This is a genomic window from Mucilaginibacter sp., from assembly GCF_028288105.1.
Lineage (GTDB): Bacteria > Bacteroidota > Bacteroidia > Sphingobacteriales > Sphingobacteriaceae > Mucilaginibacter.
Genome location: NZ_JAQBOI010000057.1, coordinates 1 through 42998 on the forward strand (window position 1 = coordinate 1; position 42998 = coordinate 42998).

The following is a 42998-nucleotide window of genomic DNA, read 5'->3' on the forward strand; positions in this document are numbered from 1 at the left end:
GGCTGAAAGTGCCGGCCCATTAACATAGCCCGGTGTTGCACCACCCGCAATGGTTGTTACTTGATGGGTAGTTAAATCAATAGCGCGTACGGCATAACCGTCTGCTACAAGTAAAGTGTTACTATTAGCAACTATTACATCTCCCAGTGATGTAAATTGAGCACTGCTGCCAATGCCATCTGTAAAGCCTTTAGTTGAACCTGCTATAGTAGTAACAGTACCATCAGGGGTGATCTTTCTGATACGGAAGTTTAAAATGTCGGTAACATATAAATTGCCATCAGCATCTACGGCTATGTTTGTAGGAGTATTAAATTGTGCATTAGTGCCGTTATCATCTTTATATCCTGCAGTTCCACCCGCAAATACAGTTCCTACGCCATCAGTTGTACGTTTAATAATAGTATGAGTTCCTGCGTCAACTAAATACATTGTTCTATCCGATGCAACAGCAAAATCAAAAAGATTGGCAAACACAAGAGGTGTTTTATTGCCTTTTACTATATGGCAAACTTCTGCTGGCCAAAAAAAATAGTCATTACCGCCATAAGGACGAAATCCTCTGATAGGCCTTTCTTTGCCGATTTCAAGAAAAAAAAAATCTATGCTATCCCTTGATATGGTCAGGGAATGTGGGTTAACAAACCGTTTTTTATATGGAACGGTGCTTACTATACCTTCGGGTGTAATCTTTCTAATACTGCCATTCCCTGTATCAGTAATGTAAAGAGTTCCTGTTGGCGTTGATATGATACCATTAGGTGATGCGAATTTAGCCAGCAGTCGCGGGCCATCTAAATTGCCATATTCATGATTTTCAACCCCTGCATACAAAGAGACTACCAACGGGCCAGTAAAGCTACTTAAGGTGGTAGTACCCAACTGCAGTTTTGAGTTTTTATTGATGTTTACCGCGTCTTTTTTGCAAGAGAATAAAGACATTAATAATGCAGCAAATGGGATTACAATAAGGGAACTTTTTAATGTTTTCATGATAAGAGGGTTAAGTAATATTTAAAATATATAACCAAGGCTATCAGTATTTAACAAAGCTACCGGTGTTTAAACTATTAAGTAAGAGAATTTTAAGATTGTAAATAATATGAGAAAAAGCTATAATAATTGTAAAGCGATATGTGATAACACTGGTTAGCCTTCACGCATTTGTTAGCGTCAAAAACTTTAGATCCCCTCATTGAAGTCAATGAAAACTTTACATCTTTATTTTTGATAACTGCCAAACAGCGTTACTAACTTATCCGGATAATCTGAGATGATCCCATCAACTTTCAGTTCGGCCATTTTTTTCATTGATGCTTCATCGTTAACCGTCCATGGTAATACCTGTACTTTGGCCATGTGCGCCTGCTCAACAAAATCGCTATCGATAGAGGTATAATTGGGGCTGATGATATTGGGGTTAAAGCCCAGCTTTTTAATAGCATTTTCAAAGGTTTCTTTGGTGCCGGTAAGGTAAGACAATACCTGTTTTGGGTGGGTTTGGTGAAGAAGTTGTAACGGCCTTACATCAAACGATTGTATGGTAACCCGTTTTGCAACATCCTTGTTGTTCAGTACATCCATTACCAGTTTAGTAAACTCGTTTATGGCCGGGTGGGCAACGCCATCACCGGCCCGCGAGCTTTTTATTTCCAGGTTGTAATAAACCGGTTTTAAATGATGGACTTTCACATAGCGCTCAACACTATCTATCAGTTCGGATAATAAAGGTTTGTAGGTTTTTAGTTTTTTTTGATCAGGAAATTGCGGGTGTAGTTTGGTGCCGGCATCATAACGCCTAATACTATCGTATGGCATGGTGTATATCAACAGGCCTTTTTCTTCGGCTTTGCTAATGGTGCTGCCATCGGGTTTAAGCATAAAATCGGCAGACATATAGGTATCATGCGATACAACCACCTGGTAATCCTTCGAAATAACACAATCCAGTTCCAGTGTTTTTACGCCCAGGTCAATAGCGTTCAGCATTGCCGGTATGGTGTTTTCGGGCATTAAAGCCCTACCGCCCCTGTGCCCCTGTACATCTAATTTTTGCTGTGCCGAGGCGGCTATCACCGAGCAGCATAAGCTTATGGTTAAAAAGTATTTCATGTTGTGTTTTTATTTAGCTTTAAATAATAAAGGTTACTGGTTGATTTAAGGCGAAAGTAGAATCGTCTTGTTAACCTAAACTTGTGTCGGTATTACCAAATCAATAATATTATTAAAGTTTTTTTTAGTTTTAAAGGTATGCTTTCCTAATAAATTATGGTGCTCACATTGCTATTTACGAATAATAATATATTTGGTTTGATATTAAAATTCAACTTGCAAAATGAAGATAGTAGTACTGGATAGTTATACACTTAACCCCGGTGATATAAGTTGGGATGCCCTGAAAAACTTAGGTGAGGTTATCTTATATGACAGGACGCCTTCCGATAAGGTATTGGAACGGTCAATGGAGGCAGACATCCTGCTGTCTAATAAAACCCCTGTAGGGGAAGCTGTCATTAACCAGCTTCCTAATCTAAAGTATATTGGCGTATTGGCCACCGGCTATAATGTTATCGACGTAGAGGCGGCTAAAAAGAAGGGTGTTATTGTTTCAAATGTGCCGGGTTATGGCACAGCCTCTGTAGTCCAGCTAACGTTTGCCTTATTGTTGGAGCTTGCCCAGCACGTACAGCGGCATAGTGATTCGGTTATGGCTGGCGACTGGGCCAAGGCTGTGGATTTTTCTTACTGGAACTCTCCCTTAGTTGAGCTTGCGGGAAAAACTATTGGTATCATCGGTTTTGGCAACATAGGCCAAAAGGTTGGAGATGTGGCCACTGTTTTTGGAATGAACATTATTGGTAATAGCAGGACCCGCACAGACCAATCACAACGTAAAAATTTTAGATGGGCAGATATTCCCGAACTGCTGGAACAATCTGATGTGGTAAGTATCCATTGCCCCTTGTTTCCTGAAACAAAAGGAATGATCAATACAGAAAATTTAAAGCGGATGAAACGTTCCGCCTTCCTGTTGAATACATCAAGAGGGCCTATTATTGTTGATCAGGACCTGGCTAATGCGCTAAATAACGGCATTATAGCCGGTGCCGGGATCGATGTATTGTCAGTTGAACCGCCACAGGCTGATAATCCACTTTTTAAGGCGAAAAACTGTATTATAACCCCGCATATTGCCTGGGCAACTAAAGAGGCAAGAACAAGATTAATGGAAACAGTGGTTAGTAACCTGGCCGCGTTTATTAACGGCAACCCGGTAAACGTAGTAAATAAGTAAAAGGCCGTCTTAATCAAAAAGACGGCCCTTTTACTTATTTATCCCACCATACGTGTGTTGTTTGAAGGTCTGGCCCTTGGCGGGCAATCACCGCATTATAATTAGCCTTATTTAAATCAATTTCTGTTTGAGGATATTGCTGCCTTCTTGGGATCTTCTTATCTGGGGTAAGCCCGGTTGGTACAGGGTCAACTAAATGCGGAAAGCCTGTACGGCGGTATTCCGCCCATGATTCCCAACCGTTGTTCATATAACCTGCCAGCCATTTTTGGGTATTTATTTGTTCAACTGCGTTTGCAGCATTAAATACTACCTGGGGTTGTGCAAGATAAGTGGTAATAGCACCCATAGCGATACCATTTCGCTGCAGAGCTGCTGTGATACCCTGTGTATAAAAGGTTGCTGCTGCGGCATCTCCTCCAGGTATCCAACCTAAATGAGCTGCCTCTGCCTGGGTAAATAATACTTGTGCATAGCTTGTCCAGATTGTAGAAGAGTTTTGGCTGGAATAAGCCGTACCTATTTGTGATATGTTACCGGGATTGTCCCTGTCGCCTATATTCACACCATTAAGGTCATCTCCTGTAGTACCGTATACAAGGCCTACGTAAGTACCTGCAGAAGTAGGGGCGGCATACAACGGCAAGCGGGGGTCATTATAACTTTCCAGAAAATCTGTGAGTGTTGCACTTATGGCATAATCATATCTTGAACGATAGTTATTAAAATAAGGGTTCTCGTTATTAAGTTCGAGGAGATATTTATAAGTGGCATTATCCTCGTTAGATGTCATTACCCCGTCTGTTATGGCTTTCTGAAATTCGGACCGGCCGGTTGTGGGGTCAACCTTTGATAGCCTGAGCGCCATAATAGCCCTTAGGGAATTGGCCCAATGTTTCCACTTGGTGTTATCTCCGCTAAACAAAATATCACTTGAAAGTGGGGCTCCGTCGTCAAATTGTGCCTGTGCCTCGGTCAACTCTTTAAATAACGAAGTGTAGACATCTTTTTGCGGATCTAATGCCGGGTTAAGGTTTTTACTGCCTTGCAAAGCCTGCGAATAAGGGATATCACCCCACCTGTCGGTAATTGTTAAAAAGATGAATGCCTTTAAAATACGAGCGGCTGCAATTTGATTATTGTTTGATCCATAACTAATGGTAGTAACCTTGTCTTTTGTATCCGGATTGGTGTTAAAATCTATTACATATTGCAGGTCCTGAAGCGGGCCGGTGTAATATGGCTGGTAATCATATTGCCTTAATTGAAATCGTGATTCGTTGGTGTAAAAAGTTTCTGACAGATACTGAGAATACAACTCGCCGGCAGCGCTGTTAATATCTGTAGTTGCACCCCCGCCCCCGCCACCTATAAACTGGATGGCACTGGTGAACGCTAACCCTGTTGATAGAGTGCTTGGCTGATTTGGGTTAACATTTAGATCGCCGCCAACCTTTTTACAGGAAACAATTAGCATGGCGGCAACAAGTATAAATGAATATTTTATTATATGCGTTTTCATAACAGTCTTACTAAAAGGTTAAATTAAGGTTAAAGCCAAGGGTGCGGGTTGCCGGTAACTGCCCGCCTTCGTAAAATGAAGTTTGCAGTTGCGATGGGTCAATTCCCTTTGCCTTGGTGTAAATAAGCCATGGATTTTGACTCACTATTGAAAACCTTGCTGTTTGAACAGGGATGCGGCCAAACCATTTTTTTGGCAGGTTATAACCAATGCTTACTTCACGTAATTTTACATAAGTAGCATCATACGTCCATTTTTCCCATATCGCGCTGTAATAACTTTCGTAAAGGTCGCGGGTATCTACAAAGGTGGTGTTGGGTGTGCCATCTTCATGTACGCCTTTAACCAGGGTACCACCGCCCGCCGCCGGATCATCACGTCTGGGCACCCCATTTTCGTTATTGCCAACTGTTGCCAGCGCAAGGCCGGAACCGGCCAGGTTTTGCTGTGTAACAGATACAAATTTACCGCCGTATTGGAAATCTATTGAAAAACCAAGTGTAACACCTTTATAGGTTATGTTATTGGTAAAACCACCGGTAAACTTAGGTAATATACTGCCCAGGTTTACATTGTCTGCCCTTTCGGGATAACCATCCGCGTCAACAACAATGTTGCCCGCGGCATCCCGTACAAAACCCGAACCGATTAACTGACCGTATGGCTTGCCAACTACGCTGTTTACCGAAAATGAAGGTGAGCCTACAAAACCAAAACCAAGCGTGCCTGCTGGCTGGAACCCGGAAAGTGTTGCACCCCCGTTACCTTCTGGTGAAGTGTTCAGCACGTTGTAATTTGGATATAACGCGGCTACCTTGTTACGGTTAAACGCCACATTTATATTGGCATCGTAAGTTAAGTTAGCCGTTTTTACGGGTGTGCCGCCTAATGAAAGCTCAATACCATGATTGATGATAGAGCCCGCGTTAATTATAAATGTTGAATAGCCGGTTGTGCCGCTAATAGGCAACGGAAGTATCTGATCTTTTGTATTACGGTGATAATAGTTAAAATCGAACCTTATACGGTCGCCTTTTAAAAAGTGCAGCTCGGTACCTAATTCATACGAAGTAGATAGTGCAGGTTTTAAATTAGGATTAGGGATTTGGTTTGGCACAAATTGTACTGGGGTTGTACCATAAGGGATTGTACCAATGGTATATGTTTGGCCTGTTTGGTAAGGATCAATATCTGACCCTACCTGCGCTATTGAAGCCCTTAATTTACCAAAAGTTAAGAAATCGTTTTGAGGGATAAGCCCCGATTCTGTAAATACAAATGATCCGGAAACACCGCCATATAAATAAGAATTATTGTTTGTAGGTAATGCAGAGGACCAATCGTTGCGTACATTAAGATCTAAGTACAGGAATTGCTTGTACCCGAATGAGGCGTATCCATAAATACTATTCACCACTTTCCGGCTGTGAAAGCTTACGGTACTTGGCCTATCCAGTGAGTTAGCTACTGTGTAAGTTTCGGGAACGGATAAACCGCCGTTTGTATTGCTTTGCAGATAATTGGCTATATCATACCTTGATTCGCCAAAGGCCCCTGCTCTAAAAGACAAGTCTTTTGAAAGGTTATGATCATACTCTAAAGAAACTACATAATCATATTCTTTATACTGATAAGTGCTTTCATTATATGCATCGGGATTGATAGTATATGAACCTACGCGGGTGTTAGCATCGCGGTTTAAGTAATCGCCACGGGCAATAACAGATAGTTTTAGATCTTTCCTGAAATTATAAGCAGCGGTTAAATTACCAAAGGTGCGGTTATTATGCGATTCAGCAGTATTTACATAAGCCTCAGTATATGGGTTATCCCAGTAATGCGGTGCAAGATTGGTTGGGCTTATAATATTCCAGGTGGTGTAAGTTCCATCTGGCCGACGGTAATTTTTTAATTTATCAATTTCTATATTACGGTGAAACCACTGGTTAAACGATCCCGAGGTTTGCGTTCCGTAACCTTCAGCAGGTACATTAAATAACCTCTCCTGAAAAATATTTACGTTAGTGCTTACCGTTAATTTAGGCGTGATTTTTATTTCACCGTTTAAAGAAACATTGTCGCGGTTTTGCTTGGTATTAGGGCTTACACCGGTACGTATCAAATTGGTGTATGAGATACGCATGTTATAATTATCGCCCGCTTTTGAAAAAGCGACGTTATTATTAGTGGTTAGCCCGGTTTGGTAAAAGCTTCTTACGTTGTTAGGCTGTGGGCTAAATGGTTTTAACTTACCAAAATCAGGATTGGCGGGATCCCAGAAATACCATGGAGCGGCCAGTGTACCATCCATTTTTGGTCCCCAGCTTTCATCCACACCATAATCATAATATTTAACGTTGTTAAAGCTCTGCAGATAAGAGGGATCGCCCGGCGCATAGTTGTATATGTTCCATTCCTGGCTTGTACCACCGCCATATTCGTTTTGATATTGCGGCAGGGTGTATACTCTTTCAAACGATGTAGTTTGATTAATAGTTATACCTATCCCCTTGGCCGAGCCTTTTTTGAGGGTAATAACTACGGCGCCCTCTGCCGCCCGCTGGCCGTATAATGCGGTTGCGGCAGGGCCTTTTAATACTGTTAATGCTTCAACATCGTCACTATTAACGGCATTTGGATCGGTAATAACCCCATTAACTACATATATTGGGTTACCGCCCTGTAAGGAATTGATGCCCCTGATACGGATGGTAGAAGCGCCAAACCTGGCACCAGAGCCACCTAGTATTTGTACGCCTGATACTTTACCTGCCAATGAAGTATTAAGATCCTGCTGGCGGGTCATTGTTAAATTTTCACCTTTTATTTGTTGCGCTGCATAACCCAGAGATTTTTCCTGCCGGGATATGCCCAATGCTGTTACTACAACTTCGCCCAACTGCCGATTGCTGGTAGCGAGTTCTATGTTAATAACATCGCGCCCGTTTATGGGTACTTCTTGAGTTGCAAAGCCAATAAAAGAAAAAATTAAAGTTTTTGAGGTTGTGGGTACGTCAATAGAGTACTTTCCATTGGCATCTGTACTGGTACCAATCTGGGTTTCGCCTACCTTCACGTTTACACCAGGTAAGGTGCCTTTATCTTCTTGTGCGGTTACAGTACCGGTTATTTTTCGAGTTTGAGCATTCGTTATAACCACACTTAATAACAAAACCACCAATAATAGTTGTTTTTTCATCACTAAATCTCCTATCACTTAAATACAAAAACACTATTTTATAGTTTTAATTAATTTAATTTAGTCATTTTTTCGTCTAATTATAACATACAAAAGTAAAAAAGCGCCTCCCCAACGCTTAGAGACGACGCTTAACTAACTATTAATGATCTTATAAAGAACTAACAGCGTTTATTTTGATGTTTTATTTATTGAATTGATCTCGGAACGGAATTATCGTAAAAGTTGCTTTAAGATCAACATTGACAGTGTCGGCAAAGCAAACAGAATTTGTAGGTTTAGGAGGAGTATCGGCTAATTGGCAGAAGGTATACAATGATTATATACAACCGTTAAAATAATTTGTGTTATATTTTTTTATTTTATTCGCTTGTTTGATAAAGCGATAGGGCTATTTACCCAGTAAACCAAGCAGATCTGTTTTTGACAGGGATTGCAAAACAGCGTTATCAGTTTTGATAAGATCCTGGAATAATTCTTTTTTGGATGCCTGCATTTCCATTATCTTTTCTTCTACAGTGCCGGGGCATATCAGCCTTACCGCTACTACATTTTTATGCTGCCCTATGCGGTGAGAGCGGTCAATAGCCTGGTTTTCTACCGCGGGGTTCCACCATGGGTCTATCAGGTAAACATAATCGGCTTCGGTTAAATTTAAACCTGTTCCGCCAGCCTTCATACTTATCAGGAAAACCCTTATGTCGGCATTGTTTTGAAACTCATTTACTATAGCTTCGCGGTTGCGGCTGCTGCCGGTAAGCCAGCTAAATTTGATATCCCGGGCTGTTAATTCTTTTTTGATAAGCTCGAGCATCGACACAAACTGCGAGAATACCAATATTTTATGCCGGGGCGATTTGCTTTCAATTTGTTCTATCAGCATATCAATTTTGGCAGACTCGTTGCCGGGTGGTTTTTCGCCACTCAGTAACAAAGGCGAATCGCATATTTGCCTCAAACGTGTAAGCCCTTTTAGCACGTTCATCGGGCTTTTTTTCAGCAGGTCATCTGTTGTGGCCGAGATATAGTCTCTAAATTCTTTTTCGTAAGCATCGTATATACCACGCTGCTGTTGCTGCATTTCACAGTATAATACCATCTCAGTTTTTTCGGGCAGTTCTTCGGCTACCTGTTGCTTGGTTCGGCGCAGTATAAATGGTTTTATCTTGTTTTGAAGCTCGGTAGCCCGTTTGTTGCTTTTAAATTTATCTATGGGTACAGCATATATATCTTTAAAATATTGTTTGGTACCTAATAAACCGGGGCAGGCAAACGAAAGCTGGCCGTACAGGTCGAAAGTGTTATTCTCTATAGGGGTGCCCGTAATAGTTATCCGGTTACGGGCTTTTAGTAAACGGACGGATTTATAACGTTGCGAATCGGGGTTCTTGATGTTTTGAGATTCATCAAGGAAAATATAATTGAAATGGTAATTCTTTAAAAAATTAACATCCGCCAGTAAAGTACCATATGATGTAAGTATGATCTCGAAATTGTTAAACTCCTCTGTGTTTTTTATCCTGTCGGCACCATAAATGGTATGTACCCAGATAGAGGGGGCAAACTTCTTTACCTCCATTTGCCAATTAAAAATAAGGGAAGTAGGCACAACCAACAGATTGGTATTATGCATTACCTTCTCCCTTTGCGAAAGGATGAAGGCGATGATCTGTAAAGTTTTACCCAGGCCCATATCATCGGCAAGGCAGCCGCCAAAATTAAGATCGTCCAAAAAGTTAAGCCAGTTTAAACCCTGCTGCTGATACGGGCGGAGCGTTCCTGTCAGATCCGGCGATACAGTAACCTCTGTGATAGATTCGAAGTCGGATAATTTTTTCTGATAAGTTAGAATTTCGTGTTTTACCTCGTCATCCAACAGCTCATCATCAAAAAGCTGATTAATCGTAGCAAAATTAGTTTTGGGGATATGCAGCTCGTCATCCAAAATCTCGCCCGAATTAAAGTACTGTTGAAATTTTTCGATCCATTCGGCAGGTAGTATGCCTAAAGTACCATCGTCCAGCTGAACGTATTTACTTTTATTGCGTACCGCTTTGTTTATCTGTTTTAGGGCAGCCCTTTTCCTTCCAAAACGCACGTTTATCTCGGTATTGAACCAATTGATGCCGCTTAGTACCCTTATAGTAATGTTTACTTTATTGGGATTTAGCTTATTGCCTTCCAATTCGTTAAACCCTAATACGGTAATATCATGAGCGGCCCAGTCCTCAAATACCTGCAGGAACCACTCTTCCTGTAAAAAATGCCGCTTGTGCAGGTAAAAATATTGCAGATCGTCGTGTTCCAACTGCTCGGCAAAGTAGGGGTGTTGTTTAATTAGTAATGCGGTAAAGGCCAGTTCAGCCTCATCATTTCGCTGTACCAAAAACTCTTTGCCTTTTGCATCCTTCCCATAAATAAGCCTTTTGGTACGGATAGGTATCTCGGCCTCGCCATAGCGCATTACCGGGATCAGCATTACATGGCTCCCAAAATCAGACAGGTAAATGATCTTCTCTGTTTCTTTAACAAAGCCCTGTTGTTGTAGTTGTACGGGTGTGGCAAGCTTTATGTGTTTATATCCAACGGTTACCTGGTCTTGAAGCAAAGCTAAAAACCCGCCTTTAAACTCAGGGAATTTTGATTCATGAATAAGCAGGTTATCTGGTCGTTTCTTAAAAAGATCAATTAACGCCAACACTTGCAGGTTATCAACAAGGTAAAGGGTATCCTTTAGCAAAATAAAATAATTGAACCGGATACTAAGGTCTTTCAGCGCATATTCGGTTTGGTCTATTTTTACCGACCCTGCCACCTCATAAAACTGCCCTTTTAAGTTAACCGTTAAGCGAATATTATGCGGCAAAACGGCCACCTTTACCGGCACAACCGAACTCGCGGTTATATTTTCTGATACGTTGCTGTCATGATAATAAAATGGATAATCGGGTGTGTTTTTAACTATAGCCCGTAGGGCTTTTATATCCGCTTCGGTTCGTTTAGAGTTGAGGTGATTTTGGAACTTGTTGATACCGGTATAAAACTTCAGCCGGTTATTATCCTCCGTTTCCCATATCAGGTCCAAAGGGTTTACCATAGCCAAAGGGTTCTTTACCTTACCCTCTTTGGTGATTTGGGCGGCATAAAGCTCAATAAAAAGGTATTGATAATATTTGTGCTGCTTAATTACCACGCATACAACCTGCTCGTCATTAGCGGGTTGGTGTACGGGGGGCGTAACCAAAATACTTAACGCGCTTAAACTTTCCTTTGTTACCGGCAGCAGGGAGGAGGAGTCTGGTATAATACTCGTTTTTTTATTATGATATTCTATCCTGAAAAAATGATCCAGATTTGGTTCCTTCTCCAGCCCGTAATCAAGGGCGAATTTTCTTAACTTCTCGTGTCGTAATTTACGATTGAAAAAAATGGCCAGTTCATCTCTTTGAACAACAGCCGCCAATACCAATGCCTGGTGATCGCAAAGTTTGCCGGGTGCAATTTCGCATGCGCAGGTCAGCAATAATCCATCTGCATGCTGCGCTATGGAAACAGCAGGGAAAGTGTTATCATTTTGATGGACAAACGTTCCCTCGTTAATTACTAAGTGCCGGGGTATAATATCCGGGTAAGATGTAGCATCGGGGTAAGAGCCTATCGAATTTTTGGCGATAACGATCTCCGTAATATTTTCAAAAGGGATACCTTCTAAAAAAAATGCACGGTCTGTAATAGAGTTATCTGGCTTGTTAAATTCGTTACTCACTAATGTTGCTGCTACGGGAGCGCTAAATATCCAAAGAATAACGGATACTTTCCATTTTATTAACAAATAGACACGATACAATAGTTGGCTGCATTATATCTTTGTGCTGTGCCTATCAATAAAAATCCAATTGCCGCCGTTAAAAAAAAGCCTGTAGCCAAAAAGCCTGTAGCCAAAAAACGGGTGAGTGTAAAAAAAGGAAAAAAGCCCGCTGGTGGTTTTCCCAAATACACCGTTATATTGATCGTTCTACTGATCTTGCTTTCCCCATTTTACTATGGGTATGTACTTAAAACGGCGTCTGCCGGCTGGCGCTGGGTAATGGATATTGGCGAAAACCCCCATTACCGCACCTATAAAAGTTTTGACATCCGTATCCCATCCAAATATAAAATTCATGGTATAGATGTGTCGTACGCGCAGGGTAAAATAGATTGGGCACGGGTTGCTGCCATGGAAGAAGATAGCGTCCATATAAGTTTCGCGTTTATTAAAGCAACAGAAGGATTACTGAAAGTGGACCCTTATTTTAAGCGTAACTGGCGCGAAGCCCCGAAAGTTGGCATCAGATGCGGTGCGTACCATTTTCTGCGGCCCAAAAAGAACGGCTTGTGGCAGGCGCGCTTTTTTCTGCAAAATGTGAGTATGGAAAAGGGAGACCTACCCGCGGTTGTGGATATAGAACGGTTGGACGGCACATCGCCGCAAGCTATGCGGAAAGAGCTGAAAGCTTTTCTGGACCATGTAGAGGCAAAGACTAAAGTACGCCCCATAATTTATACCGGTTTAAGCTTTTATACAGATTATCTGGAAGGCTATTTTAAAGACTATCCTTTATGGATAGCACATTACAACCGCGAGCAACTTAATATCAGTAATGATAGTGGCTGGAAATTTTGGCAACATTCAGAAACCGCGCGTGTTAATGGCATTGGCCATGCGGTTGATTTTGATGCTTTTAACGGGGATAGTTTAACATTTCAAAAACTGCTGATACCTTAACTTTGATCGGCTGATAATCTTTCAGAAAATGACCTGACTGTTTTCGCGGTATTTAGAAGTTCCAGTTTCTCATACAATGAGGCGGGTTGAAATGGCTTAGAGAGATAATCATTCATCCCGGCCTCTTTAATTTTGTCGTGTATGTTATGCGATACCGACGCGGTTAAGGCAATGATAGGGATAAGCGCCTTAACAGGCTCATTAAGGGAGCGTATAGCCAACGTAGCCTGGTACCCGTCCATTACCGGCATATGCAGGTCCATTAATACCACATCAAATGTGTTACTTAAAAGTTTGTCAACAGCTTCCTGTCCATTGTTGGTAACAATCGCCTTAATATTCCATTTAGATAAAAGCTTTACAAGTAACAGGGCGTTAACAGGGTTGTCTTCAGCGATAAGGATACTAAGACTTTCAAGGCTGGCGTTTACGGCAGTATATATAGATACCGGGTTGATCTTGCCTTTATATACGTTAAATTGAATGGCAAATGAAAACACAGAACCTTTACCCGGTTGGCTTTCCAATTCTATTGTACTGTTAAAAAGCTTAAGTAACCTTTTAACAATGGCAAGCCCAAGGCCGGTGCCGCCGTAGTGGCGGGTAGTATCAGCAGATGCCTGCATAAAAGGTTCGAATATAACCTGCTGGCGATCGGCAGAAATACCGATACCTGTATCAGCAACCGAAAAAGAAACCATTATTTGTTCGGCACTTTCCTGCCCGGCAATAGCCTTTACGCTTACTGTGCCGCGTTCGGTAAATTTTATGGCGTTCCCGGCCAGGTTATAAATAATTTGCGTAAGGCGGGTAGGATCGGCAATTACCCATTGATCTTTAAGTTTATCATCCATTTCCAGCAATACTTCAATGCCCTTTTCTGCGGCTTTTTGTTGAAGGCCAGAACATACCTTGTGTAATAGAATGGGTAACTGAACGGGTAAGTTCTCTAATTCAATTTTATCATTCTCGCTTTTATTATAATCCAATATATCATTAACAAGTGTAAGCAGACTAAGCGCCGAAAATTCAAGTATGTCCAGGTTCTCGGTTTGCTCTTCGGTAGCGGTATCTTTTATCAGGTTAGTCATCCCTATCACAGCGTTTAGGGGCGTGCGTAACTCGTGCGACATGGTTGATAAAAACACCGAACGCGACTCTGCCAAAGCTTTAGTTTCTGCTATAGTGGCTTGCAACTGCTTGTTAAGGGTTTCTTTTTCATCAACATTATCTCTAAAGGCCCGGTAGAAAAGATAATGAACCAGAACTATGGTTACAAAATTCAGTAAAATAATTACTTCAAAGCCAGGGGAAGGTAATTCATTTGATATAACATCAAGGTGCCATTTTGTTCTGTTGGTAAGTGCCATGTATAACATTACCGGTGAGATAGCTGCAACGCTGTATATAAAAGCGTAACTGTTATCTATGAGATAATAGCTTACAAAAGCTACCATAAAAACAAACTGTATAGTGATCAGGTTAATATGCTGCCCAAAAACGAACAAGTTTGACCAGATACCGGCAACGCCTGTTAAAAGTATAATGTGCGATATGATCTTTATATGAAACGGCCGGTACAACAAATATTTAGTTAGTGCCAGGTATAAAAGAAACACAAATAGAATACGGATCAGGTGGGGGTTTTGTATATCCCCCATTACTAATGGTATCACTATCAATATTTTAAGAAGGGAAAATAGCAGAATGGTAAATACAATTTTTATCTGTGCCTGCTTTAAAGTATCGGGCTGCTGTATCAATACCTTTTTTAAGGAAAAATTAAAAAAGGGTATTAATTCTTTCATGGTGTATCAGCTAAACTAATTGTAGACAGGGGACTGCTTTAAACAGCTAATTTATTAAAAGATTTATAACATGTTGCCTTTAATTTAAGGTTCGATCCATTCAATTAATATTGGAGTGATAAAGTGCATTAAGATTTAACATAAACTTAATCTTGCTGGTTTTTATAAAAAGGTAAAGCTGCTTAAATTTGCCCCGATTATGGAACTGGTATCTACTGCATCATTTTTCGACCTGCAACAGTTTGAAGATGTTTTCAAAGAGCATTATTCCATTTTGTTTCGTTACGTAAAGTCTATAGTTAAAGATGACGATCAGGCAAAAGATGTACTTTCTGATCTCTTCCTGAACCTATGGCTTCAAAAAGATAAACTTCAAATACAAAACATAAAGGCCTACCTTTTTCGCTCGGCACGTAATGCGGCATTAAAATCGTTAAGTGCCCGGTCTGCAGATGCATCGATTGAAGATTGCTGGAATATTACCGAAGATGCCTTTAACCCCCTTGAACGCATCGTGGCAAAAGAGTCTGTTAAAATTGTTGAGGAGCTAATGAATAAGCTTCCAACAACGCGTAAAGAGATCATACATTTACGGTTATGCGGGCTTAAGAACCATGAGATTGCAAAAGCGCTCGACATTACCGAGAAGAAGGTTGAGTATAATATGCGCGAAGCAATTGAGCAATTAAGCTATTACATGCACAACAGCAACTACGATAAAGCGACCATTGCTGGTGGCCTGATGCTAATTAACATAATCTTCACATTAATTTAACTATTTCTTTTGGTGGATGGGTGATAAGTTTTACTCTTAAGTAAAACGTCAAATCATTAACTAAAAAATATGTCTAACAGAAGAGACTTTATTAAAGCTCTGGGTTTATCAGGGGTAGCATTAACCGTGCCTGTAGCCGTTACAAATGCTGCAACTGTAGCACCGGCTGCTAATAATACCGATATTACTAATCTTACCCTTAAGGGCAGGGTACAAAGCAACGGACAGGGTATAGCGAATGTTCCTGTAACCGACGGTATTAACATCACCCTTACCGATAAAAATGGCAATTACCAGTTGCTAAGTAATAAAACGGTTAAGTTTGTTTATATCACTATCCCCGCTGGTTATGCTATACCGCATAATAAAGGTATTGCCCAATTTTATAAAGTTGTTGATAGCAAACAAAATTCTTATACCGCGAATTTTCAGTTAGACAGGTTAGAGCAAGATGATAAACATCACGTATTTGTGGTTTGGGCCGATCCACAGATCATATCTAAAAAAGATGGGCAGGCGTTGATTGAACGGTCAGCACCAGATTTGCGTGAGCTGGCAGCTAACTACCCTGCAGGCACGCTGATACACGCAATTGGCTGCGGCGACCTGGTATGGGACCATTTTGAATTGTATGAAGATTACCGCCAGGCGGTGAGCGTTACCGGTGTGCCTTTTTTTAATTTAATAGGCAACCACGATATGGATATTGACGCCCGTACAGATGACTACTCGGCAACTACATTTAAAGATAATTTTGGGCCTACATACTACTCATTCAACAGGGGTAACATACATTATGTAATGCTGGACGATGTATTTTTCATTGGCACCGCGAAAAGATACATTGGTTACCTTACCGAGCCTCAGCTGCAATGGCTGGAGCAGGACCTGAAACACGTACCGCAAGGTAGCACAGTTGTGTTATCGCTGCATATCCCAACCAATACCGGGGCAAAACGCCGTAATAAAGATAAAGAGGATGAATTGGGCGGCGTAGTATCAAACCGCGAGCAGTTATATAAAATACTGGCACCATATAAAGTGCATATTATGTCTGGGCATACCCACATGAATGAAAAATGGGAGAACGGTAATATTATGGAACATGTGCATGGCACCGTATGCGGCGCCTGGTGGACAGGCCCTATCTGCAGTGATGGAACCCCCGAGGGCTATGCAGTTTACGAAGTACAGGGCAATGATATCAGCTGGTTCCATAAATCAACCGGTAAACCAAAAGATTATCAACTTAAAATATACCCTAAAGGCTACCTTAAAAATGCACCAGACGAGATAATTGCCAATGTTTGGAACTGGGATAAGCAATGGAAAGTACAATGGTTTGAAGATGGTGCGTTAAAAGGTGATATGGAGCAGCGCATTGAGTTAGACCCATGGACGGTAGAATTATATGCCGGCGATCAGCTGCCCAAAAAGCATAAATGGGTTGACCCAACATTAACCGATCACCTGTTTTTTGCTAAACCATCCGCTGCTGCAAAAAGCATAAAGGTTATAGCTACCGATAGGTTTGGTAAACAGTATACACAGGAAATTCAATTATAAGTACCGCATTCTTTAGATTGAGAGCTGCCCGGAGAGGGCGGCTTTTTTGCTTTAATAAACCGGCCGTTGTTAACAAATTGTTCATACACGCTTAACAATTTGTTTTGGTGGAAAAAGGTTCCGCGGTGCTCTTAATATAAAGATCGCCAAATGAACTGGGAAATACTTATACGTTGCGTAAACCATGAATCTCCAGAAAAAGAAGTTGCTGAAATTGAGGCCTGGATTAACGAGCGCCCCCAAAATAAACTGATATTAAAACAGCTGCAGCTGAAGCAAAATCAGCTTAACCAACCCTTAAAAGACGAGGTTGTGCATGCAGAATGGGTAAAGGTGCTTGATAGGATATTTGAAAGCCCCCAGCAACAAAAACCCAAAGTAAAAAAGCTTTTTAGTTTAATAGGCATAGCTGCTGCTGTGCTGCTGGCCTGCTTTATTAATTTGTTTTCGTTAAAGAATAGCTACGAAGCCGCAAGCGAAACGGTTGTTGTTCAGACCACTTCAGAGCGGCGCCAGGTGCAACTGCCTGATGGCTCTATGGTTTACCTGGCACCAAATTCAAATTTGCGGGTGAGCGGGCATTTTGGCCGCCAGAAAAGGGAGCTTTCCTTAACCGGCGAGGCTTTTTTCGATGTAAAGCACGACGCGAAAAAGCCATTTATTGTTAGTACCGCAAATAATTTAAAAGTGAACGTGTTGGGCACTTCGTTCAATGTGTATTCGCGGAAAAACGTAAACGAAGAAATTAAAGTTGCAACAGGCCTTGTTGGTGTGGTTGACGCAGACTCTACTACGTTTTTAAAAGCCGGAGAGCGATTAAACTATTCACTGACAAATAATGTGGCAATAAAAAGCCGGGTAGATGTGCGGGATGCCACCAGCCTGCAAAACGGTACCCTGTACTTCTCTAAAAGTACCACCAAACAAATAGCCGAAAAACTTGAACGCTATTACAATATACGCATAGAGGTTGCACCATCTGCTACTAAACACCATGCTTTTAGCGGCGAAATAAAAGACTACGGCATTGCCCGGGTGCTTGACGGCATTGGCTTCGTAACCGGCACCAAATACAAATTCACTAACCCAAATACTATCCTATTATATTAATTAAACGCATATGCATCGTAAATTTTTACTTAAGGTATGGCTCTGTTTATTGGTTGGCGGGCTCATTACCCTATCGGCCAAAGCGCAGGATAATGGCCAGCTTACTTTTAACAGCAACAAAATAACCGTAGCAGCTATAATTGACAGGCTGCAAACGGTTTACAAATACAAGGTATCTTATGATGCCGATCTTAATACCGGCAAAACTATTACGCTGCCATCAACAAATATCAGTCTGCAAAACCTGGTAAAGCAGTTGGAAGAGCAGGCAGGGGTAGATATTAAAACAATTGGCAGTAACCTGGCCATAAAAAAGCTGGATGTACTAACCGTAAGCGGTACCGCTTATTCGGGCGATGATAACCAGGCACTGGCAGGCGTAAGCATAATGGATAGCGGAAAGCGCCTGTTGGGTATTACCAATGCCGAAGGTAAATTTAATATAAAAGTTAACAGCGGTACAAACATCACCTTTAGCATGATCGGTTTTCAGCCGCAGGTTACCGTTTATACCAAAAACGTTACCGATACAAAAATTATCTTGGCAATAGCAAATAACGCGTTAAACGAGGTTGTAGTTACCGCATTAGGTATTAAACGTGATGAAAAAGCGCTTGGCTATGCGGTTACCAAAGTTAAGGGCGAGCAGCTTACCCAGGCACTTTCAAACAACTGGACAGACGCATTATCCGGTAAAGTAGCGGGCCTGAACCTGATCCGCTCAAACGGCGGCCCCGCGGGCTCAAACAAAATTATTTTACGTGGCGAAAGTAACCTCACCGGCGAAAACGATGCATTGATAGTAATTGATGGAGTAGTTATAAACCACGGCAGCGGCCGCAGAACAGGCAGTGGCAGTAATGCCTATCTGGATAGCGAATCGCCGGTTGATTTTGGTAGTGGTTTAAACGATATTAACCCCGAGGATATTGCAGATATAACTGTGTTAAAAGGCCCGAGTGCAGCTGCCTTATATGGGCAGCGCGGCGCAAATGGTGCGGTAATTATTACTACCAAAAGTGGCCGGGTGAAAAAAGGGATCGGTATTACGCTTAATTCTAATACCGCTATAGAACAGGTGTCGCGTACGCCCGATTATCAGTACGAATATGGGCAGGGTGCCGCCGGCGAAAGTTATTATTCGTTCGGTAACACATCCGATGGTGCAAGTACACGCAGTACCAGTTCGGCATGGGGCCCAAAATTCGATGGCCAATCGTATTATCAGTATGACCCGATTACTCATACAGGTGGTACAACACGTACACCATGGGTTGCTTATCCAAACGCGCGTAAAAACTTTTTTGAAACCGCTAAAACATTCACCAACAGCATCACCCTTGATGGTGGTACTGATAAAACATCAGTTCGTTTTTCGGCAACCAATGTGCGCAACACCTGGATAATCCCTAATACAGGGTATGACCGTAACACAGTTGCTTTATCAGCCGATCAGAAAGTGACCGATAAACTGCAGATATCAGCACGGATCAATTATACCAACAAAACCAGCGACAATTTACCGTCAACAGGTTACAATAACCAATCTTTGATGTATTGGGATATGTTTTGGGTACCTAACGGCGATTTAAACTGGCTTAAGAATTATTGGTTACCCGGCAAAGAAAACATTAATCAAAGCTATCCTTTCAGTAGTTTTCCGGATAACCCGTACCTGATAACTAATGAAATGCTTAACAAATCAAATCGGAATGATTTGGTAGGGAACATTCAGGCCACATACAATTTCACCAAAGATCTAAGTTTGATGGTGCGAACGGCCCTTACCAGTTCTTTCGATCAACGTTCGCAGCAAAGGCCTTACGATACCGAGAAGTTCAGAAAAGGGATGTTTCGTACGCAGGATATTTATTCGCAAGAGATCAATAACGACTTCCTGATAAGGTATAATAAAAAAGTAACCAAAGATTTTACGGCTACCATATCTGCCGGCGGAAGCATGCTTATTAATACCTATGACCGTAATGAGATGCGCGCCGACTCACTACTATACCCCGGCGTTTATACGCTGGCAAACAAAGCGGGTATGCTGGTAGCTTTACCTAACCAGGCAAAATATAAAATAAACAGCTTTTATGGCCTGGCATCTTTCGGCTTTAAAGATTACCTGTTTATGGATGTAACAGGCCGTAACGACTGGAACGGCGTATTGGCAACGGCCCAATCAACCAAAAACGTGTCGTTCTTCTATCCATCGGTAAGTTTAAGTGCTGTTTTATCAGAGGCGCTTCATTTGCCCGATTTTATTTCTTATGCCAAAGTAAGGGGTTCATTTGCCAGTGTAGGCAGCGGCGGTCAGGATGCATATTATACTTCATTCACCTATTCAGCTAACAGTATTTTTCCCGGTGGTTTAAGTAACCCTACACTGATCGCTAATCCGGAATTGAAACCATTACGTACCCGCAGCTTTGAAGTAGGTACCGATGTGAGATTCTTTAATAGTCGTTTAGGAATTGACATCGCCTTGTATAAAAGCAACACTACATCACAGATATTACGCAATAGGCTCGACCCGGCATCAGGTTACAATGAAGCGGTTATCAATGCCGGCGAAGTAGAGAACCGTGGTATAGAGATCCAGGCCAATGGTAACCCAATAAAGAGTAAGGATGGCTTTAGCTGGAATATTACTTACACTTTCTCTGCAAATAAAAATAAGGTGATCTCCCTAACGGATGGGATACCTTTAACCCTGCAATCCGGCCCGGCTAACCGCGGCGCAATTGTAGCGCAGGTGGGCGGAAGCATGGGTGCTTTATATGGTTTAGGTTATGATCGCTCTCCCGATGGGCAAATAGTTTATGCAAACGGGTATCCCAAACTAACCGATAGCATTAAATATATTGGTGACGCCATTCCAAAATGGAAGATGAGTATTGGCAACCAGTTCAGGTACAAACAATTTAGTATGAGCTTTTTGTTTGATGCCCAATATGGTGCAGTAGGGTATTCGCTTACATCGGCCATTTTAGGGGAACAGGGTAAAACTACCAATACCATACCGGGCAGGTATAATGGTATAATAGGTGACGGCGTTATCAGGAATCCTGACGGTACTTATCGTAAAAACGATGTAATTGCCGAAAATATCTACACTTATTACAACGCCCACTTAGGGCGCGATAACGTGGAAGGAACAACTTACTCTACCGACTTTATTAAATTACGCGAAGCAAGGCTGGATTACAGTTTATCTCCTAAATTATTAAGCAGGCTTGGTCTTCAACGGGTAACTGTTGGTGTTTATGGTCGCGATTTATTTACTATTACCAAATGGCCAGCCTTCGACCCTGAGTTTGGTACCCTAACGCAAAATGCACAGGGAACGCCAACCATTGCGCGCGGTTTTGAATTGGGGCAGTTCCCATCAACCAGAACGCTTGGCTTTAACTTAACTGTAGGTTTCTAAAAACAGCACATAAATGAAAACTAAGGCATACATCATTCTAACAATTTTTATATCCACGCTTTGCATTACATCATGCACAAAGGATTTTAAAGAATTAAGCGTTAACCCTAATGCGGTAGATCACGCTTTACCGCAAGCCCTGCTTGCACCCGCAATAACCGATATAGTGGCGGCAAACATGAACCGTAGTCAACGCATACAAAACGAGCTGATGCAGGTAACCGTAAATATGGGCGATGGCGAGGGTAAAATATTCAGGTACGATATCCGTAAATCTGAAGCCGACTATTTATACAACAATTGGTATATCGATCTAACTAACATCAATGATGTTTACAAAGGCGGTGTTGAAACAGCCAACAACTCTTACCAGGGCATAGCGCTTATTTGCCGTGCCTGGGTGTTCTCGTTACTGACCGATACTTATGGCGATGTGCCTTACTTTGAAGCCAATAGAGGCAAAGAAGGTTTGTTTACGCCAAAGTTTGACAAGCAGAAAGATATTTATACCGATATTTTTAAACAGTTAGAAGCGGCTAACGATCTGCTAAAAACAGGCGCGAACATCCCTGCCGCAAGCGATCCTATTTATGGCGGTGTAGTCGCCAACTGGCGCAAATTTGGCAACTCATTATATATAAGGTTGTTATTACGATTATCAGCTAAAGCTGAAATGAACACCCCGGCCAAGATCACCGAGATGATTGATACTAACCCGGCCAACTATCCTATTATGACCAGTAATGCCGAATCGGCTATATTAAAATGGTCAGGTACTGCTCCTTATGTTTCGCCATTTGCTACCTGGCGCCCTGCCGATTGGTACACGCCAAAGCTGGGTAGTTTCTTTGTAGATAACCTTAACGAGTGGAGTGATCCGCGCATTGGCCGGTGGGCAACATTAGCCGAAGGTGAATATGCCGGTATACCAAGCGGATATTTACCGGGGCAACCTCCTGCTGCTAAGTCGACACTATTAACAGCTTTACAGATTGAGCCACTGCTGGGTAATGTTATGAATTACTCCGAATTGCAATTAGCATTGGCCGAGGCTGCTGCAAAGGGTTGGGTTACTTCCAAAACGGCACAGTATTATTATGAAACAGGTGTTACCAATGCCATTACATTATGGAATTTAACGGTGCCGGCCGGTTATTTGGGTTTTGCAAAGGTTAAGTGGGACGACACCTATAGCCTTGATCAAAAGATGGAGCTGATACATAAACAAAAGTATTATACTATGTTCTTTACCGATCTGGAGCAATGGTTCGAGTACAGGCGCACCGGCCACCCGGTTTTACCAAAAGGCCCCGGCTTGGTTAACAACGGTATAATGCCTGCAAGGCTTAACTACCCGTTTTTTGTGCAAACAACAAATACCGCTAATTATAACGCGGCTGTTGCAGCACAAGGTAAAGATGATATTAATACACTGGTTTGGTGGCAAAAACAATAAGATTCAGAATCATGAAAATATACAATTCAATGAAAACAAGATTTTTTCACATCGCGGTATGCCTTGTGGTGCTGCTAATTAGCGCATGCCAGAAACACGATTTTACTGCCGGTGAATTAAGCCCGACAATTGCCGTGGGCGACCTGCGCGTTCTATACAAAGGCGCTGATGTAACCTTAACAAAAGAAAAAATGCTGGGCGCTACTCAAATTGTAGGTACGGTAGTTTCAATGCCCGATTCCGGCAACGTACCATCAGGGGTTGTAGTGATGCAAAACTATCGCAGAGGGGTGCTTCGCGGTATCGCTTTTTCTTTAGGTAACGCGGCCTCTACTTATCACTCCGGCGATTCACTTGTAATAAATGTAGAAGGAACTATTTTGAAAAGAGTGGATGGTTCTTTACAGATAACCGGATTAAGCGAAGCGGCTATTAAAAAGGTTTCAGAAAACAACCACGTAACAGTACAGTCTGCTTCCAGCTATTCTATCAAAAACAACCCGGATCAGTATGAAAGTACTTTGGTGCAGATAAAAATGGCAACTGTATCACCCGCGCCTAACATTGATGATACATTCGCCGGCGACCGCTACCTGGTTAATGGTGCCGATAGTATTATGCTGCATACAGAGGCATCTGCCAGTTTTGCAAATGCTAAGCTACCTGCCAGTGCAACCATAGCGGGTATATTATTAATAGGTAAAAACAGCCAGGGCGAAACGGCATTGCAGTTATGGCCCCGTGGTATTTCAGATGTTAGTGATATTACTAAACCGGCAGATCCAAATGCTTCGCTTGGTAAATCGCCGGTAATTGTTACAGGATATATAAATGATACTAAAGGTGCTGATGGCAACTATGAATATTTCCAGTTTAGGGCCACCCGTGATATAGATTTCAGTAAGACACCAATGGCCGTTGTTAGCTGTACAAACGCAGGTGCTGCCGAACCTAATAAAGGCGATGCGCCTGGTGCAGGCTGGGCAACCGGCGGCGGCCGTACTTATAAATTTAACCTTACTGAAGGTACCGTTCTTAAAGGCGAGTTCTTTTATGTAGGAGGTAGCAACAAACGTATAAACGGACCAAATACTACAGATATCAGTTCTGCAAAATGGATACGATCAATTGCCTATGTTACTAATGATGGCGATGGTTTTGGAAGTGCAACTGCAGGTTTGTTGCCAAACAGCGGTAATGCGGGCGGCGTGGCTATTTTTGATGGCGTGATTGTAACGGAAACCTCGGTACCGGTTGATGCGATATTGTTTGGTGGTACAGGTATAACAACCATTTATAATGCCGCTACAAACAAAGGTTATCGCGTGGCCGATAACGATCATTATAACGCATTGGATGCGTCAACGGCGCAACCGTTCTTTTACCAGGGAACAAATATGTATGTTATTCCGCACTCAACACCTGCCGATGCCGGCTTTTTTGTGAAGCTGGGCGGTAATTTTGATGCTACCAGCAAAACCTGGCTAACACCACGGGGATTTAAATTCTATCAGCTGCAGCCAACTTCGAGCCTGTCTGATATTGAAACCGGTGCAGACGTAAACGTAATGACGAACTAATAACTAACTAAATGAATATATGCCGCCTGCAAACTTGCAGGCGGCTTTTTTATGTGGCAGATCAAAAAATATAATCTGTGCTTAAAAAATTAGATTCGTGGCCTTTAACAATCTCATTAAACAGTTGCTTATTGGTCTCGTTCATTTTGGCGGCCACTAAAGAGCGGAGCGAGAAAGAACGTAAGGCATCGTTAACCGATAATGTACCTTCAGCGCTGTCTTTTCGGCCGGTGAACGGAAATACATCAGGCCCGCGTTGCGACTGACTGTTAATGTTTACCCGGCTTACCAGGTTAACAAACGGATCTATCAGCGAGGCTAATTCTTTAGCATCATTACTGAATATACTTACCTGCATACCATGCGGAGATTCTATCTGGTATCGTATGGGTTCCTCGATCGATTCAAATGGGATCACTGGTATAACTGGTCCGAATTGTTCCTCCAGGTAAAGTTTCATTCCCTTTTTTACGGGGTAAATAATTGCCGGGTACACAAATGATTCTACAGCGGTGCCACCATTTTCGTTGATCACTTTAGCGCCGTTCATGATTGCATCATCAATACATTCTTTTAAATAGCCGGGCTTGCCGGGTTCTGCAACGGGGGTAATGTTAACGCCACTTACCCATGGCATACCCAGTTTTAAACGTGATACGGCCTGGCTAAGTAATTCTAAAAAGGTATCGGCAACATCTTTATGTACATGAATTATTTTTAAGGCTGTACAGCGTTGTCCATTGTACGATAATGCACCTAATATAATTTCGTTAACGGCCAGTTGCAGGTCGGCGTTTTTGGTAACGATGGCCGCATTTTTCGCATCCAGACTTAAAACAGCACGCAGGCGGTTAATTTTAGGATGACGTTTCTTTAAATCGTTAGCAACTTTGCTCGATCCAATAAAGGCAAGCACATTGATCCTGCCGGTAGCCATTAAGCCCGGTGTAACACTTGCGCCACGGCCATAAATGGTATTTACCACTCCTGGCGGGAATGCTTCCTTAAACGCTTTTAACAGTGGATAGTGCACCAGCGTACCATGTTTAGGTGGTTTAAACAGAATGGTATTGCCCATAATTATAGCCGGGATGAGCGTAGTATAAGTTTCGTTAAGCGGATAGTTGAACGGCCCCATACAAAGTACCACACCAAGTGGCGCCCTGCGTGTTTGGGCAACCACGCCCTCGGCCACCTCAAAACGTGATGATCGCCTGTCCAGCTCTTTTAAGGCATCAATTGTAAGGTTGATGTATTCAACGGTACGGTCAAACTCTTTGGTAGAGTCGGCGTGCGATTTGCCTATCTCCCACATAATAAGCTTGATAACCAGATCGCGCTGTTCTATCATTTTGTACACAAAGTTTTGCATACAATTTATGCGGCCTTCAATGCTCATGGTTGGCCATTCGCCACGGCCGTTACCGTAGGCTGCTTCTGCGGCAGATAAGGCTTCCATGGCTTCCTTTTCGGTTCCCAGGGGATAGCTGCCAATCAGTTTTCTTTTTAAGCCATCAGCCGTAGGCAAACAAATGGGCGAATAAACGGTGCTTACTTCACCGTCCCATTGTACCATTTCGCCATTGCTAAGATATTCGCGCTGATGGATCTCGTCTATCCGGAATGATTCTGGTATTTCGCCGGCATCAACAAATAAGGATCTTAAATGCTCTTCGAAGTTCATAGGGGTAGTTTTTACAGTTAATGATAAAACACAGTGCACTACATAAGAAGCTGTAATTTATGATTTTTTCTTATTAATTGTAAATGCATCCAAAGCCATGCGCCAGTTCATGTATTCGTTGTTATTTGTTGTTTTACGGATGACTTTCAAATAATCGGTATCAAAGTAAGCAGCTAACGCGAAAGTTTCTACGCCGTTTTTGGGCTCGAACAAAGTGCCGGGCGCATAACCCTTTTCGCCGTTCTGGGCCCGTTTTAAATCAAACGGCACTTTGCTGTTCACAAATTCGGGGTGTGTTTTTTCGCCGATCATAAAGGGCGTCATATAATCAACACATTTTTTAATAGACGAGCCATTGGCTGTTTGCCAGGCGAAATAATCTTTGCCCGTTGCCCTGTATATAGCAATACATGCCGATAGCAGGGGCTCTATATCATAGGTTTGATAATGGAAGGCGTCGCGTTCGACAAGGTCATGCGTGGTGCCGTCGGGGTTCAGGTTGATGTTGAGCTGCTTTTCTAACTCCTTTACAATGGTACTGTTGTAGCTATCATCGTGCAGGGTGTAAGCTATAAGTGTAAACATTTTTATCCGGTGCGAGTTCCAGTTGTTAATGGCTGTGCCCCGGTTGCCTTTTGCTGTGGCGCTGTTAACCTGTGCATTTGCCATGCTACGCATCCATACGTCAATTAAGGCTTTATCATCAATTTTTATATCGTTTCTGATCAGGTCATAAGCGGTAACCAGATCTTCCAGCTTAGTTTCATTGATGGGATCTTCGGTAGCTTTATTAACCTTTGCCCACGCTGTTAAAAAGTCTATGGCTTTATCCAGATATTCTTTTTTGCCAGAGTATTTGTAGGCTAATGCCAGCGCATAGGTTTTGTAGGCATCTTCTACAGCCTTTAAGCTGGCGGTTTTTTTTGGGTCGCCGGCTAAAAGGCCTTGAGACAGTATGGTTTCTATAGGATTAGGTGTTTCAGCTAAGGCCTGATCTGCAGCTTTTTGATAGGGTTCAAATGCTTTTTTGTACTTATTATCCTTATCAATGGTTTTACGCATCAGGGCAACCTCGTTTTTATCAAGGCTGACTATCTGTGCTTTACCACAAACGGCGATTGTTAATAATCCAAAAAACCATAGGAGTTTTTTCATCGGTGTATTAATGATTTAAAGATCGTTTTATTCCCAATTCCAGTCCCCGAAGTTCGGCAAGGCCTCTTAAGCGGCCAATGGCAGAGTAACCAGGGTTGGTTTTTTTATGCAGGTCATCCAGCATTTTATGCCCATGATCGGGCCTGAAGGGCATGCGGGTATCTTTGCGTCCGTTGGTTATTCTTTTTTGCTGCTCTTCCAACAGGGCTTTCACCACCGCATACATATCCACGTCGCCGGTTAAATGGTCAGCTTCATAAAAGTTGCCTTCCTCGTCGCGCTTTGTATTTCTTAGGTGAATAAAGTGAATGCGGTCGCCCAGGCGTTGCACCATGCCGGGCAGGTCGTTGCTTTCAATTACACCGAATGATCCTGTACAGAAGGTAAGGCCATTGTTGGGGCTATCTACTGCATTGTAAATATCAAGGATATCCTGCTCGTTGCTTACTACTCTTGGCAAGCCCAAAATAGGATAGGGCGGGTCATCCGGGTGGATGCACATAAGTACACCGGCTTGTTCAGCAGCGGGGATAACCTGCTGTAAAAAATAGGCGAGGTTGGCTTTTAGCGTTCGTGCATCAATATCACCGTAAGAGGCAAGCATTTCCAGGAACTTTTTGGTGGTGTAACCTTCTTCAGAACCCGGCAGGCCGGCAATTATATTTTTTACAAGTTGCTGCTGGTCAATTTCATTTAATCCTTCGTGATATATCTTTGCTTTATTTTTTACAGCCTCGGGATAATCCTGTTCTGCTTCGGGGCGGTTCAAAATATAAAGGTCAAAAGCAGCGAAGGCGATGGTGTCAAACCTTAGCGCGGTTGAGCCATCGGGCATGGGATAGTCAAGGTTGGTGCGGGTCCAATCCAGCACGGGCATGAAATTATAACATACTATATTTAGGCCGCATTGGCCCAGGTTTAGTAGTGTTTGATGGTAATTTTTAAGTAATTGCTCGTAGTTTCCGCTTCGTTTTTTGATATTTTCGTGTACCGGCACGCTTTCTATCACCGACCAGGTTAACCCCGCATCTTCAATAATTTTTTTCCTTTTCAGGATCTCATCAACCGGCCAGATCTCACCGTTTGGGATATGATGTAAAGCGGTAACAATACCGGTAGCCCCGGCTTGTTTGGCATCGGCTAAACTAACCGGATCGTTAGGGCCGTACCAGCGCCATGTTTGTTCTAAGCTCATTTGAATAGATTTTGATCGCCTAATTTACAAAGTATATTGTTCGCTGTCGGCAGGTAAAAAATCCAAGCGGGCAGGGCTAAATGCATCTACCAACATGCCATCCTCCAAACAAACGCAGCCATGTACGGTAAAAGGAGGTACGTAATAACCATCGCCCTTGCGAATTATCTTTACGGTTTCGCCCATAGTCATTTCAAAAGCGCCGCTTTCTACGTAACTCACCTGCGAATGTGCATGGCTGTGCAAAGCGCCGCAGCTGCCCCTGGCAAATTTCACTTTTACCATCATTAGCTTATCATCATAGCCAAAAACCTGCCGCTGAACCCCTTCGCCAACAGTTTGCCAATCGGTAGCATCCTCAAACTGAAATAAGTTGCTTTGTATCATATCTTAGTTTTTTAAATGGCCCGCTGCGTTTATAACAGGTTTTTTATCTGCCAATCGTTTTTGGCGCAGCAAAGCCTCCAGATAATAGTAATCCGCATAAATAATAGGCACATCAATTTCGCTGTTGGCGGGTTTGTGGCCGGTGCTGTGAAGCAGCAGGAAACCACGCGCGCTATCGGGCTGTGGCTGGTATTTAGTAGCCAGGCTGTTCAATATTTTATCCGCTGTTTTTTTATAAACCTTAGCGTTTTTGCTGTAAGTGCTTAACTCATACAATGCCGATGCTGCAATTGACGCGGCAGATGCATCACGCGGCTGATTGCCAAGTTTAGCGGCATCATAATCCCAGTAAGGAACCAGGTCGGCAGGCATTTGCGGGTTGCTGAAAATATATTTGGCAATCTTTTCTGCTTCCTGCAAGTATGTTTTATTACCGGTTTCCCGGTAGCACATGGTATAACCGTATAGTCCCCATGCCTGCCCACGTGCCCATACCGAGCTATCGGCAAAACCCTGGTGAGTTTGTTTATGCAATACCTTGCCTGTTTCCGGGTCGTAATCAATTACATGGTACGAACTGTTATCGACCCTGAAATGGTTTTTAAGCGTAGTATTTGCATGCGCTACAGCCACTTTATAAAAGCCGGAATCGCCGCTTAGTTTGGTAGCTTCAAAAAGTAGTTCCAGGTTCATCATGTTATCAATAATAACCGGGAACTTCCATTCCTTACGATGATCCCATGATTTTATGCAGCCTATGGTAGGGTTAAAGCGGGTTATTAAAGTTTTGGCGGCCTGGATAATATCATCCTTGTATTTCTGCTCATGTGTTAAGCGATAAGCATTGCCCACACTGTTATAAAGCTTAAACCCCATGTCATGTGTGCCACCGTCTGTTTTTTCAGCTTCCATTACAGCGGTAAAGGGCTCAGATTGTTCCTTCCAAAATTTGTTGCCGGTGTACTCATATAAAAACCAAAGGTTGCCCGCAAAAAAACCACTGCACCAATCTTTAGGAGATACAATAACCAAATCGCCATTGGTATTCAGCGTGCGTGGTGATAAAAGATTTGGCTTTGCAGCAGCCGTTTTAGTTTTGGCTGTTTCGGTAAGTAATAATTTGGTTTGATGCTCGGCAAATTGGAACGCTTTAGGCGCATTGTTTTGCGCCGATATACTTAGTGTAAAGCCGTTTAATAATATCAGCAGGAATATGTGTTTAATTTTCATAGTTGATCTTAGAAGCAATTTAATTGGCCACTTTAATTTTGATCACCAATTTTTTAACCGTGTCAAACCCGTTTACCTTAATATTGGGGCGGTGCACATCCTGCGGGAAGAATAGATAGAAGGTACCCGGTTCTGCAAAGTATGAGGTGCCTTCGGCAGTGTAGGCAGCACCATCTTTGGCTTCATCATAAGGTTTGGTAACAGTTGCTTTGTCTATATTAACAACCTCTATCCGCTCTTTGCCTTTTATAACATATTGCAGGTCGATGTATTTTCTGTGCGATTCCCAACCTGCCTTCTCCAGTTCTTTTGACGGCCCTTCGGTTACAATAGCATAAGCATTGTCGCCATCAATAGCGAGTTTGCCCACGCTTAATGTATCCAGGTTAGTATCCTTTAAAAACAGGATTATCTTATCCCAAACCGCTTTACTATTATGATATTGCTTATAAAATTCAACCGCGTTAACAGATTGATGTACATTTAATTTTAAACCACCTTTCCATTTGTTGCTGTGCAGCCATTTTTCGGCGGTTTTTTGGTTAATGCTGCCATCGTTTTTGGTTTGTGCAATCGCTGTGTTTTCCATTGTAATAAAACTAATAGCGGCTATACTAAGCTGAAATAAAGATTTGATTTTCATAATTTTATTGAATTGGTTTATAAAATAATGTATCTGTTCGGGGGTAGAACGGGTATCATTACACGTCAATATTACGATGAAATCATTTAAATTGATGCCTTAACTCACATTAATTCTACGCAAACGTTATAGTTTCTGGGGTGTGTACTGCCCTATTTAGGTGTTCAAAAGTCTTCGATAACGTTTGCGTAGAAATAACAAGCAGATTGCTTCTGATTAATACATCATAATTGTAGACTTGCTGAACAATTATAAGTTAAACACTAATATTTCTTGTTTTGAAAGTACTACATAGCGTTCACCCAGATGACTTTAAAATCTACGGGACAGAACAAATACGCGATCGGTTTTTAATTGACAACTTAATAAAGGCCGACCAAATAAATTGTGCATACACCCATTATGACCGTATTATACTTGGTGTTGCCCATCCCATTACGAACACATTGACACTTGAAAATTATTCAAATTTAAAAGCAGACTACTTTTTAGAACGTCGCGAAATTGGCATTATAAACGTTGCCGGCGACGGCGAGGTTAACGCCGATGGCGAGGTTTTTAAATTAAAGAAACTGGATTGCCTGTATATAGGAAAAGGCGTTAAAGAAGTGAGCTTTACCGCTGCCGATGCTACAAACCCGCCGGTATTTTACCTGTTATCGTCGCCGGCGCACAAAAGCTACCCAACAAGTTTAATGACCATTGATGAAGCCGAGAAGGTTAATGCCGGGGCCGATTCGACCGCTAATAAACGTACTATAAATAAATACATCCATACCGCGGGCATTCAAAGCTGCCAGCTGGTAATGGGTTTAACTATTTTGCATGAAGGTAGTGTATGGAACACCATGCCGCCGCACGTGCATGATCGCCGGATGGAAGCCTATTTTTACTTTGACATCCCCGCAGGGCAAAAGGTGTTTCACTTTATGGGCGAGGCTATCGAAACAAGGCATATTTTAATTGGTAATTATGGTGCTGTTGTATCGCCACCATGGAGCATGCATTCGGGCGCGGGTACAAGTAATTATAGTTTTATATGGGGCATGGGCGGTGAAAACCTGGATTATACCGATATGGACGCTATCAGCATTGATAACATTAGATAAATACAAGCAGCAATGGAAAATATTTATTCGTTAAAAGGCAAAGTAATAGTAGTAACCGGCGGTACCGGCATACTGGGCAATTCGTTTATTAACGGCATTGTTGAGGCCGGTGGCGCAGTAGGGATCTTAGGCCGAAATAAAGAAGTAGCAGAAGAAAAGGCGGAAGCCATCAATAAAAATGGTGGGCAAGCTATTGCATTAGTTGCCGATGTGCTGGATGAAGCATCGTTAACAGCGGGCCGCAAAAGCCTGCTCGATCGTTTTGGCCGCCTTGATGGCCTGGTGAATGGGGCCGGCGGCAACATGCCCGAAGGCGTTTTGCAGCCAGATGAGGATATATTTAGTATGAACCTTGATGGGATGAAAAGAGTAATGGAGGTAAACCTTTGGGGTACCTTGCTGCCTACCCAGATTTTTGGCGATGCAATTGCTAAAACAGGCAGGGGCAGTATTGTAAATATATCGTCCATGAACTCTAAACGGGCAATTACCAAGGTATTAGGATACAATATGGGCAAGGCTGCTGTTGATTGTTACAATCAGTGGTTTGCTGTTGAACTGGCTAACCGTTACGGCGATGCCATTAGGATGAATGCCCTTGCCCCCGGTTTTTTCCTTACCGAGCAAAACCGAAATTTGCTTACGTTACCCGAGGGAGGATACACGCAAAGAGGTGGGTTAGTGATAAAGCAAACTCCTTTTAAGCGCTTTGGTAACCCCGATGAGCTGATAGGCGCTTTGGTTTGGTTACTGAGCGATGCATCGGCATTTGTAACCGGTTCTATGATATGTGTTGATGGTGGATTTTCGATATTTGGCGGCGTATAAATGAGTTTGAACGCCTCACATACCGGTGCCGTTTTAACCTTTGGTGAGTTATTGCTAAGGATTTGCCCGGATGCGGATGGCAGTTGGCTTGAAGCTAATCAACTACCTGTTCACGTCGGCGGCGCCGAGTTGAATGTTGCTACCGCGCTGGCCTTATGGGGAATAGATACAAGCTATTTTACGGCTTTGCCGAATAACGGGCTATCGGCACAAATTATAAATTATGTTAATGAACGGGGTATAGGTACTTCGGCTATTTATAAGGGTGGTACAAGATTGGGCCTGTTTTATTTAACCACAGGTGCAGATATGAAACACGACGCGGTGATATATGACCGTGTAGGTTCGGCATTTGCCGAATTAAAACCCGGTGTTATTGATTGGGACAAAATTTTATCAGGCGTGAGCTGGTTTCATTTTAGCGCTATTTGCCCGGCTTTAAGTGAGCAAATGGCAGATTTGTGTGAGGAGGTTTTGGTAGCAGCATCGCAACGGGATATCACTATATCTATTGATCTGAATTATCGTGCAAAGCTGTGGCAATACGGTAAGCATTCGCAAGAAATAATGCCAAACCTGGTTAAATACTGTCATTTGGTAATGGGCAACATTTGGGCGGCAGAAAGTTTATTAGGTATACCGGTTAACCCAGATGTGCACTATATTGGCACTAAAGAAAATTACTTAAAAGAAGCTGCAAATACATCAGAAAAGATAATGGAATTATTCCCAAAATGCAGGGCCGTTGCCAATACGTTTAGGTTTGATCATGAAGGTGGCATAAAGTATTATACCGCTTTGTATCAGGATGGCGAATTGCATAGCTCCGGCGAATATATTACAGAAAACGTTATTGATAAAGTAGGGAGTGGCGATTGCTTTATGGCCGGGCTGATATATGGCTATCGTAAACAAATGAACCCATTGGCAACAGTGAGTTTTGCTACAGCCGCCGCTTTTGAAAAATTATCTATTGCCGGCGATGCTACAAAAAGTACCGTGGAACAAATAACCCAAGTCATTAAATATGCCAACTAAAAGCCAGATCCAGGATAGTATAATTAAACAAGGTATCCTTCCGCTGTTTTATAATGACAGTAGTGAAGTAAGCATAGCTATCACCCGCAAACTTTACGAATCCGGGATCAGGGTTATTGAATATACCAATCGTGGTGAGGCGGCACTTGATAATTTTAAAGCATTAAAAAGATTACAGAAAGAGGAGCTACCAGACTTGCTTTTAGGGATAGGCACCATAAAATCGGCCGAGCAGGCTGTACAATTTGTGGATGCAGGTGCCGATTTTTTAATATCGCCGCTGGTGAACCCCGGGGTAGCTGCTATTGCAGCAAAGAATGATCTACTTTGGATCCCCGGTTGCATGACACCTACCGAAATTTACAACGCGCAGCAACTGGGCGCCACATTAATAAAACTTTTCCCGGCTAACATATTAGGGCCGGCATTCGTATCAGCAGTAAAAGAGCTTTTTCCGGGTGTGCTGCTGATGCCAACAGGCGGGGTAGAGATGAACCAGGAAAATATTACTGCCTGGTTTGATGCCGGGGTATCGGCAGTTGGGATGGGTAGCAAACTTATTACAAAAACCATTATTCAGAACCAGGCATACAACCAATTATATATAGCAACTTTACAGGCATTACAGTTTGTGCAGTCGGCAAGATAACCTAAATACAATTATGAGCGATACTAAAAAAACCAATTACAGGTGGGTAGTTGTAACCTTATTGTTTTTTGCAACCACCATTAATTACCTCGACAGGCAAGTGATCGGTTTTCTGAAACCAACTCTCGAAAAAGAGTTTCACTGGACTGAAGAGGATTATGGCTACATTGTAATGGCTTTTCAAGCGGCTTATGCAATTGGTTTACTTGCATTTGGCGGTTTTATTGACAGGCTGGGGACAAAACTCGGTTATACCATATCGCTCATTGTATGGAGTTTGGCAGCCATGTTACATGCAATTGTAAAAACAACCTTAGGCTTTGGTATAGTTAGGGCGGCTTTGGGTCTGGGCGAATCTGGTAATTTTCCGGCGGCTATTAAGGTAGTAGCAGAGTGGTTCCCCAAAAAGGAACGCGCATTGGCTACGGGGATATTCAATTCGGGCGCTAATATTGGGGCGGTAGTTGCCCCGGTAATGGTACCATGGATATTGGGGGTTTACGGTTGGCAAATGGCTTTCCTTATTACAGGGGCAATAGGTTTTGTATGGCTTATATTCTGGTGGATATTCTACGAGATACCTTCGCGTCACAAAAAGATAAGCGCGGCAGAGTTTGAACATATTCATAGTGATATAGACGAAACCATTGTTGACGGTGAGCCCCAGGCCAAAGTGAAATGGTTACGGCTTTTCGGCATCAGGCAAACATGGACCTTTGTTGTTGGTAAATTTCTTACTGATCCTATCTGGTATTTCTTCCTGTTTTGGTTGCCTTCCTACTTTTCAACCACGTTTAACCTCGACTTAAAGAAACCAAGTTTGCCTTTAGTGCTGGTTTACACCGCCACAACCATTGGTAGCGTTGGCGGTGGTTTCCTTTCCTCGTGGTTCATCAAACGGGGCATGCCAATATTTAAGGCGCGTAAAACAGCTATGTTTTTATTTGCCCTGTGTGTGTTACCCATATTTGGCGCACGCTATGCCACTAATATTTGGCAGGCGGTTGGTTTAATAAGTTTGGCAGCGGCCGCTCACCAGGCATGGAGCGCTAATATCTTCACTACAGCATCTGATATGTTCCCTAAACGAGCAGTAAGTTCGATAGTTGGTATTGGCGGGATGGCCGGCTCTGTAGGTGGTATCGCGTTCCCGTTTTTTATTGGTTGGGTGTTAGAAACGTATAAAAAAGCCGGTAATATTACCGCGGGTTATAATATCATTTTTTCGATATGTGCCTGCGCGTATTTAGTTGCATGGCTTATAATGCATTTGTTAACGCCACGCATGAAGGTTGTGAAATTATAGTTACTATTTTTGTATACAAGTAAGATTTATTACATTGGTAAAATGTTAAGCACAGTGCAGTGGAGTTTGCTTAGCAGATAACCTATATGAATTTTAGCTCAATTACAATAAAGGATATCGCTACAGCGCTTAATCTATCGGTATCTACGGTTTCAAAGGCGTTGCGAGATAGTTACGAAATTAGCGAGAACACAAAAAAACTTGTAAACGAATACGCGCTGGAACACAACTACCGGCCAAACCCAATTGCGCAAAGCTTAAAGCAAGGTCATAGCAAATCAATAGGTATTGTTGTTTCTACAATAGAAAATCAATTTTTTTCGCAGGTAATTAATGGGATCGAATCTGTGGCTTATGAGGCTGGGTTTAACGTTATTATCACACAAACACACGAATCATATGATTTGGAGGTGAAGAACGTTGGCCACCTTACGCATCATTCTATCGATGGTTTATTAATATCCCTTTCTACCGAAACCAAGGATGTTGAGTACTTGCAAAAATTGCATCGCCAGGGTTTACCTATTGTGTTTTTTGACCGCATAAGCGATGAGATAGATACGCACAAAGTAATTTCCGATAATTTTAAAGGCAGTTACGATGCCACCCGCCACCTGCTTGATGCGGGATATAAACGCATTGCACATATTACCAATCCACCAAATATATCTATCACTAAAGAGCGTTTTGCAGGTTATCGCGAAGCATTGGAAGAGGCGGGTATGCCAATAGATGAAGAAATTATTGTTTACTGCCCGCATGGCGGCCGTGATATTGGCGAGGTAGAGAACGCTCTTACCCAACTGCTTTCGTTGAAGGATAAACCGGATGCTATCTTCACCACATCCGACAGGATAACCACCACTACGCTGTTCCTGCTTAACAAATTAAAGATCAGGATCCCCCAGGAAATAGCGCTGATCGGCTACACCAATACTACCCTTGCAGATGTATTAAACCCATCGCTCAGCTCTGTTTATCAGCCCGGGTTTGAGATGGGGCAAAAAGCTACCCAAAAGCTTTTAGAGCTTATTTTAACCAAAAGGCCGGTTCACGAATTTGAAACAATAGTATTGCCCACACAACTTGTTACGCGCGATTCTACCGCCCCAAAAACTCGATAGAAGCGAAGCCTGCAAATCTCCCCTTAGTGTTTTTAAGTGTTTCTGCCATAATGTGGGTTTAAACAGCGTTTATAAGGCATTAATATTGCGTAACTATCACGTAGCGAAAACGATGTCGTAAATAAATATTCCCAAATTATACGAACAGTAAGCTAACAAAGGTACTTTTGGTTAGTACAGTTATATACATACACCAATTATAAACGCTGTATCCTATTAATCACTTTTTTTAAAAATGAAACGTAAGCTGTTCGTTATTGTACTCTTCGTGTATTCAATTATTGCCGGGAAGGTAATGGCGCAAACTGTTGCCCTCGATTATTACTTTAACCACGAAATACATACAACCAAAGATGGCCAAAACAAAAGGTTTCATTATATGTGGGAGGATACCGCTAATTCGGGCTTTTCTATATGGGGCGATATTTTTAAATCGCAGGGTGCTAAGTTAACAAGTATAGAGGTTGCGCCTACAACACAAAGTCTTAAAGGGGTAGCCGTTTATATCATTGTAGACCCTGATAGCAAAAAGGAAAATCCATCGCCCAATTACATTCAAAAAGCCGACGCTGATAATATCGCGCAATGGGTTAAAGCAGGTGGCGTATTGGTACTAATGGCCAATGATAGCGCTAATGTAGAGCTGCAGCATTTTAATATACTTGCCGGCTGTTTCGGGATGCATTTTAATAACGATATGCAAAACCATGTTATTGATGATGCCCATTTTGAAGACGGCGCGGTATTAATAAATAACAACCCGGTATTTAAAATATCAAAAAAAGCTTTCCTGAAGGATGTTTGCAGCATTACGCTAACAGGTAAGGCAACAGCTATTTTAAAATCTCCGGCTGGCGCGACTATCGCCGCCATTACAAAATACGGCAAAGGGACTGTTTTTGCTGTAGGCGACCCCTGGTTGTACAACGAATATGTTAACGGACGGCTGCCTGCAGGTTTTGATAATGATAAAGCCGCCGCCGACCTTACAAAGTATCTTTTACTCCAAGTAAACCAATAAACCCAACCAATATAAACTAAACCCCAAAATCAATTTATGAAGCAAGAAAGAAAAAAGCCGTGATATAAGATACCGCTGATGCCAAACCCCGGCAGTATTTAAAAAAATCTGATTCTCTTATCGAAACAAAAAAACGCGATGAATAATCGCGGGGGAATCCTTTTGTCAAAAAATTGAAAAAACTTAATTCTTAACATATAAATATGAAGAATAGACTTCTACAAAAATCACTTAAAAAGTGTGTTGTTTTCACTGCCATATCCCTATTTGTGATGCTTGGCAGCGCATATGCACACATTAACAAACTGCGCCCGGCATGGAGTATCCCGGCTGATAAAACCGCGCCAAACAAACTTAAGGCAACCAAACAGGCAAAGATAACAGGTACTGTTACCGATGAGAAAAACCGGCCGCTGCCCGGTGTAAACGTTAGGGTTAAAGGCACAACCATAGGCGCCTCAACAGATGCAAATGGTAAATATACCATTGATGCAGAGCAGGGTGCCACACTGGTATTCTCGTTTGTTGGTTATGATAGCAAAGAGATAACCGTAGGCGCGAATACCGAATACAACATTCAGCTTTTGCCTAACTCAAAGGACCTTACCGAGGTTGTAGTAATAGGTTACGGCACACGTGCTGTTAAAGATGTAACTGGTGCTATCACCAGCGTTAAAGCAGATAAATTTGAAAATGATAACCCGACAAGTGTTGCCGATGTATTGCGCGGTTCGGTGCCGGGTATATCTGTAGCCCTCAATACATCTGCTAAAGGTGCCAAAATGGATGATTTCCAGGTTCGTGGAAAAGCGAGCCTCTCGGGTAATGTAAACCCGCTGATTGTTTTAGACGGGGTTATTTATTTTGGTGACATTGCAGATATCAACCCAAATGATATTGACAGGGTTGACGTTTTACGTGATCCAAGCGCACTTGCGGTTTACGGTGCGCAGGCTGCAGGTGGTGTTGTAGCAATTACCACCAAAAAAGGTAAAAAGGGCGGATCGGTGATTACTTTAAATGCTAATATGGGCATTGCGCAATTGCTGCAAAATCAAAAATATTACCAGGGAGAGGGATTCCTGAACTGGAGATCTGATGTTCAGCGGAGCGCTAACTCATCAAACCCAAGTTATTACTACAGCGACCCAAGGGCATTACCTGCCGGCGTAACTTTAGAACAGTTCCTGAATGGCGCAACCGGCGACCCGGTTACTATTTATCTGCAACGTTTAGGCTTATTCCCCAACGAGGTAACTAACTACCAAAATGGAAAGGTTACCGACTGGAGTAAACTGATATTCAGAAATGGAATGCGCCAGGATTATACTGCCAGTTTATCGGGCAGGGGCGATAATATCAGCTACTATTTCTCCGGTAACTTCACCAAAAATCAAAACCTTATACAAGGAGGTGATTATAACGATACCCGTTTTCGTTTAAATTTGGAAGGCAAGGCCGCTAAATTTTTAACACTTGGTGTTAACGCGCAGTATTCGGTGCGTGACGAGGGTGCCTCGGCGGCTTCTCTAAGCGGCCAATCTATAGACCGTACAGAGGCCGATTGGACGCAGATTATCAACTCATCGCCATACGGTGATTTTTACAATGCAGATGGTAGCCTACGCCGCATAGCTACTGATGACAGCGGTTTAAATCAGCGTAACCCTTTCCTGGGAAACAAGTACAACCAAAATGTGAATGTTCAGAATGTGTTGTTTTCAACCCTGTTTGCCAAGGTTGATCTGCCATTTGGCTTCAAATACACATTGAACTTTTCACCTCAGATAGAATCTTATCGCAATTTCTTTTACCGCCCGGTTGCCAATCCTAACGAGCTATCAGGTGGTACAGCCACCCGCACCATGGAGAATAGATATCGATATAACATTGATAACATACTTAACTGGAACAAAAGTTTTGGCGTACACAGCTTTGATGCAACATTCCTGTTAAACAAAGAAAAATACCAAACTTGGTATACCTCAGCCTCCAATACACAATTTAGTCCGAGCGATGCATTAGGCTATCATAGTATTGGTGCAGGTACCTTACCTATTGAGAACAGCGACGACCGTATATTTAATGCAGATGCGATAATGGGGCGTATCAACTACACGCTGATGGGTAAATATAATTTTACTTTCACTGCACGCCGGGATGGTTTCTCGCCCTTTGGTTTAAAAAAACCAAGGCAAAATTATACTAATGGTGCTGTTGCCTGGACATTTAGTGATGAGAAATTCTTTAAAACCAATTTCTTTAGCTGGCTAAACTATGGTAAACTGCGCTTTGGTTACGGCTCTAACGGTAACCGTTTATCAAGCGGTACGGCTGATCCAAGTTTGGCGCTTGCAACAATTGTTACCGGTAAATATCCAACTGTTACGCCGGGTGGTGTAGTAGTGAACAACAATAGCATCTTTGTAACCTCATTGCAAAATAATGACCTTACATGGGAGCGTACAACAGGTCCTAACTTGGGCTTAGATTTCGCTATCCTCAACAATCGTATCAATGGTTCGGTAGATATTTACAACCGCAAAACAACCGACTTAATTGCTAGCCGTTCATTAGTGGCCATTCAGGGCCTTTTTACACCAAATTTGTTAACCAATATTGGCGAGGTTAATAACAAAGGCATTGAGGTATTGCTTGAAGGTAAGATTATGCAAAGCAAAAACTTTAACTGGAATGCTACCGGTACTTTTTACCTGAACCGTAACAAAATTGTACACCTGTATGGCGAGTATCAAACCACAGATGCCAATGGCAATAACATTACTAAAGAAAATGATGACTTAGGTAATGGCTGGTTTATTGGCCACGATATTAATGCCGTTTGGGATTACAAGATACAAGGCGTTTGGCAAACACCAGAGGCTACCGAAGCCGCTAAATATGGCGCCAAACCAGGCGATTTTAAATTGCAGGATATGGATGGCGATTTTAAATTCACTAATGCTGATAAGCAGTTCCTGGGTTCTATCAATCCAAAGTTTAGCTGGTCGTTAAGAAACGAATTCAATTTATTTAAGAATTTCGATTTCTCTTTTATGCTGGTATCAAGCATTGGTCAATTAAGGCAGTTTAACCAGGCCACCAACAATGCAGGAAGCGTTGGTTACGGCCGTATGAACTCGTACGTGCTTCCATACTGGACACCTGATAACCCAATAAACGATTACGCTCGCTTAAATTCAGGTTCATCAGGCACAACCATTAACGTATGGCGTAAAGCATCATTTGTAAGGCTGCAAACTGTTTCATTGGGTTACACCTTTAGCCCGCAACTTATCAAACGTTTAGGCATGTCATCAGCCAAACTATTTGTTAACGCAACAAATGCAGCAGTATTTTCTGACTGGCCTTTGTGGGACCCGCAAAATAACGGGCCAACTCCAAGGTTCTTGGCAGCAGGTTTTAACGTGACTTTTTAAAGTATAAAGAGATTAGAATATGAAAAAGATTAATAGAAATATAATAGCCGGGCTTGCAGTTGCTGCAGTTTTTATCACCGGCGGATGTACAAAAAGAGGTGACCTGATACCGGAAGCCCCTTCAAAATTTACACCCGGTAATACACTCACTACACCGGCGGCTTTCAGGGCCGCATTGCTTAACCTTAACCTGAGTGTTAGGTTTGAATTTTTCGGAGATTCGGCGCCAATGTTAACGGAATCTATCTTTACAGATGCCGCGGTTGAGGGTACTACAGATAAAACTACCCCCGCACAAGACCTGAATATAAGGATCACACCAACGGCTAACCTTAACAGTGACGACTATAACAAAATTGGCCGTTACTGGCAGGTATGGTGGCAGGGCGTGCATGATGCAAACGTTATTATCTCAAGGATAGACTATGCAAAGTGGCCTTCTGCCGACGAAAGAGACAAGGTGTTAAGTGGTGCGTATTTCCACCGCGCATACAGGTATTATCGCCTGGTACACGAATTTGGCGATGTGCCTTTGGTATTAAAAGAAGAAACCGGTGTTAATATAGGGTATTTTACTACACAGCGCATGGTTATTCTGAAACAAATGAAAACTGACCTTGACTTTGCAGTAACCAAACTGGTTGATAATGGTAATAAAGGCGAGCCGTCAAAAGGCGCAGCTGCACACTTGCTCACCAAAATAAACCTTGCATTAGGTTTGTTTGATGATGCTATCGCATCTGCCAATATCGCTATAAACGGCCCTTATGCTTTAATGACCAATCGTTTTGGTATTGTTGCCGGCGATGCTACTAAAAACGTTGTTTGGGATCTGCACCGCCCCGAGAACAAATCTATCTCTGCAAACACAGAGGCATTATATGTAGTTATCGACCGCGAAACTTTAGAAGGTGCTACACCAAACGGTTCGCAGGTAATGCGTAATTGCGTACCTATGTGGCACAACGGAACTATACTTACACCGGGTGCATTAAAACCCGGTATTTCTGATAAAATAACAGAAGAATCGCCGCTTACTTTATGGTATGGACGTGGTATTGGCCGCTTACGTGGTACACCATACGCCACTAAATATATCTGGACAGATAACACCGACTTACGCCATGCAAAAGGTATGTGGATGGATATGACCGATCTGGTTTACAATCAACCCGCTCTTAAAACATCAGACCCGGCCTGGTATGGTAAACATTTGGAGCAATACACTTCATCAAATGTAAACCAGCGCTTCCTTAATGGTGCTAAGGATACTATCCGTGCATGGTTTGGCTGGCCACACTACAAAGTTTTCATCGGCTCGGGCCCTATAGCTGTTGATAAATGGTGGAGCCCACCGCGTGGTACAAATACAGATTGGTATGTATTCCGTTTGGCAGAAACGTACCTGTTACGCGCCGAAGCTTACTGGTGGAAAGGCCAAAATGCCCTTGCAATGGCCGATATCAATAAAGTACGCGCACGTGCCAATGCCCAACTGTTAACAGATGATAGCAAAGTAAATATTGGTACCATCCTTGATGAGCGCCAATGAGAGCTTTATTGGGAAGAGCCACGTAAAACAGAGCTTACCCGTATGGCCTATATTTTCGCACAAACAGGCAAGGCTGCTTATAATGGTAAAACTTATAATGTGGGAACGTTCTCTACCAACAATTT

28 protein-coding genes and 1 pseudogene are annotated in these 42998 nt (G+C 42.4%); 17 read left to right on the top strand and 12 right to left on the bottom strand.

The window, feature by feature from the left end; translation table 11 throughout:
• Positions 1-993, bottom strand: a pseudogene (locus JWQ85_RS03865) (hypothetical protein); the annotation flags it as partial.
• Between the two features lie 228 nt (positions 994-1221).
• Positions 1222-2112 carry a glycerophosphodiester phosphodiesterase family protein gene (locus JWQ85_RS03870; RefSeq protein ID WP_299464213.1) on the bottom strand — a complete coding sequence of 297 codons (891 nt, stop codon included), beginning with the start codon at positions 2110-2112 and terminating at the stop codon, positions 1222-1224.
• Positions 2113-2335: 223 nt separating this feature from the next.
• On the opposite strand from JWQ85_RS03870, the gene JWQ85_RS03875 reads away from it, so the two are divergent.
• Positions 2336-3295: a D-2-hydroxyacid dehydrogenase gene (locus JWQ85_RS03875; protein WP_299464216.1), complete on the top strand. Its 960-nt coding sequence runs from the start codon at positions 2336-2338 to the stop codon at positions 3293-3295.
• A 34-nt stretch (positions 3296-3329) separates the two neighbouring features.
• Here the strand turns inward: JWQ85_RS03875 and JWQ85_RS03880 are convergent, their stop codons facing one another.
• From JWQ85_RS03880 to JWQ85_RS03890, 3 genes are all read right to left on the bottom strand, one after another.
• A complete protein-coding gene (locus JWQ85_RS03880) occupies positions 3330-4817 on the bottom strand; it encodes a SusD/RagB family nutrient-binding outer membrane lipoprotein (protein ID WP_299464219.1) in 1488 nt (495 codons plus the stop codon).
• 10 nt (positions 4818-4827) lie between these two features.
• Positions 4828-8016: a SusC/RagA family TonB-linked outer membrane protein gene (locus JWQ85_RS03885; RefSeq protein ID WP_299464222.1), complete on the bottom strand. Its 3189-nt coding sequence runs from the start codon at positions 8014-8016 to the stop codon at positions 4828-4830.
• Between the two features lie 391 nt (positions 8017-8407).
• On the bottom strand, positions 8408-11782 hold the full coding sequence (locus JWQ85_RS03890; RefSeq protein ID WP_299464225.1) for a DEAD/DEAH box helicase: 3375 nt from the start codon (positions 11780-11782) through the stop codon (positions 8408-8410).
• A 108-nt stretch (positions 11783-11890) separates the two neighbouring features.
• Here JWQ85_RS03890 and JWQ85_RS03895 point away from each other — a divergent pair, with 108 nt between their 5' ends.
• On the top strand, positions 11891-12784 hold the full coding sequence (locus JWQ85_RS03895; RefSeq protein ID WP_299464228.1) for a glycoside hydrolase family 25 protein: 894 nt from the start codon (positions 11891-11893) through the stop codon (positions 12782-12784).
• Here the strand turns inward: JWQ85_RS03895 and JWQ85_RS03900 are convergent.
• Complete coding sequence (locus JWQ85_RS03900; RefSeq protein WP_299464230.1) at positions 12781-14592, bottom strand: ATP-binding protein; 1812 nt, start codon at positions 14590-14592, stop codon at positions 12781-12783. The two genes, JWQ85_RS03895 and JWQ85_RS03900, sit on opposite strands and share 4 nt — an antisense overlap.
• 199 nt (positions 14593-14791) lie before the next feature.
• Between JWQ85_RS03900 and JWQ85_RS03905 the strand changes: the two genes are divergently transcribed.
• The 6 genes from JWQ85_RS03905 (at position 14792) to JWQ85_RS03930 (ending at position 24512) form a co-directional block, all read left to right on the top strand.
• Positions 14792-15367, top strand: coding sequence for a sigma-70 family RNA polymerase sigma factor (locus tag JWQ85_RS03905; RefSeq protein WP_299464233.1), 576 nt, complete (start codon positions 14792-14794; stop codon positions 15365-15367).
• Between the two features lie 69 nt (positions 15368-15436).
• Positions 15437-16933 (top strand): calcineurin-like phosphoesterase family protein, encoded by a 1497-nt coding sequence (locus JWQ85_RS03910; protein ID WP_299464236.1) that lies wholly within the window; start codon positions 15437-15439, stop codon positions 16931-16933.
• A gap of 150 nt (positions 16934-17083) precedes the next feature.
• Complete coding sequence (locus JWQ85_RS03915; RefSeq protein ID WP_299464239.1) at positions 17084-18043, top strand: FecR family protein; 960 nt, start codon at positions 17084-17086, stop codon at positions 18041-18043.
• Positions 18044-18053: 10 nt separating this feature from the next.
• Positions 18054-21476 carry a SusC/RagA family TonB-linked outer membrane protein gene (locus JWQ85_RS03920; protein WP_299464242.1) on the top strand — a complete coding sequence of 1141 codons (3423 nt, stop codon included), beginning with the start codon at positions 18054-18056 and terminating at the stop codon, positions 21474-21476.
• Positions 21477-21489: 13 nt separating this feature from the next.
• Positions 21490-22932 carry a SusD/RagB family nutrient-binding outer membrane lipoprotein gene (locus JWQ85_RS03925; RefSeq protein WP_299464245.1) on the top strand — a complete coding sequence of 481 codons (1443 nt, stop codon included), beginning with the start codon at positions 21490-21492 and terminating at the stop codon, positions 22930-22932.
• Between the two features lie 29 nt (positions 22933-22961).
• Positions 22962-24512: a DUF5689 domain-containing protein gene (locus tag JWQ85_RS03930; protein WP_299464248.1), complete on the top strand. Its 1551-nt coding sequence runs from the start codon at positions 22962-22964 to the stop codon at positions 24510-24512.
• 61 nt (positions 24513-24573) lie between these two features.
• Here the strand turns inward: JWQ85_RS03930 and JWQ85_RS03935 are convergent, their stop codons facing one another.
• From JWQ85_RS03935 to JWQ85_RS03960, 6 genes are read right to left on the bottom strand one after another with little or no spacing between them, the layout of a single operon-like run.
• Entirely contained in the window at positions 24574-26196 is a 1623-nt protein-coding gene (locus tag JWQ85_RS03935; RefSeq protein WP_299464251.1) for an NADP-dependent glyceraldehyde-3-phosphate dehydrogenase, read from the bottom strand.
• Between the two features lie 57 nt (positions 26197-26253).
• The gene (locus JWQ85_RS03940; RefSeq protein WP_299464254.1) at positions 26254-27351 is read right to left on the bottom strand and encodes an alginate lyase family protein; all 1098 of its coding nucleotides are present in this window, start codon (positions 27349-27351) and stop codon (positions 26254-26256) included.
• Positions 27352-27358: 7 nt separating this feature from the next.
• On the bottom strand, positions 27359-28546 hold the full coding sequence (gene uxuA, locus JWQ85_RS03945; RefSeq protein ID WP_299464257.1) for a mannonate dehydratase: 1188 nt from the start codon (positions 28544-28546) through the stop codon (positions 27359-27361).
• A gap of 24 nt (positions 28547-28570) precedes the next feature.
• Positions 28571-28933 (bottom strand): cupin domain-containing protein, encoded by a 363-nt coding sequence (locus JWQ85_RS03950; RefSeq protein WP_299464259.1) that lies wholly within the window; start codon positions 28931-28933, stop codon positions 28571-28573.
• Between the two features lie 3 nt (positions 28934-28936).
• Positions 28937-30163, bottom strand: a complete 1227-nt coding sequence (locus tag JWQ85_RS03955) for a glycoside hydrolase family 88 protein (RefSeq protein ID WP_299464262.1) — start codon at positions 30161-30163, stop codon at positions 28937-28939.
• A 19-nt stretch (positions 30164-30182) separates the two neighbouring features.
• Positions 30183-30806, bottom strand: a complete 624-nt coding sequence (locus JWQ85_RS03960) for a YhcH/YjgK/YiaL family protein (RefSeq protein ID WP_299464265.1) — start codon at positions 30804-30806, stop codon at positions 30183-30185.
• Between the two features lie 278 nt (positions 30807-31084).
• Between JWQ85_RS03960 and kduI the strand changes: the two genes are divergently transcribed.
• From kduI to JWQ85_RS04005, 9 genes are all read left to right on the top strand, one after another.
• Complete coding sequence (gene kduI / locus JWQ85_RS03965; RefSeq protein WP_299464268.1) at positions 31085-31915, top strand: 5-dehydro-4-deoxy-D-glucuronate isomerase; 831 nt, start codon at positions 31085-31087, stop codon at positions 31913-31915.
• 12 nt (positions 31916-31927) lie between these two features.
• Positions 31928-32743: an SDR family oxidoreductase gene (locus JWQ85_RS03970; RefSeq protein ID WP_299464271.1), complete on the top strand. Its 816-nt coding sequence runs from the start codon at positions 31928-31930 to the stop codon at positions 32741-32743.
• Positions 32744-33781 (top strand): sugar kinase, encoded by a 1038-nt coding sequence (locus JWQ85_RS03975; RefSeq protein ID WP_299464274.1) that lies wholly within the window; start codon positions 32744-32746, stop codon positions 33779-33781.
• Positions 33771-34430, top strand: coding sequence for a bifunctional 4-hydroxy-2-oxoglutarate aldolase/2-dehydro-3-deoxy-phosphogluconate aldolase (locus JWQ85_RS03980; RefSeq protein WP_299464277.1), 660 nt, complete (start codon positions 33771-33773; stop codon positions 34428-34430). Before JWQ85_RS03975 ends, JWQ85_RS03980 begins: the two co-directional genes overlap by 11 nt.
• A 13-nt stretch (positions 34431-34443) precedes the next feature.
• Complete coding sequence (locus JWQ85_RS03985) at positions 34444-35736, top strand: MFS transporter (protein WP_299464280.1); 1293 nt, start codon at positions 34444-34446, stop codon at positions 35734-35736.
• 86 nt (positions 35737-35822) lie between these two features.
• Entirely contained in the window at positions 35823-36860 is a 1038-nt protein-coding gene (locus tag JWQ85_RS03990; RefSeq protein WP_299464283.1) for a LacI family DNA-binding transcriptional regulator, read from the top strand.
• A 235-nt stretch (positions 36861-37095) separates the two neighbouring features.
• Complete coding sequence (locus JWQ85_RS03995; protein ID WP_299464286.1) at positions 37096-37881, top strand: DUF4350 domain-containing protein; 786 nt, start codon at positions 37096-37098, stop codon at positions 37879-37881.
• 203 nt (positions 37882-38084) lie between these two features.
• Positions 38085-41321, top strand: coding sequence for a SusC/RagA family TonB-linked outer membrane protein (locus tag JWQ85_RS04000; protein WP_299464289.1), 3237 nt, complete (start codon positions 38085-38087; stop codon positions 41319-41321).
• 19 nt (positions 41322-41340) lie between these two features.
• A complete protein-coding gene (locus JWQ85_RS04005; RefSeq protein WP_299464292.1) occupies positions 41341-42873 on the top strand; it encodes a RagB/SusD family nutrient uptake outer membrane protein in 1533 nt (510 codons plus the stop codon).
• Positions 42874-42998 lie beyond the last annotated feature (125 nt).

Bases quoted from the DNA above. Each gene is read 5' to 3' on its own strand.
- JWQ85_RS03870 (WP_299464213.1), bottom strand. From the start codon at position 2,112: ATGAAATACTTTTTAACCATAAGCTTATGCTGCTCGGTGATAGCCGCC.
- JWQ85_RS03875 (WP_299464216.1), top strand. From the start codon at position 2,336: ATGAAGATAGTAGTACTGGATAGTTATACACTTAACCCCGGTGATATA.
- JWQ85_RS03880 (WP_299464219.1), bottom strand. From the start codon at position 4,817: ATGAAAACGCATATAATAAAATATTCATTTATACTTGTTGCCGCCATG.
- JWQ85_RS03885 (WP_299464222.1), bottom strand. From the start codon at position 8,016: ATGAAAAAACAACTATTATTGGTGGTTTTGTTATTAAGTGTGGTTATA.
- JWQ85_RS03900 (WP_299464230.1), bottom strand. From the start codon at position 14,592: ATGAAAGAATTAATACCCTTTTTTAATTTTTCCTTAAAAAAGGTATTG.
- JWQ85_RS03905 (WP_299464233.1), top strand. From the start codon at position 14,792: ATGGAACTGGTATCTACTGCATCATTTTTCGACCTGCAACAGTTTGAA.
- JWQ85_RS03910 (WP_299464236.1), top strand. From the start codon at position 15,437: ATGTCTAACAGAAGAGACTTTATTAAAGCTCTGGGTTTATCAGGGGTA.
- JWQ85_RS03915 (WP_299464239.1), top strand. From the start codon at position 17,084: ATGAACTGGGAAATACTTATACGTTGCGTAAACCATGAATCTCCAGAA.
- JWQ85_RS03920 (WP_299464242.1), top strand. From the start codon at position 18,054: ATGCATCGTAAATTTTTACTTAAGGTATGGCTCTGTTTATTGGTTGGC.
- JWQ85_RS03925 (WP_299464245.1), top strand. From the start codon at position 21,490: ATGAAAACTAAGGCATACATCATTCTAACAATTTTTATATCCACGCTT.
- JWQ85_RS03930 (WP_299464248.1), top strand. From the start codon at position 22,962: ATGAAAACAAGATTTTTTCACATCGCGGTATGCCTTGTGGTGCTGCTA.
- JWQ85_RS03935 (WP_299464251.1), bottom strand. From the start codon at position 26,196: ATGAACTTCGAAGAGCATTTAAGATCCTTATTTGTTGATGCCGGCGAA.
- JWQ85_RS03940 (WP_299464254.1), bottom strand. From the start codon at position 27,351: ATGAAAAAACTCCTATGGTTTTTTGGATTATTAACAATCGCCGTTTGT.
- uxuA (WP_299464257.1), bottom strand. From the start codon at position 28,546: ATGAGCTTAGAACAAACATGGCGCTGGTACGGCCCTAACGATCCGGTT.
- JWQ85_RS03950 (WP_299464259.1), bottom strand. From the start codon at position 28,933: ATGATACAAAGCAACTTATTTCAGTTTGAGGATGCTACCGATTGGCAA.
- JWQ85_RS03955 (WP_299464262.1), bottom strand. From the start codon at position 30,163: ATGAAAATTAAACACATATTCCTGCTGATATTATTAAACGGCTTTACA.
- JWQ85_RS03960 (WP_299464265.1), bottom strand. From the start codon at position 30,806: ATGAAAATCAAATCTTTATTTCAGCTTAGTATAGCCGCTATTAGTTTT.
- JWQ85_RS03970 (WP_299464271.1), top strand. From the start codon at position 31,928: ATGGAAAATATTTATTCGTTAAAAGGCAAAGTAATAGTAGTAACCGGC.
- JWQ85_RS03975 (WP_299464274.1), top strand. From the start codon at position 32,744: ATGAGTTTGAACGCCTCACATACCGGTGCCGTTTTAACCTTTGGTGAG.
- JWQ85_RS03980 (WP_299464277.1), top strand. From the start codon at position 33,771: ATGCCAACTAAAAGCCAGATCCAGGATAGTATAATTAAACAAGGTATC.
- JWQ85_RS03985 (WP_299464280.1), top strand. From the start codon at position 34,444: ATGAGCGATACTAAAAAAACCAATTACAGGTGGGTAGTTGTAACCTTA.
- JWQ85_RS03990 (WP_299464283.1), top strand. From the start codon at position 35,823: ATGAATTTTAGCTCAATTACAATAAAGGATATCGCTACAGCGCTTAAT.
- JWQ85_RS03995 (WP_299464286.1), top strand. From the start codon at position 37,096: ATGAAACGTAAGCTGTTCGTTATTGTACTCTTCGTGTATTCAATTATT.
- JWQ85_RS04000 (WP_299464289.1), top strand. From the start codon at position 38,085: ATGAAGAATAGACTTCTACAAAAATCACTTAAAAAGTGTGTTGTTTTC.
- JWQ85_RS04005 (WP_299464292.1), top strand. From the start codon at position 41,341: ATGAAAAAGATTAATAGAAATATAATAGCCGGGCTTGCAGTTGCTGCA.